43 protein-coding genes, 1 tRNA gene, 1 other RNA gene and 5 pseudogenes (1 of these 50 only partly in view) are annotated in these 45,682 nt (G+C 41.3%); 46 read left to right on the top strand and 4 right to left on the bottom strand.

Translation table 11 applies throughout. The features are described from left to right. The first annotated feature begins 4 nt into the window (after positions 1-4). A tRNA-Asn gene (locus tag ACLNCV_RS04055) sits at positions 5-78 on the top strand. A 55-nt stretch (positions 79-133) separates the two neighbouring features. Here ACLNCV_RS04055 and ACLNCV_RS04050 read toward each other — a convergent pair. After that, positions 134-289, bottom strand: a pseudogene (locus ACLNCV_RS04050) (ISL3 family transposase); the annotation flags it as partial. Between the two features lie 445 nt (positions 290-734). Between ACLNCV_RS04050 and comW the strand changes: the two are divergent. The 16 genes and pseudogenes from comW to ACLNCV_RS03970 all read left to right on the top strand — a co-directional run bounded on the left by comW (position 735) and on the right by ACLNCV_RS03970 (position 15,147). After that, positions 735-971 carry a sigma(X)-activator ComW gene (gene comW / locus ACLNCV_RS04045; RefSeq protein ID WP_084925929.1) on the top strand — a complete coding sequence of 79 codons (237 nt, stop codon included), beginning with the start codon at positions 735-737 and terminating at the stop codon, positions 969-971. A gap of 230 nt (positions 972-1,201) precedes the next feature. After that, positions 1,202-2,488 carry an adenylosuccinate synthase gene (locus tag ACLNCV_RS04040; protein ID WP_084886348.1) on the top strand — a complete coding sequence of 429 codons (1,287 nt, stop codon included), beginning with the start codon at positions 1,202-1,204 and terminating at the stop codon, positions 2,486-2,488. A 199-nt stretch (positions 2,489-2,687) separates the two neighbouring features. Continuing rightward, positions 2,688-3,155 carry a tRNA adenosine(34) deaminase TadA gene (gene tadA / locus ACLNCV_RS04035; protein WP_084930351.1) on the top strand — a complete coding sequence of 156 codons (468 nt, stop codon included), beginning with the start codon at positions 2,688-2,690 and terminating at the stop codon, positions 3,153-3,155. A 32-nt stretch (positions 3,156-3,187) separates the two neighbouring features. After that, positions 3,188-3,285: signal recognition particle sRNA small type (gene ffs, locus ACLNCV_RS04030), an RNA gene on the top strand. 56 nt (positions 3,286-3,341) lie between these two features. Continuing rightward, entirely contained in the window at positions 3,342-3,785 is a 444-nt protein-coding gene (locus tag ACLNCV_RS04025; protein ID WP_084930352.1) for a dUTP diphosphatase, read from the top strand. Position 3,786: 1 nt separating this feature from the next. Next, positions 3,787-4,326, top strand: a complete 540-nt coding sequence (locus tag ACLNCV_RS04020; RefSeq protein WP_424844884.1) for a histidine phosphatase family protein — start codon at positions 3,787-3,789, stop codon at positions 4,324-4,326. A 13-nt stretch (positions 4,327-4,339) separates the two neighbouring features. Beyond that, on the top strand, positions 4,340-5,701 hold the full coding sequence (gene radA / locus ACLNCV_RS04015; RefSeq protein WP_261020496.1) for a DNA repair protein RadA: 1,362 nt from the start codon (positions 4,340-4,342) through the stop codon (positions 5,699-5,701). Positions 5,702-5,773: 72 nt separating this feature from the next. After that, the gene (locus ACLNCV_RS04010; RefSeq protein ID WP_229294925.1) at positions 5,774-6,271 is read left to right on the top strand and encodes a beta-class carbonic anhydrase; all 498 of its coding nucleotides are present in this window, start codon (positions 5,774-5,776) and stop codon (positions 6,269-6,271) included. A 24-nt stretch (positions 6,272-6,295) separates the two neighbouring features. Beyond that, positions 6,296-7,111 carry a PrsW family intramembrane metalloprotease gene (locus ACLNCV_RS04005; RefSeq protein WP_424844883.1) on the top strand — a complete coding sequence of 272 codons (816 nt, stop codon included), beginning with the start codon at positions 6,296-6,298 and terminating at the stop codon, positions 7,109-7,111. Between the two features lie 145 nt (positions 7,112-7,256). Continuing rightward, positions 7,257-8,225, top strand: coding sequence for a ribose-phosphate diphosphokinase (locus ACLNCV_RS04000; protein ID WP_000010168.1), 969 nt, complete (start codon positions 7,257-7,259; stop codon positions 8,223-8,225). 224 nt (positions 8,226-8,449) lie between these two features. After that, on the top strand, positions 8,450-9,361 hold the full coding sequence (locus ACLNCV_RS03995) for an Rpn family recombination-promoting nuclease/putative transposase (RefSeq protein WP_261126188.1): 912 nt from the start codon (positions 8,450-8,452) through the stop codon (positions 9,359-9,361). Positions 9,362-9,383: 22 nt separating this feature from the next. Next, positions 9,384-9,812, top strand: a pseudogene (locus tag ACLNCV_RS03990) (Rpn family recombination-promoting nuclease/putative transposase); the annotation flags it as partial. A 1,034-nt stretch (positions 9,813-10,846) separates the two neighbouring features. Further along, a pseudogene (locus tag ACLNCV_RS03985) lies at positions 10,847-11,149 on the top strand (hypothetical protein); the annotation flags it as partial. Positions 11,150-11,250: 101 nt separating this feature from the next. Then, positions 11,251-12,231 (top strand): hypothetical protein, encoded by a 981-nt coding sequence (locus ACLNCV_RS03980; protein ID WP_424844882.1) that lies wholly within the window; start codon positions 11,251-11,253, stop codon positions 12,229-12,231. Between the two features lie 37 nt (positions 12,232-12,268). Beyond that, complete coding sequence (locus tag ACLNCV_RS03975) at positions 12,269-13,681, top strand: nucleoside triphosphate hydrolase (protein ID WP_125444047.1); 1,413 nt, start codon at positions 12,269-12,271, stop codon at positions 13,679-13,681. A 128-nt stretch (positions 13,682-13,809) separates the two neighbouring features. Continuing rightward, positions 13,810-15,147 (top strand): LPXTG cell wall anchor domain-containing protein, encoded by a 1,338-nt coding sequence (locus tag ACLNCV_RS03970; RefSeq protein ID WP_261266263.1) that lies wholly within the window; start codon positions 13,810-13,812, stop codon positions 15,145-15,147. 139 nt (positions 15,148-15,286) lie between these two features. Here the strand turns inward: ACLNCV_RS03970 and ACLNCV_RS03965 are convergent. Further along, positions 15,287-15,667: pseudogene (locus ACLNCV_RS03965) on the bottom strand (Rpn family recombination-promoting nuclease/putative transposase); the annotation flags it as partial. Further along, on the bottom strand, positions 15,664-16,578 hold the full coding sequence (locus ACLNCV_RS03960; protein ID WP_125444050.1) for an Rpn family recombination-promoting nuclease/putative transposase: 915 nt from the start codon (positions 16,576-16,578) through the stop codon (positions 15,664-15,666). The pseudogene ACLNCV_RS03965 and the gene ACLNCV_RS03960, both read right to left, overlap by 4 nt. Before the next feature lie 147 nt (positions 16,579-16,725). Between ACLNCV_RS03960 and polA the strand changes: the two genes are divergently transcribed. Both polA and ACLNCV_RS03950 read left to right on the top strand, forming a co-directional pair. Then, the gene (gene polA, locus ACLNCV_RS03955; RefSeq protein WP_261126190.1) at positions 16,726-19,359 is read left to right on the top strand and encodes a DNA polymerase I; all 2,634 of its coding nucleotides are present in this window, start codon (positions 16,726-16,728) and stop codon (positions 19,357-19,359) included. Positions 19,360-19,442: 83 nt separating this feature from the next. Continuing rightward, positions 19,443-19,880, top strand: a complete 438-nt coding sequence (locus ACLNCV_RS03950) for a CoA-binding protein (RefSeq protein ID WP_153199797.1) — start codon at positions 19,443-19,445, stop codon at positions 19,878-19,880. Positions 19,881-20,063: 183 nt separating this feature from the next. Here the strand turns inward: ACLNCV_RS03950 and ACLNCV_RS03945 are convergent, their stop codons facing one another. Further along, a complete protein-coding gene (locus ACLNCV_RS03945; RefSeq protein ID WP_153199799.1) occupies positions 20,064-21,074 on the bottom strand; it encodes a YeiH family protein in 1,011 nt (336 codons plus the stop codon). Between the two features lie 148 nt (positions 21,075-21,222). On the opposite strand from ACLNCV_RS03945, the gene ACLNCV_RS03940 reads away from it, so the two are divergent. From ACLNCV_RS03940 to purH, 27 genes and pseudogenes are all read left to right on the top strand, one after another. Next, on the top strand, positions 21,223-22,392 hold the full coding sequence (locus tag ACLNCV_RS03940; protein WP_424844881.1) for a pyridoxal phosphate-dependent aminotransferase: 1,170 nt from the start codon (positions 21,223-21,225) through the stop codon (positions 22,390-22,392). Further along, positions 22,389-23,159 carry a DNA repair protein RecO gene (gene recO, locus ACLNCV_RS03935; protein ID WP_261011389.1) on the top strand — a complete coding sequence of 257 codons (771 nt, stop codon included), beginning with the start codon at positions 22,389-22,391 and terminating at the stop codon, positions 23,157-23,159. Before ACLNCV_RS03940 ends, recO begins: the two co-directional genes overlap by 4 nt. Next, positions 23,156-24,148 (top strand): phosphate acyltransferase PlsX, encoded by a 993-nt coding sequence (gene plsX / locus ACLNCV_RS03930; protein WP_261011390.1) that lies wholly within the window; start codon positions 23,156-23,158, stop codon positions 24,146-24,148. Before recO ends, plsX begins: the two co-directional genes overlap by 4 nt. A 5-nt stretch (positions 24,149-24,153) precedes the next feature. Then, positions 24,154-24,387 carry an acyl carrier protein gene (locus ACLNCV_RS03925; RefSeq protein WP_000136445.1) on the top strand — a complete coding sequence of 78 codons (234 nt, stop codon included), beginning with the start codon at positions 24,154-24,156 and terminating at the stop codon, positions 24,385-24,387. 450 nt (positions 24,388-24,837) lie between these two features. Continuing rightward, positions 24,838-26,019: an N-acetylmuramoyl-L-alanine amidase family protein gene (locus ACLNCV_RS03920; protein WP_261009641.1), complete on the top strand. Its 1,182-nt coding sequence runs from the start codon at positions 24,838-24,840 to the stop codon at positions 26,017-26,019. Positions 26,020-26,107: 88 nt separating this feature from the next. Further along, on the top strand, positions 26,108-27,277 hold the full coding sequence (locus tag ACLNCV_RS03915; RefSeq protein WP_424844880.1) for an N-acetylmuramoyl-L-alanine amidase family protein: 1,170 nt from the start codon (positions 26,108-26,110) through the stop codon (positions 27,275-27,277). 152 nt (positions 27,278-27,429) lie between these two features. Then, positions 27,430-27,564: a ComC/BlpC family leader-containing pheromone/bacteriocin gene (locus tag ACLNCV_RS03910; protein ID WP_004257719.1), complete on the top strand. Its 135-nt coding sequence runs from the start codon at positions 27,430-27,432 to the stop codon at positions 27,562-27,564. Between the two features lie 505 nt (positions 27,565-28,069). Next, positions 28,070-28,933, top strand: a complete 864-nt coding sequence (locus tag ACLNCV_RS03905; protein ID WP_230529162.1) for a GHKL domain-containing protein — start codon at positions 28,070-28,072, stop codon at positions 28,931-28,933. Further along, a complete protein-coding gene (locus tag ACLNCV_RS03900; RefSeq protein ID WP_023947426.1) occupies positions 28,930-29,661 on the top strand; it encodes a response regulator transcription factor in 732 nt (243 codons plus the stop codon). Before ACLNCV_RS03905 ends, ACLNCV_RS03900 begins: the two co-directional genes overlap by 4 nt. 372 nt (positions 29,662-30,033) lie before the next feature. Further along, a complete protein-coding gene (locus ACLNCV_RS03895; RefSeq protein ID WP_049499438.1) occupies positions 30,034-30,162 on the top strand; it encodes a smi_0059.1 family bacteriocin-like peptide in 129 nt (42 codons plus the stop codon). Between the two features lie 10 nt (positions 30,163-30,172). Continuing rightward, positions 30,173-30,328, top strand: coding sequence for a hypothetical protein (locus ACLNCV_RS03890; RefSeq protein ID WP_049499436.1), 156 nt, complete (start codon positions 30,173-30,175; stop codon positions 30,326-30,328). Positions 30,329-30,361: 33 nt separating this feature from the next. Continuing rightward, complete coding sequence (locus tag ACLNCV_RS03885) at positions 30,362-30,559, top strand: class IIb bacteriocin, lactobin A/cerein 7B family (RefSeq protein WP_049502335.1); 198 nt, start codon at positions 30,362-30,364, stop codon at positions 30,557-30,559. Between the two features lie 213 nt (positions 30,560-30,772). Next, positions 30,773-30,928 carry a smi_0061 family bacteriocin-like peptide gene (locus ACLNCV_RS03880; RefSeq protein WP_000357248.1) on the top strand — a complete coding sequence of 52 codons (156 nt, stop codon included), beginning with the start codon at positions 30,773-30,775 and terminating at the stop codon, positions 30,926-30,928. A 3-nt stretch (positions 30,929-30,931) separates the two neighbouring features. Continuing rightward, positions 30,932-31,147 carry a bacteriocin immunity protein gene (locus tag ACLNCV_RS03875; protein ID WP_078934268.1) on the top strand — a complete coding sequence of 72 codons (216 nt, stop codon included), beginning with the start codon at positions 30,932-30,934 and terminating at the stop codon, positions 31,145-31,147. 80 nt (positions 31,148-31,227) lie between these two features. Next, the gene (locus ACLNCV_RS03870) at positions 31,228-31,407 is read left to right on the top strand and encodes a hypothetical protein (RefSeq protein WP_247947541.1); all 180 of its coding nucleotides are present in this window, start codon (positions 31,228-31,230) and stop codon (positions 31,405-31,407) included. Between the two features lie 78 nt (positions 31,408-31,485). Next, positions 31,486-31,692 carry a hypothetical protein gene (locus ACLNCV_RS03865; RefSeq protein WP_049544737.1) on the top strand — a complete coding sequence of 69 codons (207 nt, stop codon included), beginning with the start codon at positions 31,486-31,488 and terminating at the stop codon, positions 31,690-31,692. A 389-nt stretch (positions 31,693-32,081) separates the two neighbouring features. Then, positions 32,082-32,270 carry a hypothetical protein gene (locus ACLNCV_RS03860; RefSeq protein ID WP_261052088.1) on the top strand — a complete coding sequence of 63 codons (189 nt, stop codon included), beginning with the start codon at positions 32,082-32,084 and terminating at the stop codon, positions 32,268-32,270. 158 nt (positions 32,271-32,428) lie between these two features. Then, on the top strand, positions 32,429-34,582 hold the full coding sequence (gene comA, locus ACLNCV_RS03855; protein ID WP_261126195.1) for a peptide cleavage/export ABC transporter ComA: 2,154 nt from the start codon (positions 32,429-32,431) through the stop codon (positions 34,580-34,582). Positions 34,583-34,594: 12 nt separating this feature from the next. Further along, positions 34,595-35,944 carry a competence pheromone export protein ComB gene (comB, locus tag ACLNCV_RS03850; protein WP_153210506.1) on the top strand — a complete coding sequence of 450 codons (1,350 nt, stop codon included), beginning with the start codon at positions 34,595-34,597 and terminating at the stop codon, positions 35,942-35,944. 170 nt (positions 35,945-36,114) lie between these two features. Then, complete coding sequence (gene purC, locus ACLNCV_RS03845; protein WP_192855374.1) at positions 36,115-36,822, top strand: phosphoribosylaminoimidazolesuccinocarboxamide synthase; 708 nt, start codon at positions 36,115-36,117, stop codon at positions 36,820-36,822. A 76-nt stretch (positions 36,823-36,898) separates the two neighbouring features. Beyond that, a pseudogene (locus ACLNCV_RS09775) lies at positions 36,899-36,967 on the top strand (phosphoribosylaminoimidazolesuccinocarboxamide synthase); the annotation flags it as partial. A gap of 55 nt (positions 36,968-37,022) precedes the next feature. Next, positions 37,023-40,748, top strand: coding sequence for a phosphoribosylformylglycinamidine synthase (locus ACLNCV_RS03835; RefSeq protein WP_261126199.1), 3,726 nt, complete (start codon positions 37,023-37,025; stop codon positions 40,746-40,748). A 93-nt stretch (positions 40,749-40,841) separates the two neighbouring features. Beyond that, positions 40,842-42,284 carry an amidophosphoribosyltransferase gene (gene purF / locus ACLNCV_RS03830; RefSeq protein ID WP_049544726.1) on the top strand — a complete coding sequence of 481 codons (1,443 nt, stop codon included), beginning with the start codon at positions 40,842-40,844 and terminating at the stop codon, positions 42,282-42,284. Positions 42,285-42,501: 217 nt separating this feature from the next. After that, positions 42,502-43,524, top strand: coding sequence for a phosphoribosylformylglycinamidine cyclo-ligase (purM, locus tag ACLNCV_RS03825; protein WP_020903301.1), 1,023 nt, complete (start codon positions 42,502-42,504; stop codon positions 43,522-43,524). Further along, a complete protein-coding gene (gene purN, locus ACLNCV_RS03820; protein ID WP_261126202.1) occupies positions 43,521-44,072 on the top strand; it encodes a phosphoribosylglycinamide formyltransferase in 552 nt (183 codons plus the stop codon). Before purM ends, purN begins: the two co-directional genes overlap by 4 nt. Positions 44,073-44,116: 44 nt before the next feature. Beyond that, complete coding sequence (locus tag ACLNCV_RS03815; protein WP_084887381.1) at positions 44,117-44,581, top strand: GNAT family N-acetyltransferase; 465 nt, start codon at positions 44,117-44,119, stop codon at positions 44,579-44,581. Position 44,582: 1 nt separating this feature from the next. Continuing rightward, a protein-coding gene (gene purH, locus ACLNCV_RS03810) for a bifunctional phosphoribosylaminoimidazolecarboxamide formyltransferase/IMP cyclohydrolase (RefSeq protein WP_261126204.1) crosses the window boundary here: on the top strand, positions 44,583-45,682 show its 5' portion. Its footprint extends 448 nt past the window's final position; 1,100 of the gene's 1,548 nt are visible here — the first part of the coding sequence; its start codon is at positions 44,583-44,585; its stop codon lies off the right edge, out of view.

Below are 45,682 nucleotides of genomic sequence, written 5' to 3'. Positions count from 1 at the left end.
TTAATCCGCCATAGCTCAGTTGGTAGTAGCGCATGACTGTTAATCATGATGTCGTAGGTTCGAGTCCTACTGGCGGAGTAGTTAAGAAAAAGAGGTTTAGGCCTCTTTTTTGTTATGTAATTTATAATCTATCTCGTGTCATTAGACTTCCGCAATCAGGACAAGATGGGGCCTCACAATTTAGTTTAGCAATGATTTCTTTGTGGGTATCTATATTAACAACATCCATAATTTGGATATTAGGGTCTTTAATGTCTAGTAGTTTTGTGATAAAATGTAATTGTTCCATATGAATCTTTCTAATGGGTTGTTTGGTCACTTTTCATTATAGATCTTATGGGACTTTTTTTCTACAACAAAATCGGCTCCATAATATCTATAGGGGATTTTCCCACTACAAATATTATAGAGCCTTTTTGCCGAGTAAAGTTTCAGAGCCCTCCGTTTTCGAGTAATGTACCACAGTTTTAAGGAGATCTTTTTAGTACTTTAATCGAGGATAGCGAAGAGGCTAAACGTTGCGGACTGTAAATACGCTCCTTCGAGGGATTCGAATCCTTCCGCTTCCATTATCTTAATTTTTGAAATTTAGGTAGTAGATTTCCTCCTATTCTGTCAACTTTTCCTATTTGTTATCTTTTTGAGGTTAGTATTTGAGCAATTCAGGATTTGATAATAACTGTTTATAATTTTTTGTTAGAATAAGCTTATAAAAAGTAAAGGAGTGTATGCTTATGTTACAAAAAATTTATGAGCAGATGGCGGATTTTTATAGAAATATTGAAGAAGAGTATGGTACGTTCTTCGGAGATCATTTTGACTGGGAACATTTTCATTTTAAATTTTTGATTTATTATCTTTTCCGATATAGCATTGGGACTCATCGGGATTTTATTGTTTACCATTATCGTGTTGCTTATCGTTTGTATCTTGAAAAATTGATAATGAAACAAGGTTTTGTTGCTTGTTGAGACAGTATGAGTTAATTTCCGAACAAATTTAACTTTTTGTGGGAAAATAATGATAAATAGCCGGAATTTTTTCTAAAACATTTTTTAATAGTTGGAAATAGCAAATCTTTCTATTGTTTCTTCTTGATAAAAAGGCGATTTTTTCTTATAATAAATTGTAAGATATAATTGCAGGTGAGAGTCCTGCCATGTATGTGAGAAAGGAAGAGCCTGAGGGCTCAGACAAGATTATGACTTCAGTTGTTGTTGTAGGTACCCAATGGGGTGATGAAGGTAAAGGGAAGATTACAGACTTCCTTTCAGCGAATGCAGAAGTGATTGCACGTTACCAAGGTGGTGATAATGCAGGTCACACGATTGTGATTGATGGTAAGAAGTTTAAATTGCACTTGATTCCATCTGGAATTTTCTTCCCTGAAAAAATCTCTGTTATTGGGAATGGTATGGTTGTAAATCCTAAATCTCTTGTAAAAGAGTTGAACTATCTTCATGAGGAGGGTGTGACAACTGATAACTTGCGTATTTCTGATCGCGCGCATGTTATTTTGCCTTATCATATCGAGTTGGATCGCTTGCAAGAAGAAGCTAAGGGCGACAATAAGATTGGAACTACAATCAAGGGAATTGGTCCAGCTTATATGGACAAGGCTGCTCGTGTTGGGATTCGTATTGCCGATCTTTTGGATAAAGATATTTTCCGTGAGCGCTTAGAACGTAACCTTGCTGAAAAGAATCGTCTTTTTGAAAAATTGTATGACAGTAAAGCGATTGCTTTCGATGATATTTTTGAAGAATATTACGAATATGGTCAACAAATCAAGAAATATGTGACAGATACATCTGTTATTTTGAACGATGCGCTTGATAACGGTAAACGTGTTCTTTTTGAAGGTGCACAAGGTGTTATGCTAGATATCGACCAAGGCACGTATCCATTTGTTACGTCATCAAACCCTGTTGCTGGTGGTGTGACCATTGGTTCTGGTGTTGGTCCAAGTAAGATTGACAAGGTTGTTGGTGTATGTAAAGCCTATACGAGTCGTGTAGGAGACGGTCCTTTCCCAACTGAGTTGTTTGATGAAGTGGGAGAACGTATCCGTGAAGTCGGTCATGAATATGGTACAACAACTGGTCGTCCACGTCGTGTGGGATGGTTTGATTCAGTTGTGATGCGCCATAGCCGTCGCGTTTCTGGTATTACTAACCTTTCATTGAACTCTATCGATGTTTTGAGTGGTTTAGATACTGTGAAAATCTGTGTGGCCTATGATCTTGATGGTCAACGTATTGACTACTATCCAGCTAGTCTTGAGCAATTGAAACGTTGCAAGCCTATCTATGAAGAGTTGCCAGGTTGGTCAGAAGATATTACCGGAGTTCGTAATTTGGAAGATCTTCCTGAGAATGCGCGTAACTATGTTCGTCGTGTGAGTGAATTGGTTGGAGTTCGTATTTCTACTTTCTCAGTAGGTCCTGGTCGTGAACAAACAAATATTTTAGAAAGTGTTTGGTCCTAAGAGATTTTTAAGGTTTATTTAAGATAGGTCGGGTATACTATAGACAGTTACAAGAAGACCTCCTAACTTGTTGTAACAAATATCCTAAACTTTTCTTTTTCATAATAATCTCCCTATAAAGTCACCGCATTTGGTGGCTTTTTTTGTGTTGGGATTCATGATATAATAATAAAATCGATAAGTAGGAAAAGAGAAACGGATGAATTATACAGTTGAAGAAAAAGAAGTCTTCATGAGAGAGGCCTTGAGAGAGGCTGAGATCGCTCTTGAACACGATGAAATTCCAATTGGTTGTGTGATTGTCAAGGGCGGAGAAATCATTGGTCGTGGGCATAATGCACGTGAGGAGTTGCAGCGAGCGGTTATGCACGCGGAAATTATGGCTATAGAGAATGCGAACCTGAGTGAAGAGAGCTGGCGCTTGCTTGATTGCACGCTTTTTGTGACCATTGAGCCGTGTGTCATGTGTAGTGGGGCGATTGGACTCGCCCGCATTCCAAACGTGGTCTACGGGGCTAAAAACCAGAAATTTGGCGCTGCTGGGAGTTTGTACGATATCTTGACAGATGAGCGGCTCAACCATCGTGTGGAGGTTGAAACGGGAATTTTGAAAGATGAATGCGCAGCTATTATGCAGGATTTTTTTAGAAATAGACGGAAAAAATAATTTTGCTTTTAAAATGAATAGGAATGTGATATAATAAACAGTGGAGCAACAGTTCTGCGTGAAGCGGGTCAGGGGAGGAATCCAGCAGCCCTAAGCGATTTGAATTGTGTGCTCTTTTTTTCGTGCTTTTTCCGAATAAATAAGATAGAATAATCTAGAATAAATGATAATAGAAAAGAGAAGATGATGAAAATTCGTGGTTTTGAATTGGTTTCTAGTTTTACAGATGAGAATTTATTGCCAAAGCGTGAGACAGCGCATGCGGCTGGTTACGACTTAAAGGTTGCTGTGCGTACAGTTATCGCTCCAGGAGAGATTGTATTAGTTCCGACAGGGGTTAAGGCTTATATGCAACCGACTGAGGTCCTATACCTCTATGATCGTTCTTCAAACCCTCGTAAGAAGGGTTTGGTTTTAATTAACTCGGTTGGGGTCATTGATGGGGATTATTATGGAAATCCTGGGAATGAAGGGCATATTTTTGCTCAGATGAAGAATATCACAGACCAAGAGGTTGTTCTTGAAGTTGGAGAACGTGTTGTCCAGGCTGTCTTTGCTCCTTTCTTAATTGCAGATGGAGATGTGGCAGACGGTGTACGGACTGGTGGTTTTGGTTCGACAGGGGACTAGGATGAAGATTATCTTTGTACGTCACGGGGAGCCAGATTATAGTATGCTTGATAAACTTGAAAATCCGCAACTCTATAGTGGTTTTGGTCGTGATTTAGCACCATTGACAGGAAAAGGTCGCAGTCTGGCAAAAGAAGTTGCTAAAACTGCATGTTTTGGAAAGGCAGAGATTATTATTTCATCGTCTGTGACGAGAGCTTTAGAAACAGCCCATTATATAGCGGTTGAAACAGGATTGGACTTATTTGTGGAGCCGTTTTTTCATGAGTGGCGTCCAGACTTAGATAGTACTAACTCTGATTTAACTAGTGTATTGGTAGCTCATGAATATTATCTAAAACATCAAGGAGGTTTACCTGAAGATTCTCCTTATCGCTATGAAACTGCTCTGGAGATGCGTCATCGTTTTTTAAGAACTTTGGAAAAATATAAAAATTATAAAACTATTATCATTGTAACTCACAACATGCTCATGCGCCAGTTTGTGCCAAATGAGAAGATTGATTTTTGCCAAGTGATTGAGTGTGAGTTAGAGATATAGAAAGAGGTTTATCATCGCAAAGAAAAAAGCGACATTTGTATGTCAAAATTGTGGGTATAATTCCCCTAAATATTTGGGACGTTGCCCCAACTGTGGGTCTTGGTCTTCTTTTGTAGAAGAGGTTGAGGTTGCCGAGATCAAGAATGCGCGTGTGTCCTTGACAGGTGAGAAAACCAAGCCCATGAAACTGGCTGAAGTGACCTCCATCAATGTCAATCGAACCAAGACGGAGATGGAGGAATTCAACCGTGTACTTGGAGGCGGAGTGGTACCAGGAAGTCTCGTACTCATAGGTGGGGATCCTGGAATTGGGAAATCAACCCTTCTCCTACAAGTCTCAACCCAGTTGTCCCAAGTGGGGACAGTTCTATATGTCAGTGGGGAGGAGTCTGCCCAGCAGATTAAACTACGTGCAGAGCGCTTAGGTGATATTGATAGTGAGTTTTATCTCTATGCAGAGACCAATATGCAGAGTGTTCGAGCAGAGGTAGAGCGCATCCAGCCAGATTTTCTCATCATCGACTCCATTCAGACTATTATGTCTCCTGAAATTTCAGGGGTGCAAGGATCTGTGTCTCAGGTGCGTGAAGTAACTGCTGAGCTCATGCAGCTGGCCAAGACTAATAACATTGCCATCTTTATCGTAGGACATGTGACCAAGGAAGGTACTCTGGCTGGTCCGCGTATGTTGGAGCATATGGTGGATACGGTGCTTTACTTTGAAGGGGAGCGTCACCATACCTTCCGTATTTTGAGGGCGGTCAAAAATCGTTTTGGTTCCACTAATGAGATTGGGATTTTTGAGATGCAGTCGGGCGGTTTGGTTGAGGTTCTCAATCCGAGTCAAGTTTTCCTAGAGGAGCGTTTGGATGGGGCGACTGGTTCGTCAATCGTTGTGACTATGGAAGGGACGCGTCCGATTTTGGCGGAGGTTCAGGCTTTGGTAACACCGACCATGTTTGGAAATGCCAAGCGTACGACGACAGGACTTGATTTTAATCGTGCGAGTTTGATTATGGCTGTTTTGGAAAAGCGTGCAGGTCTTCTCTTGCAAAATCAGGACGCCTATCTCAAATCTGCTGGAGGTGTCAAATTGGATGAACCTGCCATTGACTTAGCTGTTGCAGTTGCCATTGCTTCGAGCTATAAAGACAAGCCAACCAACCCTCAGGAATGTTTTGTGGGAGAACTGGGTTTGACTGGAGAAATTCGGCGCGTGAATCGTATCGAGCAACGCATCAATGAAGCTGCTAAGCTGGGATTTACAAAAATCTATGTACCTAAGAATTCCTTGACAGGAATCACTCCACCCAAGGAAATTCAGGTCATTGGTGTGACAACGATTCAGGAAGTTTTGAAAAAGGTCTTTGCTTAATCTGTGACAAATTCTCTTAAAAATGATAAGATAGGAGAAATATTTGACTATCAAATTTTCGAGGAGGGAATCGTGTCGTATTTTGAACAGTTTATGCAAGCCAATCAGGCTTATGTTGCCCTACATGGGCAGTTAAATCTGCCACTTAAACCCAAAACAAGAGTGGCTATTGTGACCTGTATGGACTCTCGTCTGCACGTTGCGCAAGCTCTGGGATTGGCACTTGGGGATGCTCATATCTTGCGGAATGCAGGTGGTCGAGTGACTGAGGACATGATTCGTTCGCTAGTTATTTCCCAGCAACAAATGGGGACAAGAGAGATTGTGGTATTGCACCATACAGACTGTGGTGCTCAGACCTTTGAAAATGGTCCTTTTAAGGAGTATCTGAAAGAGGAACTAGGTGTCGATGTGTCAGACCAGGACTTCTTGCCCTTCCAAGATATAGAGGAAAGTGTACGCGAGGATATGCAACTCCTTATCGAGTCTCCCCTAATACCAGACGATGTCATTATCTCTGGTGCCATTTATGATGTGGATACAGGAAGTATGACAGTCGTAGAATTGTAAAAAATTCATTTAAAAAGAAAGTGTATGAAGAAAAACAGTATTTTATTTATTTTTATTTTATTGCTATGTATTGGTGTACAATATGAAACCATCTATTATACGGACGGTTCTATGTCAGGTGCGGAATATGGACTCATGGGAGTTTCTATCTTTCTAGCTCTCTTTTACATGATTCCGGCTCTTTATTTCCTTTTCCGTATTGGGAAAAAATGGGAATTACCAAAGAAAGCCTTGATTCTGTCTTTATTGGGTGGGATGTTCCTTTCAGGCTGGTTGTCTAGCTTTGCGAATACCTATATCCATGATTTGCTGGGGGTTCTTTTCCCAGATAATGCATTTTTAAATGCCTTTGAAAGTGCGATTGTGGCTCCTTTGGTAGAAGAACCCTTGAAATTATTGCCACTTGTTTTTGTTTTAGCTTTGATTCCTGTGCGAAAATTAAAATCTTTGTTTTTACTAGGAATTGCTTCTGGTTTAGGATTCCAAATGATTGAGGATATTGGCTACATTCGTACGGATTTACCAGAAGGATTTGACTTTACCATTTCGAGAATTTTAGAGCGTATCATCTCAGGAATTGCCTCTCACTGGACTTTTTCAGGTCTGGCTGTAGTAGGTGTTTACTTGCTTTACAGAGCCTATAAAGGACAGAAGGTTGGCAAGAAACAGGGGCTTATTTTCCTAGGTTTGGCCTTGGGAACTCATTTCTTGTTTAACTCTCCTTTTGTAGAATTAGAGACAGAGTTGCCACTAGCGATTCCAGTGGTTACGACCATTACTCTATATGGTTTTTATCAGGCTTATCGCTTTGTTGAGAAGCACAATGAGTTGATGAACTAGAATATTTTTCAAAAGAATAATGCAGGGGCACAAATATGCTGCCCTTCTTTTATTTTTGATTGAAAAATAGTGCAAAAAGCGCTACAATGGTAGATGGAAAAATCTTGTGAAAAGCACAAGTGATACATATATACCGGAGGAAATCATGTCTTTTTCTGATTTAAAGCTGTTTGCCCTTTCTTCTAATCAAGAATTGGCAAAACGTGTAGCGCAGGAGATTGGGATAGAGTTGGGGAAATCAAGTGTTCGCCAATTTTCAGATGGAGAGATTCAGGTCAACATCGAAGAATCAATCCGTGGGAAACACGTCTTTATCCTACAATCAACTAGCTCGCCTGTAAATGACAATCTGCTTGAAATTTTGATTATGGTAGATGCTTTGAAGCGTGCGAGTGCAGAATCTGTCAATGTTGTCATGCCTTACTATGGGTATGCACGTCAGGATAGAAAGGCGAGAGCGCGTGAGCCAATCACTTCAAAACTTGTCGCAAATATGCTTGAAGTAGCTGGAGTGGATCGTTTGTTGACCATCGACTTGCATGCTGCGCAGATTCAAGGATTCTTTGATATTCCTGTGGATCACTTGATGGGGGCTCCTCTGATTGCGGATTATTTTGAGCGTCGTGGCATGGTTGGTTCTGACTATGTGGTTGTCAGCCCAGACCATGGAGGAGTGACTCGTGCCCGTAAGTTGGCAGAATTTTTGAAAACATCTATCGCTATCATCGACAAACGTCGCAGTGTTGATAAGATGAATACCAGTGAAGTCATGAACATCATCGGTAAGGTTGAAGGTAAGACTTGTATCTTGATTGATGATATGATTGATACGGCTGGAACGATTTGTCATGCGGCAGATGCCCTTGCAGAAGCTGGTGCTGTTGAAGTCTATGCAAGCTGTACGCACCCAGTTCTTTCTGGTCCTGCTATGGACAATATCCAAAATTCAGCTATTAAGAAATTGGTTGTTTTGGATACCATCTATCTGCCAGAAGAGCGTTTGATTGATAAGATTGAGCAGATTTCAATCGCTCATCTCCTAGGGGATGCTATTGTGCGTATCCATGAAAAACGCCCACTTTCTCCACTTTTCAGTATTGAGAAAAAGATTTAATGACCAAGCCTGAGATAATTCTCAGGTTTTTTTCGTCTCTTTTGCGAATAAATAGATAGAGTCAGTGAATCTAGTAAAACTAGATTTAATACTCTTCGAAAATCAAATTCAAACCACGTTAACGTCGCCTTGCCGTACTCAAGTACAGCCTGCGGCTAGTTTCCTAGTTTGCTCTTTGATTTTCATTGAGTATAAGACTGTGGTATAATAAAAGGAGGAAAAGGATGATTCTCAGACATCCGGGCATTAGCCCGACCAATGACTTAGTTGCTAAGAAAATCTTTAGCAATCCAGAAATCACTTGTCAATTTATTCGCGATATGTTGGACTTACCAGCCAAAAATGTAACCATTTTGGAGGGAAGCAATATTCACGTCTTGCCTTCCATACCTTACTCGGCGCAGGATTTCTATACCAGTATAGATGTTTTGGCGGAGTTGGACAATGGCACCCAAGTGATCATTGAAATTCAGGTGCATCATCAGAATTTTTTCATCAATCGCCTGTGGGCTTACCTGTGCAGTCAGGTCAATCAAAACCTAGAAAAAATTCGCCAACGAGAAGGTGATACACACCAGAGTTATAAACACATCGCACCTGTTTATGCTATTGCTATCGTAGATAGTAATTACTTCTCGGATGATTTGGCTTTTCATAGCTTTAGTATGCGCGAGGACACGACAGGTGAGGCTTTAACAATTACAAAAAATGGACAAGAAAACTATCTAGTCAAGATAGCATTCTTGGAATTAAAAAAATACAGAGAAACCAGCAAAGACGAGATTCGCAAGCCCTGGTTGGAGTTTTTTGGGAATAAACCCTTTACCCAAGAACCTGAGCGAGTCATCAGTCAAGCAGACCAACTGCTGGACTACAAGAGCTGGTCCGAGGAGGACAGGAAAATGTTTAGTGAACAACGTAGACGCGAAGAACAAGCCTTGTTAGCTCATGACTATGCCTTGGAAACCGCTAGAGCCGAAGGTATTGAACAAGGTTTAGAACGTGGGAAAGTTGAAGGAAGGGAAGAAGGGAAACTTTTTGCCTTCTTAGACATGGTTCGCCAACATGTTTTAACTTCCGAATTTGCTAGCGAGCAATTAGGTATGACGGTCTCTGAATTTGAGGCACTCTTATAAGACCATCACTAGTAATAGCGTTCTTGGAACTAAAAAATACAGAGAAACCAACAAAGATAAGGTTCGCAAACCGTGGTTGGAGTTTTTCGGTAACAAACCCTTTACCCAAGAACCAGAGCGTGCTATCAGCCAAGCAGACCAACTGCTGGACTACAAGAGCTGGTCCGAGGAGGACAGGAAGATGTTTAGTGAACAACGCAGGCGTGAGGAACAAGCATTGTTAGCACAGGACTATGCCTTGGAAACAGCTAGGGCGGAAGGCATTGAACAAGGTTTAGAGCGTGGTCTTGAACGTGGTCGTGCAGAGGGCATTGAACAGGGACTGGAGCGTGGGAAAGTTGAAGGAAGTTTGTCTATGCTACTAAATCTCGTTCGCCAAGGTCTTCTGACTTCCGAATTTGCTAGCGAGCAATTAGGTATGACGGTCGCAGAGTTTGAGGACTTGCTATAAGGTCACATTTTAAATAGTAGAAAGTTTATAAAATGGCAAGTTATTATCAAAAAACTTGTCATTTTTGCTTGACATTTCGAAGGGGTTATAGGATAATACTACAGAAGTGAGTTCTGTCCAACTGTCTATGTGGATTAAATATGAATGATTTTACTCAAGGATCAAAAAATTGTGAGATTTTCACTTGAATATAGGATATTTTAAGCGTATTCACTCTCACAAAGTTGTTTTTTCACCTTTTTTTCTAAAAATAGGAAAAAACTTTAAAAACTCGAAGAAAACCCTTGACAAATCCTGCAAATATTTATATACTGTATGGTAGTAAGATAGTCTTACGAAAAAATATTTTAAAGAAAAACAAAGGAGATAAAACGATGAAAAAAGTTTTATTGACAAGCGCAGTCGCTCTTGCAGCATTTGGTGCTGTATAAGCTGTTTCAGCAGAAGACACAACAAATAGCCGTTTTGGTTCACAATTTGATAAATATCGTCAACCAAATGCTGAACCAGATCATTCTCATGATGCTGTCAGCGCAGATAATTCAACTGCTCATAACCGTTTTGGTTACGGATTTGCTATCGGATCTAAATATATCCGTTACGACCGCGATAAAGCACATGGATTTGACCGTCATGTTCGTGTAACTGTTGTTGATGGTGGTGGACGTCCAGTTCCAAACGTAGAAGTAGACTTCTTCTTGAAACCAGCTTCAGGTGAAAAGAAACCAGAATACTTCACTGCTACAACTAATCAATCAGGTGATGCTGAACTTCCAACAGTCTTCAAAGCTGGTGAAGTGATTCAATACCGTGTTGCTAAAACTGCAACAGACTTCAAAGAAGCAGTTGAATTAGTAGGTGAATTCGTTGTTAAACCTGGAAATGAAGTTTCTGGTCAATTATTTACAAGTGAAACAATCAGAGTACCATACAAATTAGACGATCGTGCTGCAAGCATTGGTAGCCCAGTGCAATCTGCTCAATATGGTTGGTCTCAAACAGCTGAAGGTTGGAAATACTTCGAAAATGCTGCAGCTGTTACAGGTTGGAAACAAGTTGACGGTAACTGGTACTACCTAAACGATAAAGGTGTAATGCAAACTGGTTGGGTAAACGTTAACGGAACTTGGTACTTCCTAAACAAATCAGGTGCTATGCAAACTGGTTGGTTGAAAGATGGTAACACTTGGTACTTCCTTGAATCAACAGGTGCTATGAAAGCTAGCCAATGGTTTGAAGTTTCTGGTAAATGGTACCATGTAAACGGTTCAGGTGCCCTTTCAGTAAACACAACTGTTGACGGTTACAACGTAAACGCAAACGGTGAGTGGGTATAATCCTAATACATGAAATATAAAACAGGAGAGTTCTCTCCTGTTTTTTCTTGCATTTATCTTGTATAAGTATTATAATGGTTAAAAATAATAGGAGGTTTCCAATGAAATCAAAAATGTTGAAAATTTTATTAGGTGCAACCTTGGCAGGCACTGCCCTTGTTGGAGCTAGAGTAACTGAAGTGAAAGCTTCGGAAACGAATGTGTATAAGACAGTTCTTTGGGTTACAAAACAGGAAGATGGTAAAGAGAAGATTTTAAAAGATGCTCAAACTTATGATTCGTCAAAACCTGAGACATCATCTCCAGGTACTTTTTCAGGATATCAATTTGATACTTCTTCAATAGATGGAACTGTATTAAAGCATTACTTTAAGCCAGCAGTGACAGTTACAGGAGATAAGGTAGATGGACTTTCTGCAAAACCTGACATCTTAAAACCATTTAAAGATACAGTCAAAGGGACTTCTTGGTTGGTAATGGAATCAGATGGAACTAGTAGAGAATTAAAAGCTTTTCTTCCTGCTAATGCTGCCAAAAAAGCTGAAGAAGTTGAACCTGGTACATTTAAAGGTTATCGTTTTGTAGAAACTAAGATTGACCAAGGAGTTCGTAAACATTGGTTTGTAAAAGACGATAGTGTTACTGGAACAGAAAAAGTGGAAGAGAAACTTACAGGTTGGCAATATATCGCTGATAAGTGGTATTTCTTTGATCAAGATGGCGTGAAGAAAACTGGCTGGGTAAATGATGGTAGCTGGTATTACTTAGCGGCAGATGGTAGTATGCAAACTGGTTGGAAGTTTATCTCTGGTAAATGGTACTATCTTAATAGCGCTGGCTCTATGCAGACTGGCTGGTTAAATCAAGGTGGCAAGTGGTACTATCTCTACTCCGATGGTGCAATGGCTACTGGTTGGGCAAAAGTAGATGGTGTCTGGTACTATCTAAATACTTCTGGTGATCTGGTGACTGGTTGGTTCCAAGCAGGTGGTAAGTGGTATTATGCCTATAGTTCAGGTGCTCTTGCAGTAAATACAACGATTAACGGCTATACTCTAAATGCAAATGGTGAGTGGGTGTAACATTATACACGGAATAAGTGATAAAGAGGTAAAAAAGATGAAAGCAAAACATATTTTAGCAATAGGTGCTGCAGGTGTAACATTACTTGGAGCTAGTACTTTGACTGCAGCACTTTCTAATCAAGATGCAGTGTATGCTGTCGAACCTAAAGCAAAACCAGCAGACCCATCTGTCGTTACTCGCACAGACTATAAGGTTTCAGGTGGAGCTTATGGAGCAACTTCTATTACTGGAATTAATAGTGATAACAAGTATAATGATCCTAAAGATATACCAGGTTATAAGTATATTGGTAGTGAACCTGATAATGGTGGAAGAGTTTGGGTTCATTATTATGTAAAAGACTCAGCATCAACAACTGGTTCAAGTGCAAACACAGGTAACAACACTGGTTCAAGTGCAAACACAGGTAACAACACTGGTTCAAGTGCAAACACAGGTAACAACACTGGATCAAATGCAAATACAAGTACAGGATCTAATATCGATAAAGACGAGTATAAATGGTTAACGGTTTCTGGGAAATACCAGCTTTATATTAATAATAATCTAGTCAAAGGTTGGCAGACTGTTGATGGTAAGACTTATTATTTTGATGAAAATGGTTTTATGAAGACTGGGATCTTAGAAATCAAAGATAAACGTTATTACTTTGATGAAAATGGCCTTATGAAATCTGGTTGGGTCAATGAAGGTGGTAAGGATTACTATATTACTGATGATGGTTCTAAACCAACTACTATCATTGCAAAAGGTGAGAAGATTTACTACGTTAAAGAGGGGATTCAACAAACAGGTCTTCAACAGATTGATAAGAAGTGGTATTATTTATTGGCAGACGGTAGCCGTAAAACAGGTCTCGTTCAAGATACAAATAAGAAATGGTACTATATTACAAATGATGGAGAACGTAAAGTTGGTCTCGTAAAAGATAGTGACGGTGCTTATCATTATCTTACTCCAGAAGGGGAACGTAAAACAGGTTCTGTCACTATTGACGGTGTGACTTATCGTTTAGCGGATCGTGCAAGTAGCAAGCCAGGATGGAATAAAATTGATGGTAAGTGGTACTATTATGATGCGGAAGATAACATGAAGACAGGTTGGGTTAAAGATGGCTCATGGTACTATTTGGATGCTTCTGGGGTCATGCAAACAGGCTGGCAAAAAGTTGATGGAGTATGGTACTATCTAGATGGATCAGGTGCCATGCAAACAGGTTGGTTGAACCAAGGTGGAACTTGGTATTACCTCAATAATTCAGGCGCTATGAAAACAGGTTGGCTAAACCAAAGCGGAACATGGTATTATCTAGATGGATCAGGTGCTATGAAGACTGGTTGGTACCAAGTTGGTGGTAAATGGTATTACTCATACTCATCAGGAGCCTTAGCAGTAAGTACAACTATCAATGGTTACACTGTTAATTCTAATGGTGAATGGGTCTAATACGAATCATGCAGAAAGTAAGAGGAATTTCCTCTTACTTTTTTATTGATAGAAGTTCTATTTCTTGATTTTTTCGAAAGAAAATGGTACAATGACAGCAAAAAGATATTAAAGGTGGTAAATACTTTATGGATAAGAAAAAACTTCTTACTGCTAGCTTGGCTAGTGTCGCAGTTCTTGGAGCAGGTTTCCTTGCTTCTCACCCGTCAGTTGTGAAGGCTGAAGAAGCAGCTTCAACTGCTGTAACTAAAGAAGATGTAGCTGAGTACTTCACTGATTTAGAAAAAAAAGCTGAAGAAGCTATTAATAAAAATGATAAAATTGCTAACAAAGAAGTAGCAATTTTGGAAGCTAAGGCAGCTATTGGTAAAGAAGATTTATTAAAAGCTATTGATGAAAAACAAATCACACCTGAAGATGTATTGAAAGATTTAGCAGAAGCTAGCAAGACTGAATCAGATGAAGCAGAAGCAGGAAAATATGGTGAAAACTATGCACCTCAAGAAGTAAAAGATGCAAAACCTGCCCCAGGTGCTGAATTAGTTCGTAACGAATCTGGTGAAGTTACAGAAGTTAAACCAATCGATGGTAGAAGTGAAATTGATGCTGATGCTCAAGATAAAATCAACAAACGTTTAGACGAAGAAAAAACAGATGTTAAAGATGCTGAAGAAAGACTAGCTGCAGCTAATCATGATGAAAAAGAAGCTGAATCTAACAGAGAAGAAGCTAAGGTAGCTGTAGAATCAGCTAAAGAAAATGTTAAAGCAGCTCAAGAGGAATTGGCAGCTGCAAAAGATCCTAAATCAAAAGAGGAAGCTGAGAAAACTTTAAAACAAGCTGAGCAAGATTTGAAAGATGCTGAAGATGCATTGGAACAAGCAGATGAAGATTATTATTCATATGTTGCAGATCGTGAAGCTGAAGAAGTTCGTTTGGCAACACGTAATATTGCAAAATTAAAAGCTGAAGGAAAAGATACAACAGAGGCAGAAAAAGAACTTGATCTTGTATTAAATGGAGTAGAACCACTTGTACAACCAGAACTTCCTCTTTATGTTGAATCAGAGCAACCTAAATTACCAAATGATGGTGGCCCTTACCCAGGTGATCGTTATATTATTAACAAACCAGCAGCAACACCAGCAGGGACTCCAGCAACAACACCAGCAGGGACTCCAGCAACAACACCAGCAGATGCTCCAGCAGCAACATCAGCAAATGCTCCAGCAGCAACATCAGCAGATGCTCCAGCAGCAACATCAGCAGATGCTCCAGCAACTCCTGCGGTTGCACCAACTGTAGCAGGAACTAGCCAAGACAATACTTATCAAGCTCCAGCTGCGAAAGCAGAAGATAAGAAAGAACTTCCAAATACTGGTGGTAAAGATAATGCAGCAGTTGCATCATTAGGATTCCTCGGATTGCTCCTTGGTGCCCTTCCATTTGTGAAACGCAAAAACTAATTAGTTGAAGATATAAAAGAGAAGGATTTATGACCTTCTCTTTTTTGTGTGATATGGGATATAGTAAGAGTTCTGTCGAAAATAAAAAATGAACAAAACGATGTTTCAGTTTTGTTCATTTTTATGTTATTTTATAAACTTACAAGAGCTCCTCAAACTCAGCGACGGCCATGCCTAATTGCCGGCTGGCAACCTTGGGAGTCAGAAGACCTTGGCGAACCATGTCTAAGAAGGCAAAAAGTTTCCCTTCTTCCCTTCCTTCAACTTTCCCACGCTCTAAGCCTTTTTCTTCAGCTTGTTCCAAGGCATAATCCTGTGCTAACAAGGCTTGTTCTTCACGCATACGTAGTTCACTAAACATCTTCCTGTCCTCCTCGGACCAGCTCTTGTAGTCCAGCAGTTGGTCTGCCTGGCTGATGGCTCGCTCGGGTTGCTGGGTAAAGGGTTTGTTCCCGAAAAACTCCAACCACGGTTTGCGAACCTTGTCTTTGCTGGTTTCTCTGTACTTTTTAGTTCTTATTTGTGATGCTCTTTCAATAGTTCCTCAAACTCAGCCACGGTCATGCCTAATTGCTGGCTGGCAACCTTGGGAGTCAGAAGACCTTGGTGGACTAGATTTACTAAACCTACTTTTAATCCCTCTTCGATACCCTCAGCTCGACCACGCTCTAATCCTTTTTCTTCAGCTTGTTCCAAGGCATAGTCATGCGCTAACAAGGCTTGTTCTTCACGCCTGCGTTGTTCACTAAACATCTTCCTGTCCTCCTCGGACCAGCTCTTGTAGTCCAGCAGTTGGTCTGCTTGGCTGATAGCTCGCTCAGGTTGTTGGGTAAAGGGTTTGTTGCCGAAAAACTCCAACCAGGGCTTGCGAACCTTGTCTTTGCTGGTTTCTCTGTATTTTTTTAATTCCAAGAACGCCATCTTGACTAGATGGTTTTCTTGACCGTTATTAGTGATGGTTAAGACCTCACCTCTCGTGTCCTCGCGCATACTAAAGCTATGGAAAGCCAAGTCATCTTGGAAATAATTGCTGTCCACAATAGCGATAGCATATACTGGTGCGATGTGTTTGTAACTCTGGTGGGTATCACCTTCACGTTGGCGGATTTTTTCAAGATTTTGATTGACCTGACTGCACAGGTAAGCCCACAAGCGATTAATGAAAAAATTCTGATGATGAACTTGGATTTCGATAATAACCTGCGTGCCATTGTCCAACTCTGCCAAGACGTCTATACTGGTATAGAAATCCTGCGCTGAATAAGGGATGGAGGGTAATACGTGAATGTTACTTCCCTCCAAAATCGTTACATTTTTGGCTGGCAAGTCCAGCATATCACGGATAAATTGACAAGTGATTTCTGGATTGCTGAAAATTTTCTTAGCAACCAAGTCATTGGTTGGGCTGATGCCCGGATGACGTAATGCCATACTCTTTCTCCTTTCATTATAGCACATTTTCAAATCTAGGTTTACTGGATTCTTTGGCTCTATCTATTTATTCGGAAAAAGTGTGAAAAATATTGGGTATCGCTCTTCTCAATGGTATTTTTTGGTGCTTTCCTTTATAATGGGTGTATGGATAAGAAAAAATTATTATTGATTGATGGGTCTTCTGTTGCTTTTCGGGCGTTTTTTGCCCTCTATCAGCAGTTGGACCGTTTTAAGAATGCGGCTGGTTTGCATACCAATGCGATTTATGGTTTCCAGTTGATGTTGAGTCATTTATTGGAGCGGGTTGAGCCTAGTCATATTTTGGTGGCCTTTGATGCGGGAAAGACCACCTTCCGTACTGAGATGTATGCGGACTATAAGGGAGGTCGGGCTAAGACTCCAGATGAGTTTCGGGAGCAGTTTCCTTTTATTCGTGAGTTGCTAGATCATATGGGGATTCGTCACTATGAGTTGGCCCAGTATGAGGCGGATGACATTATTGGGACACTGGATAAACTAGCAGAGCAGGATGGTTTTGATATTACCATTGTCAGTGGGGACAAGGATTTGATTCAGCTGACGGATGAGCATACGGTGGTTGAAATTTCCAAGAAAGGTGTGGCTGAGTTTGAGGCTTTTACGCCAGAATATCTCATGGAAAAGATGAGCATTACACCGGCTCAGTTTATCGATCTCAAGGCGCTCATGGGTGATAAGTCGGATAATATCCCTGGGGTTACCAAAATTGGTGAAAAGACGGGTATCAAGCTCTTGCTGGAGCATGGCTCGCTTGAGGGAATTTATGAAAATATCGATGGGATGAAGGCTTCTAAGATGAAGGACAATCTCATCAATGATAAGGAACAGGCCTTTTTGTCGAAAACACTGGCGACCATTGATACCAAGGCACCGATTGAGATTGGGTTGAAGGATTTGGTTTATAGTGGTCCAGATGTGGAAAGTCTTGGGAAATTCTACGATGAGATGGGCTTCAAACAGCTCAAACAGGCTTTAAATGTGTCGTCAGCTGATGTTGCTGAAAGTTTGGACTTTACTATCGTTGAGCAAGTCAGTCAAGATATGCTGAGTGAAGAAGCTATCTTTCACTTTGAGCTTTTTGGTGAGAATTACCATACGGATGATTTGGTTGGTTTTGCTTGGTCTTGTGGGGATAAGCTCTATGCTACAGACAAGCTTGAACTTTTGCAAGAGCCTATTTTCAAAGATTTTCTAGAAAAAACACCTTTGAGGGTGTATGACTTTAAGAAAGCTAAAGTTCTCTTGCATCGTTTGGGTGTGGATTTGCAGGCGCCTGCTTTTGACAGTCGTTTGGCTAAATATCTCCTTTCGACTGTGGAGGACAATGAAATTGCGACCATCGCTAGTCTTTATGGTCAGACTTACTTGGTTGATGATGAGACTTTCTATGGTAAGGGAGTCAAGAAGGCCATTCCTGAACGCGAGAAATTCTTGGAACATTTGGCGCGTAAGCTTGCTGTTTTGGTTGAGACTGAGCCTATTTTGCTTGAAAAACTCAGTGAAAATGGGCAATTAGAGCTTCTTTATGATATGGAGCAACCTCTGGCTTTTGTCCTTGCCAAGATGGAAATTGCTGGGATTACGGTCAAGAAAGAGACCTTGCTTGAGATGCAGGCTGAAAATGAGCTTGTTATTGAAAAACTGACTCAGGAGATTTACGAACTGGCTGGTGAGGAGTTTAATATTAACTCGCCTAAGCAGTTGGGCGTGCTTCTCTTTGAAAAATTGGGGCTACCTCTAGAATACACTAAGAAAACTAAGACTGGATACTCGACAGCGGTGGATGTCTTGGAGCGCCTGGCTCCTATTGCTCCGATTGTTAAGAAAATCCTAGACTATCGTCAGATTGCTAAGATTCAATCGACTTATGTAATTGGCTTGCAGGACTGGATTTTGGCTGATGGCAAGATTCATACTCGCTATGTGCAGGATTTGACTCAGACTGGGCGTCTGTCTAGTGTGGATCCAAACTTGCAAAATATTCCTGTGCGTTTGGAGCAGGGCCGTCTCATTCGTAAGGCTTTTGTGCCTGAGTGGGAGGATAGTGTGCTACTCAGCTCGGACTACTCGCAGATTGAATTGCGCGTTTTGGCGCATATCTCTAAGGATGAGCACTTGATTAAGGCCTTCCAAGAGGGGGCAGATATTCATACTTCGACAGCCATGCGGGTCTTTGGCATTGAGCGTCCTGAGGATGTGACTGCAAACGACCGTCGCAATGCCAAGGCTGTCAACTTTGGAGTGGTTTACGGGATTTCAGACTTTGGCTTGTCTAATAATTTGGGCATTAGCCGTAAGGAAGCCAAAGCCTACATTGATACCTACTTTGAACGTTTTCCAGGTATTAAAAACTACATGGATGAAGTGGTGCGTGAGGCGCGTGATAAGGGCTATGTAGAGACACTTTTCAAGCGTCGTCGTGAGTTGCCAGATATCAATTCGCGCAACTTCAATATTCGTGGTTTTGCAGAGCGGACAGCTATCAACTCTCCTATCCAGGGGTCGGCGGCAGATATTCTCAAGATTGCTATGATTCAGCTGGATAAAGCCTTGGTTGCAGGTGGTTATCAGACTAAGATGCTGTTACAAGTGCACGATGAAATCGTCCTTGAAGTTCCTAAATCGGAGCTGGCAGATATGAAAAAATTGGTCAAACAAACCATGGAAGAAGCCATTCAACTCAGTGTTCCCCTTATCGCAGATGAAAATGAAGGGGCAACCTGGTACGAGGCTAAATAAAAAGGGGGCTAGTCCTCCTTTTTGTAGTAGAATTATGCAAGCCTTTTCAAATTGTGCTATACTGATGAAAAAGGAGGATTTCTATGAGTCAAGAATTTATTAATCCAAGTGATGGCGTGATTCGTCAGTATCTCGCAACGAGTAAAACCCTTGCTGTGGTGGGCTTGTCTGACCGTGAGGAAACAACTAGCAATCGAGTGACCAAGGAAATGCAGGCTCGGGGTTATAAAATTATCCCAGTCAATCCCAAGGCGGCAGGTGGCGAAATCTTGGGTGAAAAGGCTTATGCAAGCCTAGCAGAGATTCCTTTTCATGTAGATATTGTCAATGTTTACCGGCGCAGTGAGTTTCTGCCTGATGTGGCGCGTGATTTTCTTAAGGCTGATGCTAAGATTTTTTGGGCACAGCTAGGACTTGAAAGTCTAGAAGCGGAAGAAATCTTGCGTGCTGGTGGATGTGATGATATCGTGATGAATCGTTGTATTAAGAGAGAACACACACGCTTGATTGAGGAAGCATAAGAAAAAGGTAGCTGATGGGCTACCTTTTGTGTTATACTCAATGAAAATCAAAGAGCAAACTAGGAAACTAGTCGCAGGTTGCTCAAAAAACTGTTTTGAGGTTGTGGATAGAACTGACGAAGTCAGTAACCATACCTACGGAAAGGCGACGTTGACGTGGTTTGAAGAGATTTTCGAAGAGTATTAGAAAATGCCGATAAGGGTCTGCATACCAAGACTGGTGAGGATGATGGCAATCCAGCAGATGGCTCCGAGAACAATGGATTTTCCGCTGGATTTGACCATAGCGACCAGATTGGTTTTGAGACCGATGGCACTCATGGCCATGATAATGAGGAATTTGGAGAGTTGTTTGAGTGGGGTAAAGAAACTACTGGACACACCTAGAGAGGTGAGTAGTGTAGTGAGGAGAGAGGCAAGGATAAAGTAAAGGATAAAAAGTGGGAAGACTTTTTTCAGTTGTAAGCCTTGCTTATTTTTTTGCTCGCGGCTTTGCCAGTAGGAGAGAAAGAGAGTGATGGGGATAATAGCTAGAGTACGTGTGAGTTTGACAATGGTTGCAGATTCGAGGGTATTAGTCTGGTAGAGACTGTCCCAGGCGCTGGCTGTGGCGGTTACAGAGGAAGTATCATTGACCGCAGTCCCTGCAAAGAGGGCGAAGCCTTCATTGGATAAGTGAAGCCAGGTACCTAGCGTTGGAAAGATGAGTGCAGCCAAGACATTGAAGAAAAAGATAACGGAGATGGCTTGGGCGACTTCCTTTTCATTGGCGTGAATAACAGGCGCTGTTGCTGCAATGGCAGAGCCCCCACAGATAGAAGAACCTACTCCAATCAAGGTAGCCAGTTTTGTGTCCAGTGCAAAGAAACGCTGGAAGAGGTAGGCAACAATCAAGGCTATTGAAATGGTGGACAGGATGACAGGGAGTGAAGATTGTCCGACTGCGAAGACTTGCGAGATATTGAGACCAAAACCAAGCAAGATAACGGCATACTGGAGCAATTTCTTGGAACTAAAGGTCAATCCCGCATCCAGTTGTTTATATGACGATAGAAAGGGATGGAGAAGCATGCCCATAAAAATCGCAAAAACAGGCGCGCCAATCACAGGGAAGAATCCGCCTAAGTACCAAGATAGGATGGAAATGAGAAGGCAGGCCAAGATGCCTGCTCCATTTTTTGATAGAAATGACATAAAAACCTCCAAATAGAATCTATTACCATTATAGACCTGTAAAGAGGAAAAGTAAAATAGAAAGTGGAAAGCTATTCTCTAATGTATTTTTGCGGTCGGGGGGCTTTTGTAGTATAATAGAGATACGTTTTGAAAGTAGGAGGTATCTATGGACTTAACTAAGCGCTTTAATAAACAGTTAGATAAGATTCAAGTTTCGTTGATTCGTCAATTTGACCAGGCTATTTCGGAGATTCCTGGGGTCTTGCGTTTGACCTTGGGGGAGCCTGATTTTACAACGCCAGATCATATCAAGGAGGCGGCCAAGCGAGCGATTGATCAGAATCAATCCTACTATACAGGGATGAGTGGTCTGCTGACTCTACGTCAGGCGGCTAGTGACTTTGTTAAGGAAAAGTACCAACTGGACTATGCTCCTGAAAATGAAATCTTGGTTACAATTGGGGCGACAGAGGCTTTATCTGCCACTTTGACAGCTATTTTGGAAGAGGGAGATAAGGTGCTCTTGCCAGCTCCTGCCTATCCAGGTTATGAACCGATTGTCAATCTGGTTGGGGCAGAGATTGTCGAGATTGACACGACTGAAAATGGTTTTGTCTTGACTCCTGAGATGTTGGAAAAGGCTATTTTGGAGCAGGGTGACAAGCTCAAGGCGGTTATTCTCAACTATCCAGCCAACCCGACAGGAATTACCTATAGTCGGGAGCAGTTGGAAGACTTGGCAGCTGTTTTACGCAAGTACGAAATTTTTGTTGTCTGTGATGAGGTTTACTCAGAATTGACCTATACAGGGGAAGCCCATGTATCTCTGGGAACTATGTTGAGAGATCAGGCAATTATTATCAATGGTTTATCGAAGTCGCATGCTATGACGGGTTGGCGTTTGGGTCTGATTTTCGCTCCTGCAGCCTTTACAGCCCAGTTGATCAAGAGTCACCAGTACTTGGTGACTGCCGCAAATACCATGGCGCAACATGCTGCGGTAGAAGCCCTTACAGCTGGTAAAAACGATGCGGAGCCTATGAAGAAGGAATACATCCAGCGTCGAGATTATATTATCGAGAAAATGACTGCTCTTGGTTTTGAGATTATCAAACCAGACGGTGCCTTCTATATCTTTGCTAAGATTCCAGCTGGCTACAATCAAGATTCCTTTGCTTTTCTGAAGGATTTTGCTCAGAAGAAGGCTGTTGCCTTTATCCCTGGAGCAGCCTTTGGGCGTTATGGTGAAGGTTATGTTCGCCTATCTTATGCAGCCAGCATGGAGACTATCAAAGAAGCCATGAAACGACTTGAGGAGTACATGAGAGAATCATGATTCAGTCTATCACGAGTCAAGGCTTGGTGCTCTACAATCGCAATTTTCGTGAGGATGATAAGCTCGTCAAGATTTTTACTGAGCAGGCTGGCAAGCGCATGTTTTTCGTTAAACATGCTGGCCAGTCTAAGCTGGCGCCGGTTATTCAGCCCTTGGTTCTGGCTCGATTTCTCTTACGAATCAATGATGATGGGCTTAGTTACATCGAGGACTATCATGAGGTGATGACTTTTCCCAATATTAATAGCGATCTCTTTGTCATGGCCTATGCGACCTATGTAGCGGCTCTTGCAGATGCTAGTTTGCAGGACAATCAGCAGGATGCTCCCTTGTTTGCTTTTTTGCAAAAGACTTTGGAGTTGATGGAGGCAGGCTTGGATTATCAGGTTTTGACCAATATTTTTGAAATTCAAATCTTGACCAGATTTGGGATCAGCCTCAATTTTAATGAGTGTGTATTCTGCCATCGGGTCGGTCAGGCTTTTGACTTTTCTTTCAAATATGGAGCCTGCCTCTGTCCAGAGCATTATCATGAAGATGAGAGACGTTGCCATCTCAATCCCAATATCCCCTATCTGCTCAATCAGTTTCAAGCTATTAATTTTGAGACCTTGGAGACCATTTCGCTCAAGCCTGAAATCAAGAAAGAACTACGCCAATTTATGGATCAACTCTACGAAGAGTACGTTGGGATTCACCTAAAATCAAAGAAATTTATTGATTCCCTATCAGACTGGGGACAATTACTAAAAGAGGAAAAGAAATGAAAAAAATCGCAGTAGATGCCATGGGGGGCGATTACGCACCCCAAGCCATCGTTGAGGGTGTCAATCAAGCCCTAGCTGACTTTTCAGATATCGAGGTTCAACTCTACGGAGATGAAGCTAAAATCAAGCAATATCTAACAGCGACAGAGCGCGTCAGCATTATCCATACGGATGAGAAGATTGATTCGGACGATGAACCTACGAGAGCTATTCGGAAGAAGAAAAATGCCAGTATGGTCTTGGCGGCCAAGGCTGTCAAAGATGGAGAGGCAGATGCTGTTCTCTCAGCTGGGAATACAGGTGCTTTACTAGCAGCAGGATTTTTCATCGTGGGTCGTATCAAGAATATCGATCGTCCTGGGCTTATGTCGACTTTGCCGACTGTAGATGGGAGAGGTTTTGACATGCTGGACCTCGGTGCCAATGCGGAAAATACAGCCCAGCACCTCCATCAATATGCGGTTCTAGGTTCCTTCTATGCTAAAAATGTCCGTGGAATTGCGCAACCACGCGTTGGCTTGCTCAATAACGGAACAGAGAATAGTAAGGGCGACCCGCTTCGTAAGGAAACCTATGAATTACTGGCGGCTGATGAAAGTTTAAACTTTATCGGAAACGTGGAAGCGCGTGATTTGATGAATGGCGTTGCAGATGTTGTTGTGGCAGATGGTTTCACGGGAAACGCTGTGCTCAAATCCATTGAAGGGACAGCCATGGGAATCATGGGCTTGCTCAAGACAGCTATTACAGGTGGTGGTCTTCGAGCGAAACTAGGCGCACTCCTTCTCAAGGATAGCCTCAGAGGTTTGAAAAAACAGCTCAACTACTCAGATGTTGGTGGAGCGGTCTTGTTTGGTGTTAAGGCACCTGTTGTCAAGACTCATGGCTCCAGCGATGCCAAGGCTGTGTACAGTACGATTCGTCAGATTCGTACCATGCTAGAAACAGACGTAGTTACCCAAACTGCGCGTGAATTTTCAGGAGAATAAAAGAGATGACAGAAAAAGAAATTTTTGACCGTATTGTGACCATTATCCAAGAGCGACAGGGAGAGGACTTTGTCGTGACAGAATCCTTGAGTCTGAAAGACGATTTGGATGCCGACTCAGTTGACTTGATGGAGTTTATCTTGACACTGGAAGATGAATTTAATATCGAAATCAGCGATGAGGAAATTGACCAACTCCAAAGTGTAGGAGATGTGGTTAAAATCATTCAAGCAAAATAAAGATAAGAAGTTCCAAGGCATTTGCTTTGGAATTTTTCTTTGGTTCAAGTGACCGTTTAGGAACAGATTTAGTCTTTCTAGGGACAGAAGAGATATGGGGACAAATAAGGGATATAATAAAATCAGAAAAATCAATCTCCAAAAAGGAGATAAGAAATGAAGATCAAAAGAAGAGATAGATTGATTTTTGTAGAATAAAAATGTTAGTATAATCACAATTTTAATTGACTTTCCTTTTTTCCAGGACTATAATGTAGATATAAAAAAGGATTTATTTTATAGTTGGGAGAAGGTGATGGCTATGTACTTTTGATAAACTAGTCTCTATCTTATGTTCGTGGAAATGTTAGGAGTTCTTGTGGTTCAGATTCATGAACCTGACATCTATTTTGACTTCGTTTCTATTGGATTTTCTTACTTTGGATTTATCTATTTTAGGAGGAAATGGCTATGAAAAAATCTAAACTACTCACACTTGGTTTGCTTGCAGGTGCTGGCCTACTATTGTCTATCAATCAAGTACAGGCTGCAGATACTTGGGTTAAAAATGGTTCTGACTGGAATCTTTCTCAAGATGGCAGCCTCGCTAAAAACAAATGGGTGCAAAATGCTGGCTCTTGGTACCATTTTGACGGTTCTGGTAAAATGCAGACAGGATGGCTCAAAGATGGTAATACCTGGTATTCACTAGCAGATAGTGGTGCTATGCGCACAGGCTGGTACAAGGAAGGTAACACCTGGTACTCACTCGCAAATAGTGGTGCTATGCGCACAGGTTGGTACAAAGAAGGGTCTACATGGTATTACCTCAAAGACAGTGGCGCTATGGCAACAGGATGGGCGACTGCAAATGGTCAATGGTCTTACTTTGAAAAATCAGGTGCTATGGTAGCAGATAGAGCTGTTCCAGCCAGCGATGGGGAAAGTTATGTCATTGGTAAGGATGGTTATATGTTAACCAAACTCCCAAGTCAGGTTGAACAATCTCAAGCGGATGATACAATTATCACCAATATTGTTACTTTGTCTGATGGGTATGATTATCATCTTATTCCTAGAAAAGATGGAGTCATTGTTGAAAAAAATGCTTGGTACATAAAACCTGAATTTAAGAAGTTTTCTGATAAATATGGAGATAAAGTTTCCAATACGATGTTGGCTTTAGTAGATAATACGGAAGAAGGACAAGAAATTAATCCTAAAGCTGTCGTGAAAAATTTCCAAAACATATCAAACAGGTATTACTTTGGGGCAGATGGTCGTCGCGTAACAAATTTACCAGAAATGACCACCTATTCAGAGATTAAAAAAGTTGGAAATGATGTCTATCTAGAAAATCCGGGTGCACGACTTCTTCTTGGAGCTACCAGCTTCACAATCAATAATAATAAACTATACTATTTAGATGGTGATAATGGCAAACTCAAAACAGGTTATTTTGCATTGATTGATGATAGACCAAGCTATCATCACTATCATATTCTTGTTTATGCAGACCAATCTGGTGAAATTCTTAAAATGAAACGATTGCCAACAGGAATTTCAGATTATCTTAATAAAGAAATTGACGGTTTTTACGGTCAAACTGTTAAAATCGATAGTAAGACAGGAAATGTTTCTGTTGTGAAATAAGACGTCTGACAGAGTAAAACGAAAAAGCGAACAGCTTTGTTTACTAGGAAGTCATGTTCATTTCGCTATAGAATAGGAGGAAATGGCTATGAAAAAATCTAAACTACTTACACTTGGTTTGCTTGCAGGTGCTGGTCTTCTTTTGTCAATCAATCAAGCACAAGCTGCAGATACTTGGGTTAAAAATGGTGCTGACTGGAATCTTTCACAAGATGGTAGTCTCGCTAAAAACAAATGGGTACAAAATGCTGGCTCTTGGTACCACTTCGACAGCACTGGTAAAATGCAGACAGGCTGGCTCAAAGACGGTAACACTTGGTATTCGCTCGCAGATAGTGGCGCTATGCGTACTGGCTGGTACAAGGAAGGTAGCACCTGGTACTCACTTGCAAATAGTGGTGCTATGCGTACAGGTTGGTACAAAGAAGGGTCTACATGGTATTACCTCAAAGACAGTGGCGCTATGGCAACAGGATGGGCGACTGCAAATGGTCAATGGTCTTACTTTGAAAAATCAGGTGCTATGGTAGCAGATAGAGCTGTTCCAGCAAGCGATGGGGAAAGTTATGTCATTGGTAAGGATGGTTATCTAGCAAATAGAAAAGATTCTGGATACAATATTCATGATATTGTCAAACTTGGAGATGGGCAAGAATATTTGCTAAATGCTAAAGGTGACGATGTTATTATTGAAAAAAATGCTTGGTATATCAGACCAGAGTTCAAGAAGTTTTCCGACAAATATGGGGATGAGGTTTCAAATACAACCTTAGCTCTGGTAGATAATAAAGATGAAGGACAAGAAATTGATTCTAAGGCAGTTGTACAGAACTTCCAAAACTTACCAAATCGTTACTACTTTGATGAAAATGGACATCGTGTGGTTAATATCCCAGCAATGACAACCTATTCAGAGATTAAAAAAGTTGGCAATGATGTCTATTTAGAAAATCCAGGTGCACGACTTCGTCTTGGAGCTACTAACTTTACAATCAATAACAATAAACTATACTATTTAGAAAATGAGCAAGGTAAGCTCAAAACAGGTTACTTTGTATTAATTGATGATGGAGCAACCACTACACACCATCATATCCTAGCCTATGCGGATCAATCTGGTGAAATTCTTAAGATGAAACGCTTGCCATCAGGAGTTTCAAATTTCCTTGATAAAGAAATTGATGGTTTATATGGTGAAAAAATTAAAATTGAATCTCCACACTCAAACGAATATTATAAAGTGGTCGTGGTTAAATAAAAATAATATCTTCACAACTAATTGTTAACACTCTAACCAATATACCATTTTCAGGAGGCTTTAGATTTCTTGTATTTTAAAAGGAAACTAAAGCCTTTTGTAGATGGAGCAGGGGATAGAGTTATCTATAAAATAATGAAAAGGAGTCTGTCATGGAAATGAAAAATATATTTGTAGAATTGGAGCAATTTGAAGAGTTAACCCCAGAGGTATTGGAGGAAGTGAATGGTGGAGGGATTTTTGAAGATATTTACCATTGGCTACATCTACTCCCAGAGCCAAGATAGTATTTTGATTAAAATGTGTTAACTAAACAGATTTATGATTATATTACTTGAATTTTTAGTGTTTATATTGATTTTAATCAATATTTTAGCTCCTCCGATTTATCTAGGTAGTCAACTCTCTAAAGCATTTTATGACAAACGCTCTATATTTCTTTGGGTAGTTTTTCAGCTATTTGCTACCTTCGTTTTTCCGAGTTTCTTGCATGTTGGCAATTTATTATTCTTTTATATAATATTTTGGATTGTGTTAAAGAAAAAGAAGAAGGAAGCTCTCTTTCTTGCCCTTTATCTATTTATGTTTTATCAAAGTATTCGATATTTGATTTTGACATTTATAATACGATTGATATTTGACTACTCTGAACTATCTGATTTCTTGCATAGTGGATTTAATTCTGTATTTAGTTTGATTTCGTTGTTTTTGTCTGTTGTCATTTTAAGACGATGGGGAATTGATCTCAATATATTATTTTTAGATAAATTTCAATCGTTAGTGACGAAAAGTATGTGGATCTTATCCTTATTGTTTGGTTTCAGACTGTTTTCATCCATCATGTCTGGAGGATGTAATCCTTTCTATGTTCGTTTTGACACGACCATTTCTCTCCTGATTTTCATTCTCTTTTTCTCTTGGCTCTTTTACATCAAGCATTTGGAGCAGGTTTATCGTGATGAGCAAACCATTCAGAGACAGGAAGATGAAAATCGTTCCTTGCAAGGAATAGTGGATAAGCTAGGTCATCTCTATGATGAAGTTCGAGGTTTCCGTCATGATTTTGCAGGAATTGTCGCCAGCATGGAGCCTGCCATAGCCAATCAAGACATGGCTGAGGTGTCTACCATTTATCAAGATGTTTTTCTAAAGACAAATGAAAAGCTGAGAAAGGCAGATTACACAGCCTTTAATCTTCACAATATTCATGACATAGCCATTCGTAATACCTTGGCCAAAGCCATGATTGTGGCAGATAAGCAGGGAATTCATTTTAGTTTGGAGACGGTGGGGGTTGTTGAAGAGCTGACATTGCCGATGTTGGAGGCTATCCGTATCCTCTCTATCCTCACTACAAATGCCTTAGAGGCAGCCAGTGAGGCTGAAAATCCGCAGATTCGGGTTGCTTTGTTGGCAGGTGATAGGAGTGTTCGTTTTATCATTGAAAACACTCGTAAGAAAGAAGAACTGAATCCCAGCATTCTCAGTCAAAAGGGTTATTCGACCAAGGGAAGCCACAGTGGACTGGGCTTAGCGACCTTGGAGGATATGGTTTTTCATTATGATTTAAACTTAGATACCCAACTAGGAGAGACGACCTTTAGACAAGATTTAGAATTGCCATTTAAGAATGAGAAACGAGGGGGAGAGGAATGAGAATTTTAGTTTTGGAAGACGATAGAGTCCAGCAGGGACGGATAGAGCAGACTTTACTAGATATCGGTCGCTCTCGTAATTTAAGATTGGAGATTGATATTGCCAAAAACTATGGAGATGTTGAAAAGTATTCTCAGTATTTTGACAATTACCAGCTCTATTTATTGGATTTAGAGATTGATGGAGAGCGTGAACGGGGCTTTCAGGTTGCTCAACAGGTTCGGGAGCAGGATCCTTTTACAAGCATTGTCTTTGTGTCTACGCACTCGGAGGCCTTGCCTCTAGCTTTTAGCTACCACTTGTCTGCCTTGGATTTTATTTCCAAGGATCAGTCTGAGGAGGATTACCGTTATCAGCTGGAGCGCTGTTTGGACTATGTATTAGCAGTGGATAAGAGGGAAAATATGTGTCTCTTCACCTATAGTTTTGAGGGAAGACGGGGTTTTACTCTGCCTTACCATGAGATTTTAGCCTTTGAAACTTCAGTGGAATCCCATCGTATCAAGGTCTATTATGCCAATCATTCTATCAAGACCATTTACGGCAGTCTCAAGGATATCGCTGCTAAGGCTGAAAAAGATTACTTTGTCTATGCCAATCGCAATACGTTGGTCAGTTTACAGGCTATTGAGGAGATGACTGCCACAGAAGTGACCTTGTTAGAAGGCTTGCACTTCCCCGTATCACGAACAGCCAGAAGAACCCTTAAAAAACATCTCAATGTCTAATATCTGTTAGACTTGAATCAAATTATCAATAAGAATGTCGGAAAATTTTCTGATATTCTTATTTTTTTGACTTCTTTTTCGAATAGATAAGTAAGAGGAAAAGGAAAGGAGCCTAGTTCATGTATCTACCAATCTTGTATCCGTGGTTTATTAAATTATTTTTTAAATAAAATTTGATTTAGTTGTTTATTTTCGAATTGTTTTTCGAATAGATAAGTAAGAGGAAAAGGAAAGGAGCCTGGTTTATGTATCTACCAATCTTGTATCCGTGGTTCATTAAATTATTTTTTAAATAAAATTTAATTTAGTTGTTCATTTTCGGATTGTTTTTCGAATAGATAAGTGAGAGGGAAAAAAGAAAGGAATAAAATAATGAAAGAACATTATTATGGATTTGTTGAGCTGACTTCGGAAGAATTGACCGATATTCAAGGTGGAGAAAATTGGACGAAGACACTTGCAGATTGGTACGTTGGATTTCGTAGAGGTTTAGGTTTTTAGGGGATAAGCGATGAATGAAATGAATGATAAGTGTACTATTGAAGTATTAAAGGAAAGCGACTTAGCCTTGCTGGTGGGTGGTAGCAAGGAAAGTTATCAACGGGGTTTAATTACAGGTCTATTGTTACGTAGTGTATTTATTGGAACTCCATTTTTTAGAGGATAAGATTTAGAAAAAATAGAATAAGAGGAGAAAAAGATGACAAATTTTGACAAAATGGAACAGAACTTTGTAGCTCTTACAGAAGAAGAGTTGATGAATGTAGATGGGGGAATTGCACCAATTATTATTGGTGGTGTAGTTATTAGTTGGAAATTAATTGGAGGTGTAGCTGCGCTTGCTACAGCTTCAGCAGGTGCAGGCATAGCTGCAGGATATTATGCTAATCGACCATAATTTTGGATTTATATATGAGATTTGTTAAATTAATGCTGAAGATTTGGCCTGAGCTTATGGTATTACTTAGTTCAATATCTTATACAATTATCAGGTTGGTAGCTGATGTGAATAAGCTACCCTTACCTACATGGTTTGATGATTTTAATATACCAACAATTTCATTGTTTTTAATGGTATTCATTTTATTATATAGAAGTAAAGGAGAAAAGAATGGATAAATTTCAAGTAGTTGATGAGAAAGATTTGCAAGTAATTGAAGGAGGAATTGAACCTATTTCGATTATATTTGGCCTAAGTGCTATTGCATTTGGCGCATTTGGGGCTGGTTACACATTTGGTTCAGATTTGGCTCGTCGTGGGCGTTAGATAATGAACAGTCGCAATCTTAATCTCAATACATTGTTACCTAAATTAGCCACGATATGTCCTTTGTTGGGAATAACTCTTAATGTCGCGCTTCATGTGATTCGTACAGGTTCGTTAGTATCCTTTAATTGGCAATGGACTTTAGTTGGTTTGCTTTTCGCAGGATATTTTGGTATTTTTCGCAAAGATTTGTCAAAAAATAATCAAAACTATAAATGAAGAACATGAATCAAAAGGATTTTGTGAATGAGAATGGTAGCGTTTTTCCGCCATTCTTGTCAGGTAAATAGGAGTCTAGCTTGAAAACATTTTTATTAGGCTTCGCTGAGGGTTATTTTATCGTATCGCTCATAATCTACATCGCAACGTATTTGATTTTGAGAAATCCAACCAATACCCTATTTTATCCAGAAATTTACCCTGTTTTATTTGGGCTCTTTTATCTAGGATATAAGGCCAATAAAAAGCAAGTAGAGTGAGCAGTTAAGAATGACTTGTTAGTCTTCGCTGAAAATGGTTAGAGTAGAATCTAAGAATGCACCACATTGGAGTTTAATATGAAATTCGTTAAATCAGTATTGAAAGTTTTGCCTGAAATCATGGTATTACTTAGTTCAATGTCTTATATCATCATCAGATTAGTGGCTGACATAAATAAAGTATCTTTACCTACTTGGTTTGATAATTTTAATATACCCACGGTTGCATTATTTATGATGGTCTTCATTCTTTTATACAGAAGTAAAGAAAAAAAGAATAGATAGATTTGAAGCGGTAGACGCTCTATAGGGAATAGGTGTCTTATAGTAACGAATCAAAAAAAAGGAGTAACTATGAATCGTAATTTAGAACGGTGTTATCTATTCTGACTAGGAATAGATTATACCAGAGGTGGCTTAGAAATAGCAGGGACATTAGTAATTGAAGTAATGAATAGGATGTTGTAAATGTTACTACCAATGATTTATTTGTCCCAAGCTTGCCTAGGGTGTCAGTAAAAACATCATTTTCCTTTCAATAGCATATTTTTAGTAGGTAGGACGTTTGTTCTGCCTATTTTTTGCCAAAAAAGTGTAGTTGAGCTGTTTATTTGGAGTTTTACATGTATTTTTTGATAAAATAGGTATAGAAATTAGGAGAGTTGAAGAAAAAAATGAATAAGATTTTAAAATATTTTTTAGTATTTGTTTTTTTATTTTTAATGAATATTTTCATCTTTAAGATACTAGCAACTCTGGGATTTCAGCTGACAATGAGTGAAAAGAGTTATATTGTACCACCTCTGTTTTCGATTATCGTTTTATACATGATTGACAAAAGAATTGGGAAGAAAAATAAATAAATATATATTTTAGGTAGGACGTTTGTTCTGCCTATTTTTTTATCCCAAAAGTGCAGTTGGGAGGTAGATAGGCGCATTTGGGGAAGAAGTCCAGTTTTTGTTTGGGAATTGGGGTAAGATAGATATTATCAGATGAGTTTAGGAAAAAGGAGATGAATATGAAATTTGGGAAACGTCACTATCGTCCGCAGGTGGATCAGATGGACTGCGGTGTAGCTTCATTAGCCATGGTTTTTGGCTACTATGGTAGCTATTATTCTTTGGCTCACTTGCGAGAATTGGCCAAGACGACCATGGATGGGACGACGGCTTTGGGCTTGGTCAAGGTGGCAGAGGAGATTGGCTTTGAGACGCGAGCGATCAAGGCGGATATGACACTCTTTGACTTGCCAGATTTGACTTTTCCTTTTGTTGCCCATGTGCTTAAGGAAGGGAAATTGCTCCACTACTATGTGGTGACTGGGCAGGATAAGGATAGCATTCATATTGCTGATCCAGATCCTGGGGTGAAGTTGACTAAACTGCCACGTGAGCGTTTTGCGGAAGAATGGACAGGAGTGACTCTTTTTATGGCACCGAGTCCAGACTATAAGCCTCATAAGGATCAAAAGAATGGTCTGCTCTCTTTTATCCCTATATTAGTGAAGCAGCGTGGCTTGATTGCTAATATCGTTTTGGCGACCCTCTTGGTGACCTTGATTAACATTGTGGGTTCTTATTATCTGCAGTCTATCATTGATACCTATGTGCCAGATCAGATGCGTTCGACGCTGGGGATTATTTCTATTGGTTTGGTCATTGTTTATATTCTCCAGCAGATCTTGTCTTATGCTCAGGAGTATCTCTTACTTGTTTTGGGGCAACGCTTGTCTATTGATGTGATTTTGTCCTATATCAAGCATGTTTTTCACCTGCCTATGTCCTTTTTTGCGACACGCAGGACAGGGGAAATCGTGTCTCGTTTCACGGATGCTAATAGTATCATCGATGCGCTGGCTTCGACCATTCTTTCGATTTTCCTAGATGTGTCAACGGTTGTCATTATTTCCCTTGTTTTATTTTCGCAAAATACCAATCTCTTTTTCATGACCTTATTGGCACTACCTATCTACACAGTGATTATCTTTGCTTTTATGAAGCCGTTTGAAAAGATGAATCGGGATACCATGGAAGCCAATGCGGTTCTGTCTTCTTCTATCATTGAGGACATCAATGGTATTGAAACTATCAAGTCCTTGACCAGTGAGAGTCAGCGTTACCAAAAAATTGACAAGGAATTTGTGGATTATCTGAAAAAATCCTTTACCTATAGTCGAGCAGAGAGTCAGCAAAAGGCTCTGAAAAAAGTTGCCCATCTCTTGCTCAATGTCGGCATTCTCTGGATGGGGGCTGTTCTGGTCATGGATGGCAAGATGAGTTTGGGGCAGTTGATTACCTATAATACCTTGCTAGTTTACTTTACAAATCCTTTGGAAAATATCATCAACCTGCAAACCAAACTTCAGACAGCGCAGGTCGCCAATAACCGTCTGAATGAGGTTTATCTGGTAGCTTCTGAGTTTGAGGAGAAGAAAACAGTTGGGGATCTGAGCTTGATGAAGGGAGAGATGACTTTCAAGCAGGTTTACTATAAGTATGGCTATGGTCGAGACGTCTTGTCGGATATCAATTTGACTATTCCGCAGGGTTCTAAGGTGGCTTTTGTGGGGATTTCAGGGTCAGGTAAGACGACATTGGCCAAGATGATGGTTAATTTTTATGATCCAAGTCAGGGAGAGATTAGTCTGGGTGGTGTCAATCTCAATCAGATTGATAAAAAGGCCTTGCGCCAGTACATCAACTATCTGCCTCAACAGCCTTATGTCTTTAACGGAACGATTTTGGAGAATCTTCTCCTTGGAGCCAAGGAAGGGACGACTCAAGAGGATATCTTACGGGCGGTTGAATTGGCAGAGATTCGGGAGGATATTGAGCGCATGCCACTGAATTACCAAACAGAATTGACTTCGGATGGGGCAGGGATTTCAGGTGGCCAACGTCAGAGAATCGCTCTGGCGCGTGCTCTCTTGACAGATGCACCTGTTTTGATTTTGGATGAGGCGACCAGCAGTTTGGATATTCTGACAGAGAAGCGAATTGTCGATAATCTTATGGCTTTAGACAAGACCTTGATTTTCATCGCTCACCGCTTGACCATTGCTGAGCGGACAGAGAAAGTTGTTGTCTTGGATCAGGGCAAGATTGTCGAAGAAGGAAAGCATGCTGATTTGCTTGCACGGGGTGGCTTTTATGCCCATTTGGTGAATAGCTAGAAAGAGGAGAGGATGAAATCAGAATTTTTAGAAAGTGCGGAGTTTTATAATCGACGTTACCATAATTTTTCCAGTCGGGTGATTGTACCCATGTCCCTTCTGCTCGTGTTTTTACTTGGCTTTGTAACTTTGGCAGAGAAGGAGATGAGTTTGTCTACTAGAGCTACTGTCGAGCCTAGTCGTATCCTTGCAAATATCCAGTCAACTAGCAACAATCGTATTCTTGTCAATCATTTGGAAGAAAATAAGCTGGTTAAAAAGGGAGAACTGTTGGTTCAATATCAAGAAGGGGCAGAGGGTGTCCAAGCGGAGTCTTATGCCAGTCAGTTGGATATGCTCAAGGATCAAAAAAAGCAATTGGAGTATTTGCAAAAGAGCCTGCAAGAAGGGACGGATTACTTTCCAGAGGAGGATAAGTTTGGCTACCAAGCCACCTTTCGCGACTACATCAGTCAAGCAGGCAGTCTTAGGGCTAGTACATCGCAACAAAATGAGACCATCGCGTCCCAGAATGCAGCAGCTAGTCAAACCCAAGCTGAAATCGGCAACCTTATCAGCCAAACAGAGGCTAAAATTCGCGATTACCAGACAGCTAAGTCAGCTATTGAAACAGGCACTTCCTTGGCCAGTCAGAATCTAGCCTACTCTCTCTACCAGTCCTACAAGTCTCAGGGCGAGGAAAATCAGCAAGCTAAGGCTCAGGCAATTTCGCAGGTAGAAGCACAGCTTTCTCAGTTAGAATCTAGTCTTGCTACTTACCGTGTTCAGTATGCAGGTTCGGGTGCCCAACAAGCCTACGCGTCAGGCTTAAGCAGTCAATTAGAGTCCCTTAAATCCCAACATTTGTCTAAGGTTGGTCAGGAATTGACCCTTCTAGACCAGAAAATTTTGGAGGCAGAATCGGGTAAGAAGGTTCAGGGAAATCTTTTAGAAAAGGGGAAAATTACGGCGAGTGAGGATGGGGTGCTTCATCTTAATCCTGAGACCAGTGATTCTAACATGGTAGCAGAAGGTGCCCTACTAGCCCAACTCTATCCGTCCTTGGAGAAAGAAGGGAAAGCTAAACTTACAGCCTATCTTAGTTCAAAAGATGTAGCAAGGATCAAGATTGGTGATTCTGTTCGCTATACGACGACTCATGATGCCAAGAATCAACTTTTCCTAGATTCGACTATTACAAGTATTGATGCGACAGCCACTAAGACTGAGAAAGGAAATTTCTTTAAAATTGAGGTGGAGACTGATCTAACTTCTGATCAGGCTGAAAAACTTCGATATGGGGTGGAAGGTCGCCTGCAGATGATTACGGGCAAGAAAAGTTATCTACGTTATTATTTGGATCAATTTTTGAACAAAGAGTAATGTTCGTATTTTTAGAGTTAAATGATTTTTAAACTGTGAGAAAGATTCTTCTTGCAGTTTTTTTCTTTATGATTTTTGAAACACATCTACTATTTATTCGGTTAAATTCTTGTAATTTTAGGTTTTTTATGGTAGAATGTGCTCAAGTAATACGAAAGGCGAACTTTAAAATGTCAAAACAATTAATCTATTCGGGAAAAGCTAAAGATATCTATACAACTGAGGATGAAAATCTTATTATTTCAACTTACAAGGACCAGGCGACTGCTTTCAATGGTGTCAAGAAGGAGCAGATTGCAGGTAAGGGAGTGTTGAATAATCAGATCTCATCTTTTATTTTTGAGAAATTAAATGCGGCTGGTGTGGCGACTCACTTTGTGGAGAAGCTTTCAGACACGGAACAACTTAATAAAAAGGTTAAGATTATTCCTTTGGAAGTCGTGCTCCGAAACTATACTGCTGGTTCCTTTTCAAAACGTTTTGGTGTAGACGAAGGTGTTGCATTTGAAACTCCGATTGTCGAATTTTACTATAAAAATGATGATTTGGATGATCCATTTATCAATGACGAGCATGTGAAATTCCTAAAGATTGCGGATGACCAGCAGATTGCCTACTTGAAGGAAGAAACTCGTCGAATCAATGAACTTTTGAAAACTTGGTTTGCTGAGATTGGGCTTAAGTTGATTGACTTTAAGCTAGAGTTCGGTTTTGATAAGGATGGCAAGATTATCTTGGCAGACGAATTTTCACCAGATAACTGCCGTTTGTGGGATGCAGATGGCAACCACATGGATAAGGATGTTTTCCGTAGAGGATTGGGAGAGCTAACAGACGTTTATGAAGTGGTCTGGGAGAAGTTGCAAGGTTTGAAGTAATCTGTTTGCAACGGAAAACCTTTGTCTCTCAACTAAAAGGACTCAGGCTGAAAAGGTCCCCCAGACCTTTTCACTCCGTAGGGGTCTAGGTGAATTAACAGATGTTTATGAGATTGTTTGGGAAAAGTTGCAGGAATTGAAATAACAACCTCAAGGTCGTTGGGGATATTGCAAGAGCTGAAATAAAGGAATAAGAATTGATGGATAAACGTATTTTTGTTGAAAAAAAGGCTGATTTTCAGGTCAAGTCAGAGAGTTTGGTAAGAGAACTCCAGCATAACTTGGGGCTTTCAAGCTTGAAAAGCATTCGCATTGTGCAAGTGTATGATGTCTTTAACTTGGCAGAGGACTTGTTTGCGCCTGCAGAGAAACACATCTTCTCTGAGCAGGTGACAGACCATGTCTTGGACGAAGCGGCTGTGCAAGCGGATCTTGCCAACTATGCTTTCTTTGCCATTGAAAGCCTACCAGGGCAATTTGACCAACGTGCAGCTTCGTCACAGGAAGCCTTGCTTTTGCTGGGAAGTTCGAGTGATGTAATAGTCAATACAGCCCAACTTTACTTGGTTAATAAAGATATTGATGCGGCTGAGTTAGAAGCGGTCAAAAACTACCTGCTTAATCCAGTTGATTCTCGTTTCAAGGATATCACGACAAGGATTGCCAAGCAGGAATTTTCTGAGTCAGATAAGACCATTCCGAAATTAACTTTCTTTGAAAGCTATACAGCAGAGGACTTTGCCCGCTACAAGGCCGAGCAGGGCATGGCAATGGAAGTGGATGATTTGCTCTTTATTCAAGACTACTTCAAGTCAATAGGGCGCGTGCCAACTGAAACGGAACTCAAGGTTTTGGACACTTACTGGTCTGACCACTGCCGTCACACAACTTTCGAGACAGAGTTGAAACACATCGACTTCTCAGCTTCTAAATTCCAAAAGCAATTGCAGGCGACCTATGACAAGTATATTGCCATGCGTGATGAGTTGGGACGTACGGAAAAACCGCAAACCTTGATGGATATGGCGACTATTTTCGGTCGTTATGAGCGTGCTAATGGACGTTTGGATGATATGGAAGTGTCAGACGAAATCAATGCTTGCTCAGTTGAAATCGAAGTGGACGTTGATGGTGTGAAAGAACCATGGCTCCTCATGTTTAAAAACGAAACCCATAATCACCCAACTGAGATTGAGCCATTTGGTGGGGCGGCTACTTGTATCGGTGGAGCCATTCGTGACCCATTGTCAGGTCGCTCATATGTTTACCAAGCTATGCGTATCTCAGGTGCGGGTGATATTACCGCACCGATTTCGGAAACGCGTGCTGGGAAATTACCACAACAAGTCATTTCTAAAACAGCGGCCCATGGTTATTCTTCATACGGTAACCAGATTGGACTTGCAACAACCTACGTTCGTGAATACTTCCACCCAGGTTTCGTTGCTAAGCGTATGGAGCTAGGTGCTGTTGTTGGTGCGGCTCCTAAGGAAAATGTGGTCCGTGAAAAACCGGAAGCGGGAGATGTGATTATCCTACTTGGTGGTAAGACTGGACGTGATGGTGTCGGTGGTGCGACAGGTTCTTCTAAGGTTCAAACAGTTGAGTCCGTGGAAACTGCTGGAGCTGAAGTTCAAAAAGGGAATGCTATCGAAGAACGCAAGATTCAACGTCTGTTCCGTAATGGCGATGTGACTCGTCTTATCAAAAAATCAAATGATTTTGGTGCTGGTGGTGTCTGTGTGGCTATCGGTGAATTGGCAGACGGTCTTGAAATCGACCTTAATAAAGTGCCTCTTAAATACCAAGGCTTGAATGGAACAGAAATTGCTATCTCTGAATCTCAAGAACGGATGGCGGTCGTGGTTCGTCCTGAAGACGTAGCTGCTTTTGTTGAAGAATGTAACAAAGAAAATATTGATGCTGTTGTGGTTGCGACAGTTACTGAAAAACCAAATCTAGTCATGCACTGGAATGGTGAAACAATTGTCGACTTAGAACGTCGTTTCCTTGATACCAATGGTGTGCGCGTGGTCGTTGATGCAAAGGTGGTGGACAAGGATGTCAAGCTTCCAGAAGAACGTCAAACATCTGCTGACACACTTGAAGCAGATACCCTTACGGTTCTATCTGACCTCAACCATGCGAGTCAAAAAGGATTACAGACTATCTTTGACTGCTCTGTTGGACGCTCAACGGTCAATCACCCACTTGGTGGTCGTCACCAACTCACACCAACTGAGGCATCTGTGCAGAAATTACCAGTTCAACACGGTGTGACTCATACTGCGTCAGTCATGGCTCAAGGATTCAACCCATATGTAGCTGAATGGTCTCCATACCACGGTGCTGCCTATGCGGTGATCGAAGCAACTGCTCGTTTGGTGGCTGCTGGTGCCAACTGGTCTAAGGCTCGTTTCTCTTACCAAGAGTATTTCGAGCGCATGGATAAACAAGCTGAGCGTTTTGGTCAGCCAGTAGCAGCTCTTCTAGGTTCAATCGAAGCACAAATTCAACTTGGTTTGCCATCTATTGGTGGGAAGGACTCCATGTCTGGTACTTTTGAAGAATTGACAGTGCCACCAACCTTGGTAGCTTTTGGGGTGACGACGGCAGATAGCCGTAAGGTGCTTTCGCCAGAGTTCAAGACTGCTGGTGAAAATGTCTACTATATCCCAGGTCAAGCCCTCTCTGCAGAAATTGATTTTGACTTAATTAAGTCAAATTTTGCTCAGTTTGAAGCCATCCAAGCTGACCATAAAGTGACATCTGCATCAGCGGTCAAATATGGTGGTGTGCTTGAAAGTTTGGCACTTGCTACCTTTGGAAACCATATCGGTGCAGAGGTGACCTTGCCTGAGCTTGAGACAGCCTTGACAGCTCAATTAGGCGGATTTGTCTTTACGTCTCCTGAAGAACTCGCTGGAGTGGAGAAAATCGGGCAAACGAGCGCAGATTTTACACTGACTGTCAACGGTGTGAAGCTAGATGGACAGAAACTTGACAGTGCCTTCCAAGGGAAACTGGAAGAAGTTTACCCAACAGAATTTGCACAAGCCAAAGAACTGGAAGAAGTTCCAGCTGTCGCTTCTGACGCAGTTATCAAAGCTAAAGAAAGAGTTGAAAAACCTGTGGTTTACATCCCAGTCTTCCCAGGAACCAACTCAGAATATGATTCAGCCAAGGCCTTCGAAAAAGAAGGTGCAGATGTCAACTTAGTGCCATTTGCGACCTTGAATGGAGAAGCCATTGTCAAGTCAGTTGAAACTATGGTTGACAATATCGACAAGGCCAACATTCTCTTCTTTGCCGGTGGTTTCTCAGCTGCGGATGAACCAGATGGCTCAGCTAAGTTTATCGTCAATATTTTGCTTAATGAAAAAGTGCGTGTAGCGATTGATAGCTTTATCGCTCGTGGTGGCTTGATTATTGGTATCTGTAATGGGTTCCAGGCCTTGGTCAAATCAGGTCTTCTTCCATACGGAAACTTCGAGGATGCCAGCAGTACGAGTCCAACCCTCTTCTACAATGATGCCAACCAACACGTGGCCAAGATGGTAGAAACTCGGATTGCCAATACCAACTCACCATGGTTGGCTGGCGTGCAGGTGGGTGATATCCACGCTATTCCTGTTTCGCACGGTGAAGGGAAATTTGTCGTGACAGCTGAGGAATTTGCGGAACTCCGTGACAATGGACAAATTTTCAGCCAATACGTTGACTTTGACGGAAAACCAAGCATGGACTCTAAGTACAATCCTAATGGTTCTGTAAATGCCATCGAAGGAATTACTAGCAAGGATGGTCAAATCATCGGTAAGATGGGACACTCAGAACGTTATGAAGACGGTCTCTTCCAAAACATCCCAGGAAATAAAGACCAGCACCTGTTCGCGTCGGCGGTTAAATACTTTACTGGAAAATAAGACTTGCAGATGTTTTAATAGATAGTATCAGTAATGTAAAAGTCATGTAGATTTAGCTCTTGGTGCTACACAAATAAAAATTAGGTATATAAAATGACATACGAAGTAAAATCTCTTAATGAAGAATGCGGTGTTTTCGGTATCTGGGGACATCCAGATGCTGCTAAATTGACCTATTTTGGTCTCCATAGTCTTCAGCACCGTGGTCAAGAGGGGGCAGGAATCCTTTCCAATGACCAAGGGAAATTAAAGCGGCATCGCGATATGGGTCTTCTATCAGAAGTCTTCAGAAACCCTGCTAACTTAGATAAATTGACGGGGACTGGTGCGATTGGGCATGTGCGTTACGCGACTGCTGGCGAAGCTTCTGTAGATAATATCCAGCCTTTCCTTTTTCGTTTTCACGATATGCAGTTTGGTTTGGCTCATAATGGAAATCTGACCAATGCAGCCTCTCTCAAGAAAGAACTAGAACAAAGAGGAGCGATTTTCAGCGCGACTTCGGACTCGGAAATCTTGGCCCACCTCATTCGTCGCAGTCATAATCCTAGCCTGATGGGCAAAATCAAGGAGGCGCTCAGTCTAGTTAAAGGTGGCTTTGCCTATATCTTGCTGTTTGAAGATAAGTTAATTGCTGCTCTTGACCCCAATGGTTTCCGTCCGCTTTCTATCGGGAAAATGGCCAACGGAGCAGTGGTTGTTTCATCTGAAACCTGTGCTTTTGAGGTTATTGGTGCAGAGTGGATTCGTGATTTGAAGCCAGGTGAGATTGTGATCATTGATGACAAGGGAATCCAGTATGATAGCTATACAGATGATACTCAGTTAGCAATCTGTTCTATGGAGTATATCTATTTTGCTCGCCCTGATTCTAACATTCATGGTGTCAATGTCCATACGGCTCGCAAACGTATGGGTGCCCAATTGGCGCGTGAATTCAAGCATGAGGCGGATATCGTGGTCGGTGTGCCCAATTCTTCCCTTAGCGCGGCTATGGGATTTTCTGAAGAGTCCGGGCTACCAAATGAAATGGGCCTCATCAAGAACCAATACACCCAACGTACCTTTATCCAACCGACTCAAGAATTACGGGAGCAAGGGGTGCGGATGAAACTCTCTGCTGTTTCAGGCGTTGTAAAAGGCAAGCGTGTGGTTATGATTGATGACTCTATTGTACGTGGAACAACCTCTCGTCGGATCGTTCAACTCTTGAAAGAAGCGGGTGCGACTGAGGTTCACGTTGCCATTGGTAGTCCAGCGCTAGCTTATCCATGCTTCTACGGGATTGATATCCAGACCCGTCAGGAGCTGATTGCGGCCAATCATACGGTCGAAGAAACTCGTCAAATCATTGGAGCGGACAGTCTGACATACCTTTCTGTTGAAGGTTTGATTGAGTCGATTGGGATTGAAACAGATGCGCCAAATGGCGGTCTCTGTGTCGCTTACTTTGACGGTGACTACCCAACACCTCTCTATGACTATGAAGAAGATTATCGTAGAAGTTTGGAAGAAAAGACCAGTTTTTACAAATAGATGACAGATTTTCCATTAAAAAAAAGTAACAAATAGATGACAAATAAGAATGCTTATGCCCCACGTCTCACTACTGACTAAAAGCTAAAGCATTTGTCAGTAGACGCTTTCTCCTATGGGACCAAAGCTAGAGACCTGACTAGTATTTTTAGATAAAATAATTGTTTATCTAAAAATACGTCGCAGTCTTTCCCAAAAAAAGAAAAGGAAAAATAAAATGGCAAATAAAAATGCGTACGCTCAATCTGGTGTGGATGTTGAAGCGGGTTATGAAGTTGTTGAACGGATCAAAAAGCACGTGGCTCGTACGGAGCGTGCAGGTGTCATGGGAGCACTGGGTGGCTTTGGTGGTATGTTTGACCTTTCAAAGACTGGGGTTAAAGAACCCGTCTTGATTTCAGGAACTGATGGTGTCGGAACCAAGCTCATGCTGGCTATCAAGTACGACAAGCACGATACCATCGGTCAGGACTGTGTGGCCATGTGTGTCAATGATATCATTGCTGCAGGTGCGGAGCCACTCTATTTCCTTGACTACGTAGCGACAGGGAAGAATGAGCCAGCTAAACTAGAGCAAGTAGTTGCTGGTGTAGCAGAAGGTTGTGTGCAGGCAGGGGCTGCCCTCATCGGTGGGGAAACAGCTGAAATGCCTGGCATGTACGGCGAAGATGACTATGACTTGGCTGGTTTTGCGGTCGGTGTGGCTGAAAAATCTCAAATCATTGACGGTTCAAAGGTGGCAGAAGGAGATATTCTTCTCGGACTTGCTTCAAGTGGGATTCATTCCAATGGTTACTCTCTTGTCCGTCGTGTCTTTGCGGATTACACAGGTGAGGAAATCTTGCCAGAATTGGAAGGCAAGCAACTCAAGGAAGTTCTTCTTGAGCCAACTCGTATCTATGTCAAGGCTGTCTTACCACTCATAAAGGAAGGGTTGGTCAACGGCATTGCCCATATCACAGGTGGTGGCTTTATCGAAAATGTCCCTCGTATGTTTGCGGATGACCTAGCTGCTGAAATTGATGAAAGCAAAGTTCCAGTGCTTCCGATTTTCAAAGCCCTTGAGAAATACGGTCAGATCAAACACGAAGAAATGTTTGAAATCTTCAATATGGGTGTGGGACTTATGCTAGCAGTTAGCCCTGAAAATGTAAGTCGTATCAAGGAATTGTTGGATGAACCAGTCTATGAAATTGGTCGTATCGTCAAGAAAGAAAACGAAAGTGTCATCATCAAATGAAAAAAATAGCGGTTTTTGCCTCTGGTAATGGCTCAAATTTTCAGGTGATAGCGGAACAATTTCCAGTAGAGTTTGTCTTTTCAGACCATCGTGACGCCTATGTGCTCGAACGTGCAGACAAGCTCGGCGTTCTGTCCTATGCTTTTGAACTCAAGGAGTTTGACAACAAGGCAGACTACGAAGCAGCCCTTGTCGAACTCTTGGAAGAGCACCAGATTGACTGGGTTTGTCTAGCAGGCTACATGAAAATTGTTGGGCCTACTTTACTAGCAGCTTATGAAGGTCGGATTATCAACATTCATCCAGCCTACTTGCCAGAATTTCCAGGAGCTCATGGGATTGAGGATGCTTGGAATGCTGACGTGGATCAGTCTGGTGTGACCATTCACTGGGTGGATTCCGGAGTGGATACAGGTAAGGTCATCAAACAAGTGCGTGTACCACGGCTGGCTGATGATACCATAGCCAGCTTTGAAGAACGTATTCATGAAGCAGAGTATCAGCTCTATCCTCAAGTGTTGGAGAGTTTAGGGGTGGGTAGAAGATAAGAAGTAAATCAAGTTTTGATTTTGCAATATTGCTAGGAGAAAAAATGATTGAGATAAAATTAGTAGATGAGAGCAGTTTTCAGGCAGTGCTGGATTTGAAAATATCTGAAGCTGATGAACGAGCACGTTTCGTGTCTCCAAATGTACGCTCTTTAGCTGACGCATGGCTCTACCGAGAGAATGGGGATGTGTTTCCAATGGCAATTTATTGGAATGAGCTTGTAGTTGGTTTTCTCCTGTTGGAAATAGATAAGGATGAAGCGGAATACTTTATCTGGCGGATAATGATTGGCCAGCAGTACCAAGGAAGAGGTTATGGACGAAAAGCTGTGGAAGTTCTAATCAAAAAGGCTCAGATGGATAGCGCTTGCAATCATATTATCGCAGATTATGTGGTTGGAAATGAAAAAATGAAGCGCCTGTTGACTAGTTTGGGTTTTCAGGAAACAGGATTTATAGAAGAAAATAATGAAGTCGCTATGCGCTTGGACCTAAAGAAAGAGGAATAGAATGACGAAAAAAGCTTTAATCAGTGTTTCAAACAAAGAGGGCATTGTTGAATTTGCCCAAGAACTTAAAAAACTCGGTTGGGATATTATCTCGACAGGTGGGACAAAGGCTGCCCTTGACAATGCTGGGGTGGAGACCATTGCGATCGATGATGTGACGGGCTTCCCAGAGATGATGGATGGCCGTGTTAAGACCCTTCATCCAAATATCCACGGTGGGCTCCTCGCTCGTCGTGATTTGGATAGCCACTTGGAAGCAGCCAAGGAGAACCAAATTGAGCTTATCGACCTTGTAGTGGTCAACCTTTATCCTTTCAAGGAAACGATCCTCAAACCAGATGTGACTTATGCTGATGCGGTGGAGAACATCGATATCGGTGGGCCATCTATGCTTCGCTCAGCTGCGAAAAATCATGCTAGCGTAACAGTTGTGGTAGATCCAGCTGACTATGCTGTGGTTTTGGGACAATTGGCAGCTAACGGCGAAACAAGTTACGAAACTCGCCAACGTTTGGCAGCCAAGGTTTTCCGTCACACAGCAGCTTATGACGCCTTGATTGCAGAGTATTTCACAGCTCAAGTCGGAGAAAGTAAGCCTGAAAAGCTCACTTTAACCTATGACCTCAAGCAAGCCATGCGTTACGGTGAAAACCCTCAACAAGATGCAGACTTTTACCAGAAAGCTTTGCCGACTGACTACTCGATTGCTTCAGCCAAACAGCTTAACGGTAAGGAATTGTCATTCAATAACATCCGTGATGCGGATGCTGCCATTCGTATCATCCGTGACTTCAAAGATCGTCCAACCGTTGTGGCTCTCAAACACATGAATCCATGTGGAATTGGTCAAGCTGATGACATCGAGACTGCTTGGGACTACGCTTATGAGTCTGATCCAGTGTCTATCTTTGGTGGAATTGTCGTTCTTAACCGTGAGGTGGATGCTGCGACAGCTGAGAAGATGCACGGTGTTTTCCTTGAAATCATCATAGCACCAAGCTATACGGATGAGGCGTTAGCTATTTTGACCAATAAAAAGAAAAACTTGCGTATCCTTGCCTTGCCATTTGACGCACAAGATGCCAGTGAAGCAGAAGCAGA

Source organism: Streptococcus sp. CL5.50 (assembly GCF_049738015.1).
Lineage (GTDB): Bacteria > Bacillota > Bacilli > Lactobacillales > Streptococcaceae > Streptococcus > Streptococcus mitis_CA.
This window is presented reverse-complemented; position numbering and strand designations above follow the sequence as displayed.

Bases quoted from the DNA above. Each gene is read 5' to 3' on its own strand.
- comW (WP_084925929.1), top strand. From the start codon at position 735: ATGTTACAAAAAATTTATGAGCAGATGGCGGATTTTTATAGAAATATT.
- ACLNCV_RS04040 (WP_084886348.1), top strand. From the start codon at position 1,202: ATGACTTCAGTTGTTGTTGTAGGTACCCAATGGGGTGATGAAGGTAAA.
- tadA (WP_084930351.1), top strand. From the start codon at position 2,688: ATGAATTATACAGTTGAAGAAAAAGAAGTCTTCATGAGAGAGGCCTTG.
- ACLNCV_RS04025 (WP_084930352.1), top strand. From the start codon at position 3,342: ATGAAAATTCGTGGTTTTGAATTGGTTTCTAGTTTTACAGATGAGAAT.
- ACLNCV_RS04020 (WP_424844884.1), top strand. From the start codon at position 3,787: ATGAAGATTATCTTTGTACGTCACGGGGAGCCAGATTATAGTATGCTT.
- ACLNCV_RS04005 (WP_424844883.1), top strand. From the start codon at position 6,296: ATGAAGAAAAACAGTATTTTATTTATTTTTATTTTATTGCTATGTATT.
- ACLNCV_RS04000 (WP_000010168.1), top strand. From the start codon at position 7,257: ATGTCTTTTTCTGATTTAAAGCTGTTTGCCCTTTCTTCTAATCAAGAA.
- ACLNCV_RS03995 (WP_261126188.1), top strand. From the start codon at position 8,450: ATGATTCTCAGACATCCGGGCATTAGCCCGACCAATGACTTAGTTGCT.
- ACLNCV_RS03980 (WP_424844882.1), top strand. From the start codon at position 11,251: ATGAAATCAAAAATGTTGAAAATTTTATTAGGTGCAACCTTGGCAGGC.
- ACLNCV_RS03975 (WP_125444047.1), top strand. From the start codon at position 12,269: ATGAAAGCAAAACATATTTTAGCAATAGGTGCTGCAGGTGTAACATTA.
- ACLNCV_RS03970 (WP_261266263.1), top strand. From the start codon at position 13,810: ATGGATAAGAAAAAACTTCTTACTGCTAGCTTGGCTAGTGTCGCAGTT.
- ACLNCV_RS03960 (WP_125444050.1), bottom strand. From the start codon at position 16,578: ATGGCATTACGTCATCCGGGCATCAGCCCAACCAATGACTTGGTTGCT.
- polA (WP_261126190.1), top strand. From the start codon at position 16,726: ATGGATAAGAAAAAATTATTATTGATTGATGGGTCTTCTGTTGCTTTT.
- ACLNCV_RS03950 (WP_153199797.1), top strand. From the start codon at position 19,443: ATGAGTCAAGAATTTATTAATCCAAGTGATGGCGTGATTCGTCAGTAT.
- ACLNCV_RS03945 (WP_153199799.1), bottom strand. From the start codon at position 21,074: ATGTCATTTCTATCAAAAAATGGAGCAGGCATCTTGGCCTGCCTTCTC.
- ACLNCV_RS03940 (WP_424844881.1), top strand. From the start codon at position 21,223: ATGGACTTAACTAAGCGCTTTAATAAACAGTTAGATAAGATTCAAGTT.
- recO (WP_261011389.1), top strand. From the start codon at position 22,389: ATGATTCAGTCTATCACGAGTCAAGGCTTGGTGCTCTACAATCGCAAT.
- plsX (WP_261011390.1), top strand. From the start codon at position 23,156: ATGAAAAAAATCGCAGTAGATGCCATGGGGGGCGATTACGCACCCCAA.
- ACLNCV_RS03925 (WP_000136445.1), top strand. From the start codon at position 24,154: ATGACAGAAAAAGAAATTTTTGACCGTATTGTGACCATTATCCAAGAG.
- ACLNCV_RS03920 (WP_261009641.1), top strand. From the start codon at position 24,838: ATGAAAAAATCTAAACTACTCACACTTGGTTTGCTTGCAGGTGCTGGC.
- ACLNCV_RS03915 (WP_424844880.1), top strand. From the start codon at position 26,108: ATGAAAAAATCTAAACTACTTACACTTGGTTTGCTTGCAGGTGCTGGT.
- ACLNCV_RS03910 (WP_004257719.1), top strand. From the start codon at position 27,430: ATGGAAATGAAAAATATATTTGTAGAATTGGAGCAATTTGAAGAGTTA.
- ACLNCV_RS03905 (WP_230529162.1), top strand. From the start codon at position 28,070: ATGTGGATCTTATCCTTATTGTTTGGTTTCAGACTGTTTTCATCCATC.
- ACLNCV_RS03900 (WP_023947426.1), top strand. From the start codon at position 28,930: ATGAGAATTTTAGTTTTGGAAGACGATAGAGTCCAGCAGGGACGGATA.
- ACLNCV_RS03895 (WP_049499438.1), top strand. From the start codon at position 30,034: ATGAAAGAACATTATTATGGATTTGTTGAGCTGACTTCGGAAGAATTG.
- ACLNCV_RS03890 (WP_049499436.1), top strand. From the start codon at position 30,173: ATGAATGAAATGAATGATAAGTGTACTATTGAAGTATTAAAGGAAAGC.
- ACLNCV_RS03885 (WP_049502335.1), top strand. From the start codon at position 30,362: ATGACAAATTTTGACAAAATGGAACAGAACTTTGTAGCTCTTACAGAA.
- ACLNCV_RS03880 (WP_000357248.1), top strand. From the start codon at position 30,773: ATGGATAAATTTCAAGTAGTTGATGAGAAAGATTTGCAAGTAATTGAA.
- ACLNCV_RS03875 (WP_078934268.1), top strand. From the start codon at position 30,932: ATGAACAGTCGCAATCTTAATCTCAATACATTGTTACCTAAATTAGCC.
- ACLNCV_RS03865 (WP_049544737.1), top strand. From the start codon at position 31,486: ATGAAATTCGTTAAATCAGTATTGAAAGTTTTGCCTGAAATCATGGTA.
- ACLNCV_RS03860 (WP_261052088.1), top strand. From the start codon at position 32,082: ATGAATAAGATTTTAAAATATTTTTTAGTATTTGTTTTTTTATTTTTA.
- comA (WP_261126195.1), top strand. From the start codon at position 32,429: ATGAAATTTGGGAAACGTCACTATCGTCCGCAGGTGGATCAGATGGAC.
- comB (WP_153210506.1), top strand. From the start codon at position 34,595: ATGAAATCAGAATTTTTAGAAAGTGCGGAGTTTTATAATCGACGTTAC.
- purC (WP_192855374.1), top strand. From the start codon at position 36,115: ATGTCAAAACAATTAATCTATTCGGGAAAAGCTAAAGATATCTATACA.
- ACLNCV_RS03835 (WP_261126199.1), top strand. From the start codon at position 37,023: ATGGATAAACGTATTTTTGTTGAAAAAAAGGCTGATTTTCAGGTCAAG.
- purF (WP_049544726.1), top strand. From the start codon at position 40,842: ATGACATACGAAGTAAAATCTCTTAATGAAGAATGCGGTGTTTTCGGT.
- purM (WP_020903301.1), top strand. From the start codon at position 42,502: ATGGCAAATAAAAATGCGTACGCTCAATCTGGTGTGGATGTTGAAGCG.
- purN (WP_261126202.1), top strand. From the start codon at position 43,521: ATGAAAAAAATAGCGGTTTTTGCCTCTGGTAATGGCTCAAATTTTCAG.
- ACLNCV_RS03815 (WP_084887381.1), top strand. From the start codon at position 44,117: ATGATTGAGATAAAATTAGTAGATGAGAGCAGTTTTCAGGCAGTGCTG.